The 56,754-nt window shown below is 59.7% G+C and carries 52 protein-coding genes (2 of these 52 cut by a window edge); 31 read left to right on the top strand and 21 right to left on the bottom strand.

Features of this window, described 5'->3' with window-relative positions:
- The 3 genes in view from C4N04_RS20940 to C4N04_RS20950 are tightly spaced (at most 21 nt apart) and all read left to right on the top strand, a layout consistent with a single transcriptional unit that may run on beyond the window.
- On the top strand, window positions 1-686 hold the 3' portion of the coding sequence (locus tag C4N04_RS20940; RefSeq protein WP_096763281.1) for an oligopeptide/dipeptide ABC transporter ATP-binding protein. It extends 307 nt beyond the left edge of the window; 686 of the gene's 993 nt are visible here — the last part of the coding sequence; its start codon lies beyond the left edge, outside the window; the stop codon is at window positions 684-686.
- Window positions 683-1,747, top strand: coding sequence for a four-carbon acid sugar kinase family protein (locus C4N04_RS20945; protein ID WP_106796920.1), 1,065 nt, complete (start codon window positions 683-685; stop codon window positions 1,745-1,747). The genes C4N04_RS20940 and C4N04_RS20945 overlap by 4 nt, the downstream gene beginning before the upstream one ends.
- 21 nt (window positions 1,748-1,768) lie before the next feature.
- A complete protein-coding gene (locus tag C4N04_RS20950; protein WP_040112853.1) occupies window positions 1,769-2,533 on the top strand; it encodes a FadR/GntR family transcriptional regulator in 765 nt (254 codons plus the stop codon).
- A 34-nt stretch (window positions 2,534-2,567) separates the two neighbouring features.
- Here C4N04_RS20950 and C4N04_RS20955 read toward each other — a convergent pair whose 3' ends face one another.
- From C4N04_RS20955 to C4N04_RS20975, 5 genes are all read right to left on the bottom strand, one after another.
- A complete protein-coding gene (locus C4N04_RS20955) occupies window positions 2,568-2,876 on the bottom strand; it encodes a HigA family addiction module antitoxin (RefSeq protein WP_106796921.1) in 309 nt (102 codons plus the stop codon).
- Between the two features lie 28 nt (window positions 2,877-2,904).
- The gene (locus C4N04_RS20960) at window positions 2,905-3,183 is read right to left on the bottom strand and encodes a type II toxin-antitoxin system RelE/ParE family toxin (RefSeq protein WP_096763284.1); all 279 of its coding nucleotides are present in this window, start codon (window positions 3,181-3,183) and stop codon (window positions 2,905-2,907) included.
- 138 nt (window positions 3,184-3,321) lie between these two features.
- The gene (locus C4N04_RS20965) at window positions 3,322-3,585 is read right to left on the bottom strand and encodes a hypothetical protein (protein WP_106796954.1); all 264 of its coding nucleotides are present in this window, start codon (window positions 3,583-3,585) and stop codon (window positions 3,322-3,324) included.
- 72 nt (window positions 3,586-3,657) lie between these two features.
- Window positions 3,658-4,185 carry a DUF4142 domain-containing protein gene (locus C4N04_RS20970; RefSeq protein WP_106796922.1) on the bottom strand — a complete coding sequence of 176 codons (528 nt, stop codon included), beginning with the start codon at window positions 4,183-4,185 and terminating at the stop codon, window positions 3,658-3,660.
- A 103-nt stretch (window positions 4,186-4,288) separates the two neighbouring features.
- Window positions 4,289-6,271 (bottom strand): protein-L-isoaspartate(D-aspartate) O-methyltransferase, encoded by a 1,983-nt coding sequence (locus C4N04_RS20975; protein ID WP_106796923.1) that lies wholly within the window; start codon window positions 6,269-6,271, stop codon window positions 4,289-4,291.
- Between the two features lie 274 nt (window positions 6,272-6,545).
- On the opposite strand from C4N04_RS20975, the gene C4N04_RS20980 reads away from it, so the two are divergent.
- The 3 genes from C4N04_RS20980 to C4N04_RS20990 all read left to right on the top strand — a co-directional run bounded on the left by C4N04_RS20980 (window position 6,546) and on the right by C4N04_RS20990 (window position 9,069).
- Window positions 6,546-8,441, top strand: coding sequence for an APC family permease (locus C4N04_RS20980; protein ID WP_040112856.1), 1,896 nt, complete (start codon window positions 6,546-6,548; stop codon window positions 8,439-8,441).
- A gap of 74 nt (window positions 8,442-8,515) precedes the next feature.
- Complete coding sequence (locus tag C4N04_RS20985) at window positions 8,516-8,761, top strand: hypothetical protein (RefSeq protein ID WP_106796924.1); 246 nt, start codon at window positions 8,516-8,518, stop codon at window positions 8,759-8,761.
- A 44-nt stretch (window positions 8,762-8,805) separates the two neighbouring features.
- Complete coding sequence (locus C4N04_RS20990) at window positions 8,806-9,069, top strand: hypothetical protein (RefSeq protein ID WP_010043920.1); 264 nt, start codon at window positions 8,806-8,808, stop codon at window positions 9,067-9,069.
- A gap of 48 nt (window positions 9,070-9,117) precedes the next feature.
- Here C4N04_RS20990 and C4N04_RS20995 read toward each other — a convergent pair whose 3' ends face one another.
- Both C4N04_RS20995 and C4N04_RS21000 read right to left on the bottom strand, forming a co-directional pair.
- Complete coding sequence (locus C4N04_RS20995; RefSeq protein WP_106796925.1) at window positions 9,118-9,918, bottom strand: SDR family NAD(P)-dependent oxidoreductase; 801 nt, start codon at window positions 9,916-9,918, stop codon at window positions 9,118-9,120.
- Window positions 9,919-9,930: 12 nt separating this feature from the next.
- Window positions 9,931-11,100, bottom strand: coding sequence for a zinc-dependent alcohol dehydrogenase (locus tag C4N04_RS21000; protein WP_040112859.1), 1,170 nt, complete (start codon window positions 11,098-11,100; stop codon window positions 9,931-9,933).
- Between the two features lie 201 nt (window positions 11,101-11,301).
- Here C4N04_RS21000 and C4N04_RS21005 point away from each other — a divergent pair, with 201 nt between their 5' ends.
- Complete coding sequence (locus C4N04_RS21005) at window positions 11,302-11,508, top strand: hypothetical protein (protein ID WP_106796926.1); 207 nt, start codon at window positions 11,302-11,304, stop codon at window positions 11,506-11,508.
- A gap of 23 nt (window positions 11,509-11,531) precedes the next feature.
- On the opposite strand, the gene C4N04_RS21010 is transcribed toward C4N04_RS21005, so the two are convergent.
- Together C4N04_RS21010 and C4N04_RS21015 are read right to left on the bottom strand one after the other, a co-directional pair.
- Window positions 11,532-12,254: a metallophosphoesterase gene (locus C4N04_RS21010; protein ID WP_096763292.1), complete on the bottom strand. Its 723-nt coding sequence runs from the start codon at window positions 12,252-12,254 to the stop codon at window positions 11,532-11,534.
- Window positions 12,255-12,264: 10 nt separating this feature from the next.
- On the bottom strand, window positions 12,265-13,071 hold the full coding sequence (locus tag C4N04_RS21015) for a nucleotidyltransferase family protein (protein ID WP_040112862.1): 807 nt from the start codon (window positions 13,069-13,071) through the stop codon (window positions 12,265-12,267).
- A gap of 202 nt (window positions 13,072-13,273) precedes the next feature.
- Between C4N04_RS21015 and C4N04_RS21020 the strand changes: the two genes are divergently transcribed.
- Genes C4N04_RS21020 through C4N04_RS31900 form a run of 3 tightly spaced genes read left to right on the top strand, consistent with a single transcriptional unit; the run spans window position 13,274 to window position 13,849 of the window.
- On the top strand, window positions 13,274-13,495 hold the full coding sequence (locus C4N04_RS21020; RefSeq protein ID WP_106796927.1) for a hypothetical protein: 222 nt from the start codon (window positions 13,274-13,276) through the stop codon (window positions 13,493-13,495).
- Window positions 13,458-13,682, top strand: coding sequence for a hypothetical protein (locus tag C4N04_RS31615; RefSeq protein WP_158775576.1), 225 nt, complete (start codon window positions 13,458-13,460; stop codon window positions 13,680-13,682). The genes C4N04_RS21020 and C4N04_RS31615 overlap by 38 nt, the downstream gene beginning before the upstream one ends.
- Window positions 13,679-13,849, top strand: coding sequence for a hypothetical protein (locus C4N04_RS31900; protein WP_010045800.1), 171 nt, complete (start codon window positions 13,679-13,681; stop codon window positions 13,847-13,849). Before C4N04_RS31615 ends, C4N04_RS31900 begins: the two co-directional genes overlap by 4 nt.
- Here C4N04_RS31900 and C4N04_RS21025 read toward each other — a convergent pair.
- Window positions 13,844-14,878: a Gfo/Idh/MocA family oxidoreductase gene (locus C4N04_RS21025; RefSeq protein ID WP_106796928.1), complete on the bottom strand. Its 1,035-nt coding sequence runs from the start codon at window positions 14,876-14,878 to the stop codon at window positions 13,844-13,846. The two genes, C4N04_RS31900 and C4N04_RS21025, sit on opposite strands and share 6 nt — an antisense overlap.
- Window positions 14,878-15,864 (bottom strand): zinc-binding dehydrogenase, encoded by a 987-nt coding sequence (locus C4N04_RS21030; RefSeq protein ID WP_106796929.1) that lies wholly within the window; start codon window positions 15,862-15,864, stop codon window positions 14,878-14,880. Before C4N04_RS21030 ends, C4N04_RS21025 begins: the two co-directional genes overlap by 1 nt.
- 56 nt (window positions 15,865-15,920) lie before the next feature.
- Here C4N04_RS21030 and C4N04_RS32510 point away from each other — a divergent pair, with 56 nt between their 5' ends.
- Genes C4N04_RS32510 through C4N04_RS21065 form a run of 8 tightly spaced genes read left to right on the top strand, consistent with a single transcriptional unit; the run spans window position 15,921 to window position 24,662 of the window.
- Window positions 15,921-16,046 (top strand): hypothetical protein, encoded by a 126-nt coding sequence (locus C4N04_RS32510; protein ID WP_010054990.1) that lies wholly within the window; start codon window positions 15,921-15,923, stop codon window positions 16,044-16,046.
- Window positions 16,046-17,149, top strand: a complete 1,104-nt coding sequence (locus C4N04_RS21035; RefSeq protein WP_183744415.1) for an SDR family NAD(P)-dependent oxidoreductase — start codon at window positions 16,046-16,048, stop codon at window positions 17,147-17,149. Before C4N04_RS32510 ends, C4N04_RS21035 begins: the two co-directional genes overlap by 1 nt.
- Complete coding sequence (locus C4N04_RS21040; RefSeq protein WP_106796931.1) at window positions 17,146-19,188, top strand: NAD-dependent epimerase/dehydratase family protein; 2,043 nt, start codon at window positions 17,146-17,148, stop codon at window positions 19,186-19,188. Before C4N04_RS21035 ends, C4N04_RS21040 begins: the two co-directional genes overlap by 4 nt.
- The gene (locus C4N04_RS21045; RefSeq protein WP_280954349.1) at window positions 19,185-20,288 is read left to right on the top strand and encodes a glycosyltransferase family 4 protein; all 1,104 of its coding nucleotides are present in this window, start codon (window positions 19,185-19,187) and stop codon (window positions 20,286-20,288) included. The genes C4N04_RS21040 and C4N04_RS21045 overlap by 4 nt, the downstream gene beginning before the upstream one ends.
- Window positions 20,289-20,290: 2 nt before the next feature.
- Complete coding sequence (locus C4N04_RS21050; RefSeq protein WP_106796932.1) at window positions 20,291-21,421, top strand: glycosyltransferase; 1,131 nt, start codon at window positions 20,291-20,293, stop codon at window positions 21,419-21,421.
- Window positions 21,418-22,509 carry a glycosyltransferase gene (locus tag C4N04_RS21055; RefSeq protein WP_106796933.1) on the top strand — a complete coding sequence of 364 codons (1,092 nt, stop codon included), beginning with the start codon at window positions 21,418-21,420 and terminating at the stop codon, window positions 22,507-22,509. Before C4N04_RS21050 ends, C4N04_RS21055 begins: the two co-directional genes overlap by 4 nt.
- Window positions 22,506-23,606, top strand: a complete 1,101-nt coding sequence (locus C4N04_RS21060; protein WP_106796934.1) for a glycosyltransferase — start codon at window positions 22,506-22,508, stop codon at window positions 23,604-23,606. The genes C4N04_RS21055 and C4N04_RS21060 overlap by 4 nt, the downstream gene beginning before the upstream one ends.
- Before the next feature lie 12 nt (window positions 23,607-23,618).
- On the top strand, window positions 23,619-24,662 hold the full coding sequence (locus tag C4N04_RS21065) for a UDP-glucuronic acid decarboxylase family protein (protein ID WP_106796935.1): 1,044 nt from the start codon (window positions 23,619-23,621) through the stop codon (window positions 24,660-24,662).
- 183 nt (window positions 24,663-24,845) lie between these two features.
- Here the strand turns inward: C4N04_RS21065 and C4N04_RS21070 are convergent, their stop codons facing one another.
- The 7 genes from C4N04_RS21070 to C4N04_RS21100 all read right to left on the bottom strand — a co-directional run bounded on the left by C4N04_RS21070 (window position 24,846) and on the right by C4N04_RS21100 (window position 32,309).
- Entirely contained in the window at window positions 24,846-25,103 is a 258-nt protein-coding gene (locus tag C4N04_RS21070) for a hypothetical protein (protein ID WP_009995491.1), read from the bottom strand.
- A 395-nt stretch (window positions 25,104-25,498) separates the two neighbouring features.
- Complete coding sequence (gmd, locus tag C4N04_RS21075; RefSeq protein ID WP_106796936.1) at window positions 25,499-26,602, bottom strand: GDP-mannose 4,6-dehydratase; 1,104 nt, start codon at window positions 26,600-26,602, stop codon at window positions 25,499-25,501.
- Between the two features lie 34 nt (window positions 26,603-26,636).
- Window positions 26,637-28,904, bottom strand: a complete 2,268-nt coding sequence (locus C4N04_RS21080) for a tyrosine-protein kinase domain-containing protein (RefSeq protein ID WP_106796956.1) — start codon at window positions 28,902-28,904, stop codon at window positions 26,637-26,639.
- A complete protein-coding gene (locus tag C4N04_RS21085) occupies window positions 28,901-30,043 on the bottom strand; it encodes a glycosyltransferase family 4 protein (protein ID WP_106796937.1) in 1,143 nt (380 codons plus the stop codon). Before C4N04_RS21085 ends, C4N04_RS21080 begins: the two co-directional genes overlap by 4 nt.
- Window positions 30,037-31,137, bottom strand: coding sequence for a glycosyltransferase family 4 protein (locus C4N04_RS21090; RefSeq protein WP_106796938.1), 1,101 nt, complete (start codon window positions 31,135-31,137; stop codon window positions 30,037-30,039). The genes C4N04_RS21085 and C4N04_RS21090 overlap by 7 nt, the downstream gene beginning before the upstream one ends.
- Window positions 31,134-32,084: a glycosyltransferase gene (locus C4N04_RS21095; protein WP_106796939.1), complete on the bottom strand. Its 951-nt coding sequence runs from the start codon at window positions 32,082-32,084 to the stop codon at window positions 31,134-31,136. The genes C4N04_RS21090 and C4N04_RS21095 overlap by 4 nt, the downstream gene beginning before the upstream one ends.
- A gap of 9 nt (window positions 32,085-32,093) precedes the next feature.
- Window positions 32,094-32,309, bottom strand: coding sequence for a hypothetical protein (locus tag C4N04_RS21100; RefSeq protein ID WP_106796957.1), 216 nt, complete (start codon window positions 32,307-32,309; stop codon window positions 32,094-32,096).
- 388 nt (window positions 32,310-32,697) lie between these two features.
- Between C4N04_RS21100 and C4N04_RS21105 the strand changes: the two genes are divergently transcribed.
- The 6 genes from C4N04_RS21105 (at window position 32,698) to C4N04_RS21130 (ending at window position 41,983) form a co-directional block, all read left to right on the top strand.
- Window positions 32,698-33,996, top strand: coding sequence for an O-antigen ligase family protein (locus tag C4N04_RS21105; protein WP_096763306.1), 1,299 nt, complete (start codon window positions 32,698-32,700; stop codon window positions 33,994-33,996).
- 14 nt (window positions 33,997-34,010) lie between these two features.
- A complete protein-coding gene (locus tag C4N04_RS21110; RefSeq protein ID WP_106796958.1) occupies window positions 34,011-36,134 on the top strand; it encodes a right-handed parallel beta-helix repeat-containing protein in 2,124 nt (707 codons plus the stop codon).
- A gap of 550 nt (window positions 36,135-36,684) precedes the next feature.
- Complete coding sequence (locus tag C4N04_RS21115) at window positions 36,685-37,548, top strand: WecB/TagA/CpsF family glycosyltransferase (RefSeq protein WP_077993529.1); 864 nt, start codon at window positions 36,685-36,687, stop codon at window positions 37,546-37,548.
- A 6-nt stretch (window positions 37,549-37,554) separates the two neighbouring features.
- Window positions 37,555-39,048 (top strand): sugar transferase, encoded by a 1,494-nt coding sequence (locus C4N04_RS21120; RefSeq protein WP_199852492.1) that lies wholly within the window; start codon window positions 37,555-37,557, stop codon window positions 39,046-39,048.
- 45 nt (window positions 39,049-39,093) lie between these two features.
- Window positions 39,094-40,137, top strand: coding sequence for a UDP-glucuronic acid decarboxylase family protein (locus C4N04_RS21125; protein ID WP_040112881.1), 1,044 nt, complete (start codon window positions 39,094-39,096; stop codon window positions 40,135-40,137).
- A 4-nt stretch (window positions 40,138-40,141) separates the two neighbouring features.
- The gene (locus C4N04_RS21130; protein ID WP_096763309.1) at window positions 40,142-41,983 is read left to right on the top strand and encodes a glycosyltransferase; all 1,842 of its coding nucleotides are present in this window, start codon (window positions 40,142-40,144) and stop codon (window positions 41,981-41,983) included.
- A gap of 195 nt (window positions 41,984-42,178) precedes the next feature.
- Here the strand turns inward: C4N04_RS21130 and C4N04_RS21135 are convergent, their stop codons facing one another.
- Entirely contained in the window at window positions 42,179-42,958 is a 780-nt protein-coding gene (locus C4N04_RS21135; protein ID WP_096763310.1) for a response regulator transcription factor, read from the bottom strand.
- A gap of 559 nt (window positions 42,959-43,517) precedes the next feature.
- On the opposite strand from C4N04_RS21135, the gene C4N04_RS21140 reads away from it, so the two are divergent.
- Genes C4N04_RS21140 through C4N04_RS21165 form a run of 6 tightly spaced genes read left to right on the top strand, consistent with a single transcriptional unit; the run spans window position 43,518 to window position 49,046 of the window.
- A complete protein-coding gene (locus C4N04_RS21140; protein ID WP_096763311.1) occupies window positions 43,518-44,024 on the top strand; it encodes an acyltransferase in 507 nt (168 codons plus the stop codon).
- On the top strand, window positions 44,021-45,058 hold the full coding sequence (locus C4N04_RS21145; protein ID WP_040112885.1) for a Gfo/Idh/MocA family oxidoreductase: 1,038 nt from the start codon (window positions 44,021-44,023) through the stop codon (window positions 45,056-45,058). Before C4N04_RS21140 ends, C4N04_RS21145 begins: the two co-directional genes overlap by 4 nt.
- Window positions 45,055-46,158: a DegT/DnrJ/EryC1/StrS family aminotransferase gene (locus tag C4N04_RS21150; protein WP_106796941.1), complete on the top strand. Its 1,104-nt coding sequence runs from the start codon at window positions 45,055-45,057 to the stop codon at window positions 46,156-46,158. Before C4N04_RS21145 ends, C4N04_RS21150 begins: the two co-directional genes overlap by 4 nt.
- Window positions 46,148-46,867 carry an acyltransferase gene (locus tag C4N04_RS21155; RefSeq protein ID WP_077993451.1) on the top strand — a complete coding sequence of 240 codons (720 nt, stop codon included), beginning with the start codon at window positions 46,148-46,150 and terminating at the stop codon, window positions 46,865-46,867. Before C4N04_RS21150 ends, C4N04_RS21155 begins: the two co-directional genes overlap by 11 nt.
- On the top strand, window positions 46,864-47,838 hold the full coding sequence (locus C4N04_RS21160; protein WP_106796942.1) for an NAD-dependent epimerase/dehydratase family protein: 975 nt from the start codon (window positions 46,864-46,866) through the stop codon (window positions 47,836-47,838). The genes C4N04_RS21155 and C4N04_RS21160 overlap by 4 nt, the downstream gene beginning before the upstream one ends.
- Window positions 47,835-49,046 (top strand): DegT/DnrJ/EryC1/StrS family aminotransferase, encoded by a 1,212-nt coding sequence (locus C4N04_RS21165; protein ID WP_106796943.1) that lies wholly within the window; start codon window positions 47,835-47,837, stop codon window positions 49,044-49,046. Before C4N04_RS21160 ends, C4N04_RS21165 begins: the two co-directional genes overlap by 4 nt.
- 67 nt (window positions 49,047-49,113) lie before the next feature.
- Here the strand turns inward: C4N04_RS21165 and C4N04_RS21170 are convergent, their stop codons facing one another.
- Both C4N04_RS21170 and C4N04_RS21175 read right to left on the bottom strand, forming a co-directional pair.
- Window positions 49,114-50,622, bottom strand: coding sequence for an O-antigen translocase (locus C4N04_RS21170; protein ID WP_106796959.1), 1,509 nt, complete (start codon window positions 50,620-50,622; stop codon window positions 49,114-49,116).
- Window positions 50,623-50,752: 130 nt separating this feature from the next.
- On the bottom strand, window positions 50,753-52,063 hold the full coding sequence (locus C4N04_RS21175; RefSeq protein WP_096763317.1) for a polysaccharide biosynthesis/export family protein: 1,311 nt from the start codon (window positions 52,061-52,063) through the stop codon (window positions 50,753-50,755).
- 567 nt (window positions 52,064-52,630) lie between these two features.
- On the opposite strand from C4N04_RS21175, the gene C4N04_RS21180 reads away from it, so the two are divergent.
- Window positions 52,631-56,754 carry part of the coding region annotated (locus tag C4N04_RS21180; protein ID WP_106796960.1) for a DUF4082 domain-containing protein on the top strand (this coding region is incomplete at its 3' end). The annotated region continues 1,519 nt past the right edge of the window, so 4,124 of the 5,643 annotated nt are shown.

Raw genomic sequence — 56,754 nt, forward strand, 5'->3', positions numbered from 1 at the left:
CCTATTCGACCCTCAATCCGCGCATGACCGTGGGCGAGGCGATCGGCGAGCCGATCCTCTTTCACAAGCTTTGCACCAAGGCCGAGCTGAAGGACAAGGTCGCGGCGCTGCTCACCGATGTCGGCCTGCCCACACGGTTTGCCCAGCGTTATCCGCACGAGCTTTCCGGCGGCCAGCGCCAGCGCGTCGTCATCGCCCGGGCGCTCGCCTGCCAGCCGAAATTCATCGTCTGCGACGAGGCGATCTCGGCGCTTGACGTGTCGATCCAGGCGCAGATCATCAACCTGCTGCTCGATCTGCAGGAGAAATACGGCCTGACCTATCTCTTCATCGCCCATGACCTCGCGGTGGTGCGCCATATCAGCACCCGCGTCGGCGTCATGTATCTCGGGCGGCTCGCCGAGCTTGCGACCCGCGAGGAGCTCTTCGACAATCCACTGCATCCCTATACCAGGGCGCTGCTGTCGGCCGTTCCCGAGACCGATCCGGAACATGAGCGCACCCGCCAGCGCCAGATCCTGCAGGGCGATGTGCCGAGCCCGCTGAACCCCCCATCCGGCTGCCGTTTTCACACGCGCTGCCCGATCGCCATGGATGTCTGCAGCAAGGTCATACCCGTCTGGAAAGAAGCCAAGCCCGGCCATCTCGTCGCCTGCCACGCGGTTAATACGGAAGAGATCGCATGACGCTGAAGGCCGCGATCATCGCCGACGATCTGACGGGGGCGCTCGATACCGGCACCCCCTTCGTTGCGGCCGGCCTCTCGGTCGCAGTCGCCGTCGATGTCGGAGCGGCGCAGGAGGCGATCGCCACCGGCTGCGATGTCGTCGTCGTCAATACCGCCTCGCGCGCACTTGGCGAGCGCGATGCCGCCGAAAAGGTCCGATCGGCGGCGAAGGTGTTTCGCGACGTGAAGCCTGCCGTCGTCATGAAGAAAATCGACTCCCGGCTGAAGGGAAATGTCGCGGCGGAAAGCCTGGTGCTTGCGGATGCGCTCGGCCTGAAGGATATCCTCGTAGCGCCCGCCATTCCCGACCAGGAGCGCCTGACCTACCGTGGCTGTGTCGTCGGCCGCGGCGTCAACAAGCCGCTGCCGATCGCCGATCTGTTCGAGAGCCGCTCGGACAATGTCATCGTTGCCGACGCCGCGGACGATGCCGATCTCGATCAGATCGTCGCGGGTCATGTCTGGCTGACGACGCTCGGCGTCGGTGCGCGCGGCCTCGGTGCGGCCTTCGCCCGCCGGCTCGGCGAAGCCGGGCGGCGGCCGGTGACGGAATTTACGCCGACCCCGCGCACGCTGTTTGCCTTCGGTTCGCGCGATCCGATCACGTCAGCCCAGATGAACCGGCTCGAAACCTCCGGCGCCTTGCGCATGGTCGTGGACGCGCCGATGGGGCAGATCGAATGCGGCGAGGGCCTGGCGTTGCCGGTGCTGCTGCGCTGTACCGGCGACATGGCGGCCGATGCGGCCCTCGTCGCCGGTGACTTTGCGGCAGGTGTCAAAAGGGTGATCGACGATACGCGGCCCGATATGCTGATGGTCGGCGGCGGCGATACGGCGCTGGCAATCCTGCATGCGCTTGAGGTGAAGGTGCTCACGCCGAAGGGCGAAATCGAAGCGGGTATTCCGTGGTTCGATGTGACGGCCAACGGCGGGCGGCCTTTTCGGTGTGCCGTCAAATCGGGGGGCTTCGGTAAGCCGGATAGTTTGTTAAAGCTGGTTCTTCGGAATCAGGCGGCATAAGATACCGTCGGGGAGAATGACGTGACTGAAGCAAATGGCGAATCTTTGAACGCGGAAGCCGGCCCGCCGGGCAAGCCCGAACGCGGCAAGGCCGTCAAGCTGGTCGATCGCGTCTTCGACCAGCTGCTCGAGCGGATCCGCGGCGGAAACTATCCGCCGGATTCCCGCCTTCCCGGCGAACACGAACTTGCCTCGATGCTCGGTGTTTCCCGACCGATCGTCCGCGATGCGCTCGCGCGCCTGCGCGACCAGGGCATCGTCTATGCCCGCCAGGGGGCAGGCACCTTCGTCAGTGCGCATGGATCGCCGACGGCCCAGCTTGCCTATTCGCCTGTTAAGACCATTGCCGATATTCAGCGCTGCTACGAATTCCGCCTGACGATCGAGCCGGCCGCCGCCTATTTCGCCGCCAAGCGCCGCAATGAGCAGGCGATCCAGAAGATCGCCAATGCGCTTGCCGATTTGCGCGAGGCGACAAGCCACCAGCTTCACCGCACCGATGCCGATTTCATCTTCCATCGCGCGGTGACGGAGGCTGCCAACAACCATTATTACACCGCCTCGATCGATGCGCTGAAAGCCCATATCGCCGTCGGCATGCATCTGCACGGCCTCTCTTTGCTCGGCCCTCGTCAGGGGCTCGAACAGGTCTATGAAGAGCATAACGCCATCTACAAGGCGATCGCCGACGGCCGGGCCGACGACGCGCAACGGCTGATGAAGGCGCATCTCGAGGGCTCGAGGGACCGGTTGTTCGAGGGCAGGGTGCTCGACCTGTCCTTCTGAGCGTGCATCTCCCGGAAGACAAGCGCGCCTTTGCTCAGGCTGCCCGGATCGTCGGGATGCCTGAGACGTCAACTTCGCGTTCGGCGTGCCAGGCATCATATGCGGCCTGCATGCGCAGCCAAATTGCAGGGCCGTCACCGAACAATTTCCCGAGTCGGGCAGCGACATTGGGCGACACCGGCTTCTTCTCGTTCAGAATATCGTAGAGTTGCTGACGCGAGATACCGAGCAGCTTGGCGATGTCCACCTTGGTCTTTCCAGTTGCCGGGATGATGTCCTCAAGCAGTGCCCCAGGGTGGGAGGGGCAGCGGGTTGTCGGCCTCGTAGTTTCATACACGGGCATCGGATGTCAGTCCCCAGTCCGAGCCGCCTCAATGATACTGCTCGAAATCGACTCGGGCGGCATCGTTGCCATCGAATTCGAATGTGATGCACCAGGGGCCGTTGACATGAACGGTATACCGGGTGGGATTGTGACCCTTGAGGGCATGGAAATCGAACCCAGGCAGGTTCATGTCGTCTGGCTTTTCGGCTTGTTCCAAGCGGTCAAGTCGGATCAGAATGCGCTTCTGCAGCTTGGCGTCGATCTTTGCGGTTTTGCCGATCTCGAAAAGATCTGCAAGAGCTTTGCTTCTGAACGACTTAATCATCGTCGATGTGTAAGTGTTTAGCTGACACCTGTCAACGATTAAATGACAGTCCGCGTGCCGAATTCCGGCCAGTCGAGGAGATGGGGCGCAGGCCGATAAGCTCGTCGCTGGGCTGATGATCGCTCCGCCGGTCGGTTGCTATTGCCTGAGGCGGCCCCAGGACGGATCCCACGCAACGCCTTCGACAAGATCGACGAAGATGGGGGCGTTGCCGCGATGGTTTTCCGCCAGCTTGAACGCTGCCTCAGGTTCCATTTCCTCGCCGGGAAAGATCGTATCGTCCTGATCCGTATCTGCGACCTTGCGGACATATCCTCTGATCTGGTTCCCCGATCGATAGAGCTTGACGATCAGCGAGCCGGCCGGGACGGCGCCTGCGGAATACCTGACATATTCGTGCATATCTTCCGCCTCTTCCTGGGTTCTCAACGCCTCCGGCCGATCCTCGTTGCCTTGGGCCATGGGGTCTTCCGGCTATTTATTAAGTTCTTCGGCCATCTGGAGATGGTGTTCCAGCGCAGGCCGCGTGCTTGCCGCCCACGCCTTCAGTTCCGGATTATCGCCTTCGTCGCCGTAGCGCTTGAAGAGATCGACCGCGTCTTCGTGGGCTGCTTCCTGATCCGCGTGATATTGCTTGTTGAAATCGTCGCCCTTGAGGCCGTTCAGCTTGTCGAGCATGCTTTGCTGATCCGAGGTCATTGCGTCCGGAAGGGTCGCTTTGACCTTGCCGCCCGATACCAGCGCCTTTAGTTCCTCGCTGGTTTTCTGGTGCTCGGTCAGCATTTGCTGCGCAAAGGCTTTTGTCGCTTCATCGCCGCGTTCGACCGCGAGCTTGCTGGAGGCGATTTCGAACATGTCGCTTGCCGCCGCCTCCTTGACAAAATCCTCCGTCTTTGGCGGCACGCCCATCAGGGAATTGACGCCGCTCTTCTCAGCCGCCGATTGCGCGAAAGCAGGAACGGCAAGCGAAAGGGCGAGCGAAGCGATAACAAAGCGTTTCATACTGATCTCCTGGGTTGGTGATCCGCTAAACTTGCGGATGCGCCGAGAGTTCCCGGCTTCGCACGTGAGACTGATCTCGGCTGCTTCGATGGAGGTGCCGGGCCTAGAAACCGTAAGGGAAGGTTTCCTGATCGCCCTTCCCGGACTGCTGAGCGACAAGCGGTGACAGCGCGTGCGTTTCGTCGAACCAGATGAAGGCGTCGTACTGCCGCGACAGGGATGTCGACATGTAGTGGCTCAGCCGTTCGGATTCCGGCCTGTAGATCACCCCGATGAAGCGCTGAAGTCGCTGTTCGACCAGGCTTGCGTGCAGTTCCTCATCGGCCTTGAGGTCGAGGAGAAATTGCGGCTTTGCGGCGTCGTGACATAAGCGCTCGTAGCTCTGCGGGAGCGACGGGTTGAGTTGCTTCCTCTCCGGCCGCCCGTCCCAATCGTCGGCGGCGATCACTTCGCCGCAATGTGTTCCCAGTCCGATCAGGCTTGTCATCCCGGCGAAACGCTGCCGGCACAGCTGACCGAGGCTGAGTTCGTCGCGAGCGGTTGCCATGTCTGTGTAGCGGGCGTCGCCGATATGTGAGTTGTGAGCCCAGATGATGATCTTTGCCGCTGGTCCGTGAAAGTCGAGAAGGTGCTCGACCGTGTCTGCCATATAAGAGTCGCGCAGGTTCCAGGCTTCGGCACCGCCATAATACATGACGCGATAATATCGTTCGGCGGCGGCGAGCAATCTTGCGGACTGGACGGCGTTCAGAAAGTCATCGTTGTCCGAGGCCGCGTCATTCAGCGATCGGGCCAGAAGTTCGGTGCATTGCTTCAGCACCGCATCCTCGCATGATCTGTAAGCTTCGGTCAGCACGGCCCGACCATAAGTGGCGGGATTGCTCTGCCAGGGGCTGAGGCAGCCGTAGCGCTCCCTGGCGATCTTGGCTGTCTCCGGACTGACATTTTCGAGATAGTGAAGGACGGAGCGGATCGACCCCGACATGTTGTAGAGATCGAGGCCATAGAACCGCACCGGATCCTTTTGCGATGCCTTGCGCCGTTCGTTTTCCTCCTTCATCCAGCCGATGAACCGCGAAAACTCCAGATTCCGCCACATCCACCGGGGAAAACGGCTGAATGGCTCGCCGTCTGTCGGTCTCTGGCCATTGATCCAGTGGTCGATTGCGGAAGCGTCCGGCCAATCCGCTTCGACTGCAATCAGATTGAACCCATGATGTGCGATCAGATGCCGGCTGATGGCAGCCCGCGTCTCATAAAATTCGGCTGTGCCGTGGCTGGATTCCCCAAGCAGAACAATGCGGCTGTCAGCAAATCGATCGAAAAGGGTGGCAAAGCTCTTGTCCTCGATCGATGAAAATTCTTCCGCCGCTGCCGAGATCAGTTTGCTGGGTACTTCTTCCGTGGGCGACGACAGGGCTGTTGCGGTGTACATTGGATGGGCCGCGGTCCAGGCATCCTCGCCGATCAGCGGGACGAAGAGCACGCCGCCCAAATCTTCCTCCTCGAAGGTGGCCGGCCCCGTGCGTGTGATGCGTTTCAGGCGCTGTTCCTCGCCGCCGCCGACCGGGATGATGAGCCGCCCGCCGAGATCCAGCTGCTCCTTCAGAGCGGCCGGCACCTCGGGTGCGCCAGCGGAAACGATAATCGCATCGAAGGGAGCAGCTTTGGCCCAGCCTTTGCTGCCATCGCCCACCCGGACGTCGATATTGCGATAGCCCAGCTTTTCAAACCGTTCTCTGGCCTGAAGCGCCAGCCGTTCATGGCGCTCGACGGAATAGACGTGTCGCGCGATCCGGCTGATGAGGGCAGAGGCGTATCCGGAACCGGTTCCGACCTCGAGAACCTTGTCACCCGCATCCAGATCGGCCTTTTCGATCATCAGGGCAACGATGAAAGGCTGCGAGATTGTCTGACCCTCGCCGATCGCCAAGGGCGCATCCTCATAGGCGAACTCCTCGAAGCCCGGATCGACGAATTTTTCGCGCGGCACCATGCGCATTGCCCTGGTGACGTTTTGATCATGGATGCCGCGGCCCACGACGTGATGTTCTACCATGTGGTCTCGGATGCGGGTCATATCCATGGGATTACCTCCACTCTCGAAGACAACAGCCGAAAGCAGGTGGTTGTTCCGAAGCAGCCGGACCGCAGGTCTGGCTATGGCTTAGGCTCGTTTCAGCCGTGGTCTCCGCCGGCGACCGTACCGCCGCGCCCGTCAGAGCGGCATTGATTTGCGCGCGTCGGAGGATCGCTCCCGGCCGTCCTGCCTCTCGGTCACATCTTTCCATGACTTTGCCTCGGGAACCGTGGCGGTCTCCCGTTGTTGGTTATCGCTCAGCCTGGATAAGGAATAGAAATTGAACCTCAGCACCCTCATGTTCGGTCGGCGTCTTGCCAACCGCGAGCACGAAGACAAGAAAATTGGTTGGGTCGAAGCCGTGCCCGCGATTGGACTCGATGGCCTGGGATCGTCCTCCTACGGCCCGGAAGCAGCGCTCACCGTTCTCATTCCACTCGGTGCGCTCGGCCTGGTTTATATCGGCCCGGTGATGGGCTGCATCGTCGCTCTGCTGGCGATCCTCTATTTCTCCTACAGGCAGACGCTTGCGGCCTATCCGACGAACGGCGGCGCCTATGTGGTGGCGAAGGAAAATCTCGGGGAATATCCGAGCTTGCTTGCCGCCGCGGCGTTGATGATCGATTACGTCCTGAATGTCGCGGTTGGCGTTTCTGCGGGGGTCGGGGCGCTTGTCTCGGCAATACCGAGCCTTCACCCCTACATCGTGCCGCTCTGCCTCGCGATCGTCTTCGTCGTCATGCTGGCCAACTTGCGCGGGACGGGGGAGGCCGGCTGGCTGTTCGCACTGCCGACCTATCTCTTCATCATCTGCTTTTTGGGTGCGATCGCCTATGGGCTGGTCGGACTAGGCCTGGGGGAGAAGGCACCGGTCGTCGCGCCGCCGCCGCTCGGCCCGGCGGCACAAGGCGCAACACTGTGGCTCCTCATGCATGCATTTGCCAGCGGTTGCACGGCTATGACCGGCGTTGAGGCTGTTTCCAACGGAATGGGCTCGTTCAGGCAACCCGTCATGCGCAACGCCTATTTCACTCTTACGATTATTGTCGTTGTTCTCGGTTTGCTGCTTGGCGGTGTCGCGACCATCGCCACCGCCTTTGAGATCGGTGCAATGGATCAGACGAGAGAAGGCTACCAGAGCGTGCTGTCGCAGCTGCTTGCCGCCATTGCCGGCCACGGCGCCTTCTATTATATCGCCATGGCAAGCCTTCTGAGCATCCTTTGCCTTTCGGCCAATACTAGTTTTGTCGGCTTTCCCCGGCTCTGCCAGATGGTCGCCGCCGATGGTTATCTTCCTAAGGCCTTTGCTCAGCCGGGGCGCCGGCTGGTGTTTACCGCGGGCATCCTCTTTCTCTCCGGCTTCGCCGCGCTACTTCTTATCGCCTTCGGAGGGATTACCGACAATCTGATACCCCTCTTCGCGATCGGGGCCTTTTTGACGTTCACGATCTCTCAAGCCGGTATGACCCAGCATTGGCGCCGCCGGTCCAGGCGGTATGGCGCAAAGCTCGCGATAAATGCGGTCGGCGCGGTTTCGACTGCAGCAGCGCTAGTCATCATTCTGATCGCAAAATTTGCCGAGGGTGCATGGATCACCCTGGTTGCTGTTCCCGTAGCCATAGCCGTTTTGAAGATGATCAAGAGCTACTATATCTCGCTTCAACGCGAACTGCGGAAGCCGGGTCCGATCACCCTCGAAGATATCGAGCCGCCGACGGTTCTCGTTATAACCGAAGCATGGAACAGACTGAGCGAACGCGCCATTAAATTTGCCCTGACCATCTCGCCTGATGTCGTTGCGGTTCATTTCATCCGTCTTGGCGGACCTGATCGGGAGGAGGGCGAAAAGGCGCTCCGCGAGAAATGGCGCATCGACGTCGAAGAGCCGATCGCCGCATTGGGTTTGAGACCGCCGCGGCTCATGCTCATCCCTGCTCCCTATCGGCAATTGCACCAACCGCTTCTGCGGCTGGTCGAAAAGCTGGATGCGGACAGCCCGGAAAGGCGTGTCGCGGTTCTCATTCCCGAAACCGTCAAAGATAGATGGTGGCAGAAGCTTCTGCACATGAACAGGGCAGGGCGGCTACGGACAAAACTCGTCAAGCTTGGGGGGCCGCGGCTGACTGTGGCCACGGTTCCCTGGCGGTTATATCGGGAAGAGCCGCCGCCAGCATGAGGACCTTTCGTTCGTGTCGTCCGGGGAACTTAGTGTGAAGAGCGAAGTTGGACAGCCATCAGCAAGAGGCGCCAATGTCCACCAATCCCCTGATGAGCGAACCGGTCGAAGATCTCGCCAACCGCCTGGAAGCGATGACGGATGACGAGTTGTTCGAAACCATGAATGAGCTGGAAAAAGCGAGCGACAGAGCCGACCAAGACGCAATGGAGGAGGTTCTGTCCCGCATCGCTCTGACCGAAAGCGAAATCGAACGGCGCTATCCCGGCCGACTGCTGGCACCGTATCGCGAGTGGAAGCAAAGACAGCCGCTCCTGTGACTGTGACGGGTTTGCGCAATGCAAAAGAATAGACGGAGGTATAGATGAGCAGCTCTGAGACGACGACGGACCACAAGAAGATCCGCAAATGGGCGGAGGACAGGGAAGGCAGGCCGGCTGCTATCCGAACCGGCGGCAAAGGCGGCGTCCTGCGCATCGATTTCGGAGAGAAGGAAGAGGAATTCGACGAGATCGGCTGGGACGAATTCTTCAAGATCTTCGACGAAAACAAACTTGCCTTTCTCTACCAGGATAAGACCAAAGACGGGAAGACAAGCCGCTTCAACAAATTCGTCGAGCGTGACTGAACGCCCTCACGCGGCGATCGATCGCCGCGTTCCTGCCGAGGGCCGTTGTCATTTGCGACCAGAGCCCGGCTCCGCCATCTTCGAATGCTGGTGGGCGAGCACGCTCGCCGGCGTGACGTTGGCAACGGCGGCCTGGAGCTTGTTCTTCCAGCCGCTGACGACATCGCCTTCGCCGTCCATCATCGCGTCATATCCGATGCGTGCGACTTCGCCTGCGTCATCCTTTTTCGACTGGCCGATCGCCGTATCCAAAAGACCTGCCCGCTTGAAGAACTCGGTTTCCGTTGCTCCGGGCATGAGGCAACTGACGGTTACGCCGCAATCCTTCAATTCCTCGCGTAAGGCGAAAGAGAAGCTGTTGATGAAAGCCTTGGTGGCGTTATAGACGGCCTGGTAAGAGCCCGGCATGAAGCCGGCGATCGAACCTGTCAGCAGGATACGTCCCTCGGCGCGGCTGCGCATCTGGTTGCCGACGGCATGGATCAAGTGGATCGTTCCGGTAATGTTGGTTTCGACGACCTTGCGCGCCTCAGCGAAATCCTGGTCGAGGAAGGCCTTGCCGAGCCCGCGTCCCGCATTGGCCATCAACAGGTCCACCGACCGGCCGCTGGCGGTGATCCGTTCCACAAGCCGATCTACGCCTTGAGTTGTCGACAGGTCGGCCTCAACGGCCTCCACCGCGGTGCCGAACTCCTTGAGGTGGGCTGCGGCCTGATTGATGCGCTCCTCGTTGGCGGCGATGATGAGATCATAACCATCCTGGGCCGCGCATTTCGCCAGTTCGTAGCCGATGCCAGTGGAGGCGCCGGTGACGACGGCGAGGCCCTTGCCTCCTTCATTATCAGCCATCATGCTGCTCCTTCAGGGTTTGAGGACGACCTTGATGCATCCGTCCTGCTTGTCGCGGAACGTTTTGTAGAGGGAAGGCCCGTCTTCCAGCGAGCCGCGATGGGTAATGACGAAGGACGGATCGATGTCTCCTTTCTCGATACGTTCCATCAGTATCGGCAAGTAATGCTGGACCGGTGTCTGGGCCATCCTGAAGGTCAGGCCGCGATTGATGGCCGAGCCCATCGGGATCTTGTCGAGAAAGCCGCCATAGACCCCGACGATCGAAACCGTACCGAAGTTGCGGCAGCAATGGATCGCCTGACGCAGCACATGCGGTCGGTCGGTTCCCATGAACATTGCGACCTTGATGCGGTCGAGGCGCGAATCCCAACTGGCGGCTGCCTCGGCCTCGGTTCCCACCGCGTCGATGCAGGCATCTGCGCCGCGCCCATCGGTCAAATCCATGATCTGGTCGTAGACATCCTTGTCCATGAAATCGAGTGTGATCGCTCCGGCAGCTTGTGCAAGCGCAAGCCGCTCGGGCACCGCATCGATGGCGATTACCCTTTCGGCGCCGAGCAGGAAGGCGGAGCGGATCGCCATCTGACCGACCGGGCCGCAGCCCCAGATCGCGATCGTATCGCCAGGCTGAATATTGCAGAACTCCGCGGCCATGTAGCCGGTCGGGAAAATGTCCGAAAGGAAAAGCACCTGATCGTCGGAGAGCCCGTCCGGCACCTTGATCGGACCGACATCGGCGTAGGGCACGCGCAGATATTCCGCCTGTCCGCCGGCATAACCGCCGAGTAGATGCGAATAGCCGAACAGTCCGGCCGGCGAATTGCCCCACATCTTCGTGACTTTCGAGCGATCCGGGTTGGAGCGCTCGCAGCCCGAATAAAGACCGCGTTTGCAGAAAAAACATTCGCCACAGGAAATTGTGAAGGGGACAACGACGCGATCGCCGACCTTGAGTTTGGTGTTGTCTCTGCCGACCTCCACGACCTCGCCCATGGTCTCGTGGCCCATGACGTCGCCGCTGTGCATTTCCGGCATGACACCGTCATAAAGATGCAGATCGGACCCGCAGATCGCGCAGGCAGTGACCTTGATGATGGCATCCCGGCCGTCTTCAATCCTAGGATCGGGCACGCTCTCGCAGCGGATATCATGCTTGCCGTGCCAGGTCAGAGCTCTCACGTTTTTTCTCCTCGGCGCTCGTCGATGGCGCTCCAACCTCAGCTTCTGCGAAATGTTCCCGTTGTTCGCGGCTCCCGATCGGGCCCCGAGGAGTTCGGAACAGAGGCTCGCGGTACGAGTTCGTCCTGAGGATGCAAGCACGGCAAATCCGCCGCAGCGTCCGGCTCGAACCACAAAGCTTCCATCACGAAGGAGCAAATCATGACTTCGCCCAAACACGCAAAGACCAGCAAACCAAGCGACCTCGACCTGTCGAACGACCCAGGTATCGGCCGCTCCCGCGGCATCGTATCTCCACCTGAGGACGAGGCGATGCAGGCCGAAAATACTGTCGAAGGCGATGCCGCCAACGATACGACTACCCAGGGCGGTGTCGACCCGCGCCGCCGCGGACGGACCAACAAATAGCCGCCGCCCTCGGTTGACCGCCGTCAAAGCTCGAGTAAGGCGTAAGCTTTGCCGGTCGGCTTCTCGACATGGGCCGCGACATTGTAGACCGGGGCGCCGCCCGGTGTGCGGCCCTCATAGGATCCGCGATGGGCATGGCCGTGCACGACGGCGTTCACGCGAAACCGGTCGATGGTTTCCGCAAGCCGCGAGGAGCCCAGAAAGGGATAGATTTCCAACGGCTCACCTGCAACGGTTTCGGCGATCGGGGCATAGTGCAGCACGACGAGGGAGCGATCGGAACGCACCTGCCGCATCGCGTTTTCCAGCCGCATCGATTCCTCGACGCTCTCGGCGACCATCGCCTTGATGGCGGTTTCGCCGAAGGAACCGAGCATATGGCGCCCGAAGCCGCCGGCAAAACCCTTGACGCCAACGAAACCGACACCGGCGATCTCGGCTGCATGGCCGTTCAGCAATTTCACGCCGGCATCGGTCAGAATTTTGCAGATGTCCTCGACCTGACCGCTTTCATGGTCGTGATTGCCGAGGACGGCGACCGTCGGCACCGTGCAATGCCTAAGATCGATGGCGAGCAATTCGGCCTCCTTCGGCCGGCCGAGATCGGTCAGGTCGCCGGCAATGACCAGGACATCGGCGACCAGTGAGATTTCGGCAAACAGATCCTTGTAGGATTTTGCGCCGTCCTCAGTCATATGCAGGTCGGCCACTGCCGCAACCTTCACGCTCTTTCGCTGATCATCCATCGCATTTCTCCTAATCGCCTCTGAGTTCACCTTCGCCACCGACATCGGCAAAACCCCATTCCTTCACGTCGATCTCGAAATCGACGCGGGAATACATCCGTCCGCGGCATATTTTCATTTGCGGCAGTGGCAATTCCTGCTGTGCCTTCAGCCGGTCCAGAAGCTCCTCCAGCAGCCACCGCGGAATCTTGTCCCGCTCGGTCGGGTAGATCCATCTAAAATTGAGAATGTGGATGAGAAGCACCTCCCAATGGACTTCGAGATAAGCGAGCAGCTTACGCCAGTCGATGGCATCATGTGCCTTCAAGATGACATGCGCGACATCGGCACCATCGTAGCGATGTCGCAGCTGGACAAAGCATTTCGACCAGACCAGCTCGGTCGGGCTGACGATCCTGACCGTGTGACCGCACATTTCGACCTTTCGCGCATCCTCGAACCAGTCGTCGCCGACCGGCATGGTTCCGTTGGATGAAGCAAAGATGACGTCGAAGAAGTGGTGGCCCTTCAGCACTTTCCCGAGCCAGCGTTCGTCTTCGACTTCGACCGTATAGCCCTTCGATTTGAAGTGGCCCAAGATGCGCGCATAGTCGCCGGCCTTGCAAAATATGTCGAAATCCTTCGTCTGGCGGGAGATGCCGGTGTAGGCGCAGACGGCGTAGGTGCCGGCGACGAGAAAAGGAATGCGGGATTTGACGAGCTCCTCAACGACTTCGGTGACGAACGGCTCGGCGGCGGGATCGATGAGCTGCGGGACCGCCTTTGCCTTGATCAGCACATCATTGTCTCTGCCCTTTCCGGCTGTTCGCACGGTCATCGTCGATTCCTGTGTTTGATACGCAAAGCAACACCTGGAGCGGTTCAATGTTCCGGCCTGTCGCTGAAGGCGGCGGCCTTGACGTGAGAGCTGTTTGTCATGCCCGCCCGATTAGCCCGGAACTTCGCTATCTCCGTGTCGTTTGGACCATGAGACGCGTGCCGCGTCTCCAGAAGGCCCCGGATGCTGATTGGAGGATGTCATGGACAGACGAGCGAAGATATCGACCGGCGCGAACGACAGACCGAGGAACGAAACCATTGCCGGAAGCGGCCCGGATATTCCCGACGACAGCGGCCGCATGGTTGAGCTGACGGACGAGGAAATCAAACGCACGAAAGCTTCGCTGTTGCGCGATCGGTTCGACAATCGCAAGGACGAGCTCGATGAACAGATCGATCTTCCGCAAAGGGGCGCGCCGTGACCGAGGTGAGGAAGTCGGTCCTTCCGCCTCGGGCTCAGGCTTCGACGATGAAAGGCCGCCATGGCGAATGATGATATTCGTCATCACTATCTTTCTCATCGCTTGTCTGATTGCTCTGGCTTTCGTGCTGACGACACATGAACCCGATGAGAAATCACCCACGCCGGCTACGGAGCAGGCACGATGAGCGACGGGGATAAAGATCCTGTTCAGCGACCATCATCTTCTTCGGCAGGCAAACGCACCAGGCTCAATGCTGGGAGAATTGCACTCATCCTGGTCGGCACGGTCGGCGTGGTTGCATTCATCCTCTATGCGACGATCGTCTTCTACGGCCTTATCACTGGTTCATGAGATCGTATCCGCCTGCTGGTAGATGCGGTCGATCACCTCCGCGACCGCGACGAACTCTTGAGCGGCAGGATGGTGGCGCTGACCTCGGGCTAGTCTCCTCACCCAATCGACGGCGGCTCGTCCGCCCCATTCCTCTGGCGGCTCGGCCAGGGTTTGGCGGGACGTGCCGGATAGCTTTGCAGCGGTGAAGTCATAGAACGATCCGTCGACATTTCTGAATGAGGCGCCTCCTTCCGTTCCGAAGAAATCGGCGCCGATCACGGCGTCGCAGCCGGCCTGAAGTCGCCAGGACGAAGTCACGCGCACCACTTGACCGCCGGAGAGTGTGAGAGTCGCCGCGGCAAAGTCCTCGACGGAGCGGCTTTCCCCGAGGCGGTTTCCGCCGGCTCTCAACTCGCTCGTGACGGTCGCGACGGATGGGAAATCGAGACACCATAAGACGAGGTCGATCAGATGAACCCCGAGATCGATAAGGCAGCCGCCGCCGGACAGTGTCTTGTCGTAGAACCAGGCCTTGTCGGGACCATAGGCGTTATGGAAAGTCAGGTCCGCCGCGAATACCTTTCCAAGTGCACCGGAGCGGATGAGCTCACGGATCTGCCGCATGCCTTCCGTATGGCGATAGGAAAGGTCGACCCCAAGCAATCTGTTCGCCGCCCTGGAGGCATCGACGACAGCCCTGACTTCCGATGCCGTTCGCCCGAGCGGCTTCTGGCAAAAGACGGCAACCCCTGCCTCGAGCGCGCGGATGGACTGCGCGGCATGGCTGGCGCTCGGCGTGGCAATGACTATGCCGTCGAGCTGCTGATCGAGCAGCTCCTCCAGATCGGCGGCGATCACGGCATCGGGTGCAAGGGCACAGGCCTCGCTCATCATCTCGGTCGACGGGTCGGCAATGGCGACGGCCTCTGCAAAACCGCTGTCGAGCACCGCTTTCATGCGCTGCCGGCCGATCCAACCGACGCCGAGAAAACCGAGCTTCACCTGTTTGAGGGCGGTCGCCGTCTGTGCCGAAACCAGCTCATTCATCAATATTGCACCAAGGCTTTCAGGAAACCGTCAGGACGGTCGCGTGTGGTATTCAGTGCCTCGCCCAGCCGCTCCAGGGGATAGATGTGCGTATAGAGCGGCTGGGGGTCGATCCTGCCTTGGCGCACCGCTTCTATCGCCTCGCGAATGCCCCTCATATAGACAGCGGGATCACGCTCGTGAGCGTTGATGACATCGAGCCCGCGCCAGTTCCAAAGCTGCATGTTCACCTGGCGAGGGCCGTCCTGGTGATAGCCGGCGATCACAAGCCGGCCCCGCTCCTTGGCAAGCTCGCCCGCCAGGTCGAGCGGCCATTGTTTGCCTACAGCTTCGATGACGCAGTCGCAGAAACATCCGTCCGTCAGCGTCCTGACGTCCTCGATGATGCGCCAGTGATCGTCCATCGGGATGACCTCGGCAGCGCCCATCCTTTTTGCTACCTCGAGTGAATAGGACCGCCGAGAGATGGCGATCACCCTTGCTCCCGCTGCCGCGGCGAGCCGGGTCAGGAGGGCGCCAATAAAACCAACGCCGATGATCGCGACGGTCTGGCCGCTTTCGATATTGCTGCGGCCGAAGATGTTCATGGCGCATCCAAGCGGCTCCCCCGGAATCGGCTGACCATCCAATTCCCTTGGCAGCACGGCAACCATCGAGGCATCCGCGAGGTCGTGCGTGGCGTAGGCATGATAGGATAGCGCCGCGACCCGGTCTCCCTTTTGCAGGTCGGTGACGCCGTCGCCTATGGCGTCCACGACACCCCAGCCCTCGTGGCCGAGACCGCCTGCCTCGGTCGGAAACGTCATCCACTCCGGCCCGGCCCAGGGCGTGAGGTTCGAAGCGCAGACGCCACAGCCTTCCAGTCTCACCCTCACTTGGCCCGGCCCCGGTTCCGGCAGGGCACGAGTCTCGACCGAAACATGTCCGGGACCGGTCACGATTGCCGCCCGCATCAGCTCGCCCGCGGGCCTCGCCGCAATGTTCATGAGATGTCCTCCAAGGTGGCGTCCATCGAACCCGTGAGGCTCGCGAAGAGTTCCCGATGGAGGTCAAAGAAGTCAAAGATGATGAAGTCAATAAAGATGTCATTGATGCAGGAACTTTTCTATCCACGCTCGGTTCGGCCGCTATCTCCGAAGCAATTTCTTCAACCGGACGGATCCAATAATGACGATCTTGATAACAGGAGGGTGCGGCTTCATCGGCCGCCATGTTGCTGAAGAACTTCTGCAAAGCGGCTATGAGGTGCGCGTCCTCGATGCCTTGATCGACCAAGTGCATGCCGACGCCGAGCTTGTCGTGCCGGAGGGTGCCGAGGTCATTCGCGGCGACGTCAGGGACAAGGACGCGGTGCGCGCGGCGCTCGCGAATGTCGATGGCGTCATTCATCTTGCCGCCGAAGTCGGCGTCGGACAATCAATGTATGAAATTGCCCGCTACGTCGGCTGCAACGACCTCGGAACGGCGGTGCTGCTCGAAGCCATGATCGGCATGCCTGTCCGAAAGATCGTCGTCGCTTCCTCCATGAGCGTTTATGGAGAAGGGCTTTATCTGACCGGGGACGGCAGACGGCTCGGCTATGTCAGGCGGCGAAGCCACCATATCAAGCGTGGCCAATGGGATCCGCTCGGCCCGGATGACGAGCGATTGACGCCCGTCGCCACCGACGAGGAGAAGCCGGTCGATCTGGCTTCGATCTACGCCTTGACAAAATATGCCCAGGAAAAGCAGGTCCTGATCTTCGGCGAGGCCTATGGCCTGGATGCCGTCGCACTGCGTCTTTTCAACGTGTTCGGCGCCGGCCAGGCCCTTTCCAACCCCTATACCGGCGTGCTCGCAAATTTCGGCTCGCGCCTCGCCAACCGGCAGCCGCCGATGATCTTCGAGGATGGCAAGCAGCGGCGCGATTTCGTCCATGTGCGCGACGTGGCGAGGGCCTTCCGGCTGGCTCTGGAGAAGCCCGCGGCGTCGGGCCACGTGATCAATATCGGCAGCGGCCTGGCCTATTCGATCGCCGACGTCGCAATGCTTCTTGCCGACGCGATGGGCGTGCCGGAGATCGCCCCCGATATCATGAACAAGGCGCGTTCCGGCGACATACGCAATTGCTTTGCCGATATCTCCAAGGCACGTGAACTGCTCGGCTTCGAGCCCAAATACCATCTCGAAAATTCGCTCGCTCCTTTCGTCGACTGGGTCCGGCAGACAGGAGCGATCGACCGTGGCGCCGAGATGAAGCGGCAACTTGAAGAACGGGGGCTGGTTTCATGAACAAGGCCGGCTCTCGAGCATCCAGCCAGCGGGAGACTCGGCGCTTCGGATTCGTCGAATGGTTCCGACCGGGAGAACATGAGCGGACCGAGACCCTACTGCCGGATATACTGGCGAGCGGCGCGAGTTATCTCAGGACACATCTATCCTGGGCCGAATATCTGGCGCCCGGCGGGCAGGAATGGTTCGACTGGTTCATTCCACGCGTCGGCAGCGAAATCGATCTTCTGCCCTGCATCCACTACACGCCGCCATGCCTTTCCAGGACAGGGAAGTCTTCAGGCGCGCCGCTCGATCTCAAATCCTACGCCGACTTCGTCGATCATATCCTGACGCGCTACGGCGGCTATTTCCGCCACATCGAGCTCTGGAACGAACCGAACAATCTGCTCGATTGGGATTGGCGCCAGGACAGCGATTTTCTGCTCTTCTGCGAGATGGTCGGCGGTGCCGCCTATTGGGCCAAGCAGCGAGGCTACAAACCGGTGCTCGGCGGCCCGTGCCCCTTCGATCCCTATTGGCTCAACCTGATGGGCACGCGCGGCGTGCTCGGTGTCGTCGATGCCGTCGGCTTCCACGGCTTCCCCGGGACCTGGGACAGTGAGGAAGCAACGTGGGGCGGTTGGGACATGCATCTCGGCGAGATGCGCGGGATCATCGATCGCTATAATGCCGAAGCCGAAATATGGATTACCGAAACCGGCTATTCGACCTGGCGCAATGACGAGATCGAACAGGCACGGCGCTTCATCAAGGCGCTCAACGTCCGGGCCGACCGCATCTATTGGTATTCATGGGGCGATGTGCCGCCGGATGTGCCGGTTCAGGAAGGTCTGTGGTTCGATCCGCGGCACTATCATCTCGGCGCAGTCACCCACGACAATAAGCCGAAGCTGCTTGCCCGCCTTCTGATGGAGGGAGGCATCAACAGGCTGGAGGAGGTCGCGGCGCTCGCTGCGCCCCATCTCGCCTCCGATGCCGCGCCTGTTGTCGTGACCGGCGGCAGCGGATTCGTCGGGTCCAATCTCGCCGACAGTCTGTTGAACGACGGTGAAGACGTCATCATTCTCGACAATCTGGGACGTTCGGGCGTCGATCAGAACCTCTCATGGCTGATCGAACGGCATGGAGCACGGGTGCATCCGGTTCTTGCCGATGTTCGCGACCTGGTGGGGATCGAAGCAGCCTTCAAGGATGCCAAAGCCGTCTTCCACTATGCCGCGCAGACAGCCGTGACCACCAGCCTCGCCGATCCGCTGCAAGATTTCGAAACCAATGCCCGCGGTACGCTCAACGTGCTGGAATCCGTCCGCAAGGCAGGCCGGCGGGCGCCGGTCATCTTCGCAAGCACCAACAAGGTTTATGGTGCTCTGGACGATCTGCGGATGGTCGAGCTTGATGATCGCTATGTCCCCGAAGATGAGATCGTGCGGGCGCAAGGCATTGCCGAGAATCGGCCGCTTGATTTCTGCACACCCTACGGGTGCTCTAAGGGTGTCGCCGACCAATATATCCTCGACTATGCGAAGTCCTACGGCATACCGGCTGCCGTCCTGCGCATGAGCTGCATCTATGGACCGCGTCAATTCGGCACCGAGGACCAAGGCTGGGTGGCGCATTTCCTCATCCGTGCGCTTGGCGGCGAAGCCATTTCGGTCTACGGCAGCGGCAAGCAGGTTCGGGACATCCTGCATGTGGATGATGCGGTGGCCGCCTACCGCCTGCTGCTCGCTAATATCGATCGGCTCGCCGGCAATGCCTTCAACCTCGGAGGAGGCCCGTCCAATGCGGTCAGCGTCCTCGCGGTGCTGCGCGAGATCGAAGATCTTACGGGATATTCTGTTGAAACGAATTTCGGCCCATGGCGGGCCGGCGATCAGTTCTATTTCGTTGCCAATACCGGAAAACTTGAAACCGAGATCGGCTGGAAAGCGGGCGTCGGATGGCGAGACGGTCTGCGACACCTTGCTGAATGGCTGATCGCCAATCGTTTCGGCGGTCGGCGCATCCGCAGTGAAAAGCGGAAGGCGTCGGCATGACCGGACAGAACGGGCACAGCCGTGTGATGATGACGCTCGATGCCGTTGGTGGCGTCTGGCGTTACGCCATGGATTTGGCGGCAGCCCTGAAGGCGAAGCATATCGAGGTTGTCTTCGCCGGCTTTGGTCCCATGCCCGCGGAGGAAAAAAATGCCGAGGCTAGGCGGCTTGGGAAACTCGTCTGGCTGGACGCTCCGCTCGATTGGATGGTGCAGGACGAAAAGTCTGTTGCCGAAGTGCCGCGCCTCATCGCCGATCTCGCCCGTCGCGAAAAGGCCGATCTTCTGCATCTCAATCTGCCGTCGCAGGCCGCGGACCTGCAAACGGAGCTGCCGGTAATTGTGGTGTGCCATTCCTGTGTGGTGACCTGGTTCGCCGCCGTACGCGGCACCGAGGTGCCGCGGAACTGGCAATGGCAATATCGGCTGAACCAGGCAGGCTTCGCCCGCGCAGACGCTGTAATTGCGCCGAGTCGCAGCCAAGCGGAGGCGATGGAAGCGGCCTATGGACCGATCCAGAACCTTCACGTTGTTTACAATTCGAGCGCGCTCGTTGCTTCCGATGAGCCCAAACGGAACTTCGTTCTCGCCGCCGGCCGCTGGTGGGATGAGGGAAAAAACGGCGCCGCGCTGGATGCGGCCGCAGCCTTGACACGCTGGCGGGTGCTGGCGGTGGGTGCCAACGGTGGTCCCAATGATCAATACCAGCCGTTCCGCCACGCCGACCATCAAGGCGAGCTTTCCCATGAGCGGACGAAGATCCTGATGCGGCAGGCGGCCGTCGTGGCGTCACCCTCCCTCTATGAGCCCTTCGGTCTGGCGGCCCTGGAAGCGGCAAGGGCGGGCGCGGCTTTGGTGCTCTCCGATATCCCAACCTATCGCGAGATCTGGAACGACGCTGCCCTGTTTGCGGATCCGCGGCATCCGAACGCTTTCGCGGAGGCCTTCAACAGTCTTGCCGAGGATCCGCAACGGCGTGTCGCGCTCGGCCTGGCGGCGCGCCGGCAATCTGCCCGCTTCAACCTCGCGGCGCAGGCGCAGGCCATGTGCGGGATCTATTCCGGCATATCCGGCCGCACCTTCTCGACAGCAGCGGAGTGATCATGAAATTCGTTTTTTATACCCACTCGCTAATTTCCGACTGGAACCATGGCAACGCGCATTTCCTTCGTGGCGTCATGCGCGATCTCCAGCGGCGCGGTCATGAGACGCTGGCATTGGAGCCGGAGGATGCCTGGAGCCGCACCAACCTTGTGAGGGATCAGGGCCCGGCTGCGGTCGAGAAGTTCCATGCGGCCTTTCCGCAGCACCGCTCGCAGATCTACGCCAGGGACTTCGATCATGAAGCAGCACTGGCCGATGCTGATGTGGTGATCGTCCACGAATGGACGGACCCGCAGCTGGTCGAACGTCTCGGCTGCATCCGGCGCAGTGGCGCGACCTTTACCCTGCTCTTCCATGACACGCATCATCGGGCGGTTTCCGCTGAAGGCGATATCGCGGCGCTTATCCTCGAGGACTATGACGGCGTGCTGGCCTTCGGGCAGACGTTGCGCGAACGGTATCTTCGCGCCGGCTGGGGCAAGTCTGTATTTGTCTGGCACGAGGCGGCGGACGAGGTCCTGTTTCGGCCGATGCCCGAGATCGAAAGAATCGGAGATCTCATCTGGATCGGCAACTGGGGCGATGATGAGCGCTCCGCCGAGATCGCCGAATTCCTGATCCGCCCGGCAATGGAGCTCGGCCTGAAGACGACGGTTCGCGGGGTCCGTTATCCCGATCATGCACTCGATGCCCTGCGCGCTGCCGGCATCGCTTACGGCGGATGGATCGCCAACGCCGATGTCCCCGTCGCCTTTGCCAGCCACAAGGTCACGGTGCACATTCCGCGCCGGCCATATGTCGAGCACCTGCCGGGGATCCCGACGATCCGCATCTTCGAGGCTCTTGCTTGTGGCATCCCCCTGATCTCGGCGCCCTGGGACGACGCCGAGCACCTATTTGCGGCGGGCACCGACTACCTTGTCGTTCGCGACGGCGCGGAGATGAAGAAAAGCCTGCGTGAGCTTCTCTGCGATGCCGACCGGGCGGCGAGCCTGACGGCCGCCGGCCTGGAGACCATCAAGGCGCGCCACACCTGCCGGCATCGCGTCGACGAACTTTTCACCATCCTGGCGCACTGCGGCAGCAAGAGGGTTGCCCAGGACCTGCACTCTCGGGAGGCAGCCGAATGAAAATCGCCTTTTACGGTTCGAGTCTCGTCTCCGCCTACTGGAATGGGGCTGCCACCTATTATCGCGGTCTGCTGCGAGCCCTGGCGACCAAAGGATACGACATCACTTTCTACGAGCCCGATGTCTACGATCGGCAGAAGCACCGCGACATTGATCCGCCGGACTGGTGTAAGGTCGTCGTTTATGACGGGACGATCGAGGCCTTGAAGGCCGCTGCGAGCGAAGCGGCTGAGGCCGATATCGTCGTCAAGGCAAGCGGCGTCGGTTTCGAAGACGATCTGCTGCTGGAAGAGGTCCTTCGTAATGCGCGGACGCAGGCGCTGAAGATCTTCTGGGACGTCGACGCGCCCGCAACGCTCGCCGAACTGACGGGATGTTCGGATCACCCGCTGCGCCGTGCGCTCGCTGAAATCGATCTGGTGCTGACCTACGGCGGAGGCGACCCTGTCGTGACCGCGTACCGCTCGGTCGGGGCAGCAGACTGCGTGCCGATCTATAATGCGCTCGATCCGCAAACGCATCACCCGGTGCCGGAGGAGGGTCGTTTTACTGCCGATCTCGCTTTTCTCGGCAATCGTCTGCCGGACCGGGAGGCGCGGGTCGAGCACTTCTTCCTGGAGCCGGCGTTTCGCCTGCCGGACCGCAACTTTCTGCTCGGCGGCTCGGGCTGGCAGGACAAGCCGATGTCCGCAAATGTCCGCTATATCGGCCATGTGCCGACACGGGATCATAACGCTTTCAACGTAACCCCTATGGCGGTTCTCAACATCTCGCGCGCCAGCATGGCGGAAAACGGTTTCTCGCCTGCCACCCGGGTCTTCGAAGCGGCCGGCGCCGGCGCCTGCCTCATCACCGACTATTGGGAGGGTATCGAGCTTTTCCTCAAACCAGGCGATGAAGTGCTGGTCGCGCGTGACGGGCAGGATGTGGCTGCCTTGGTTGCGGCGTTATCCCGCCGGTCCGCGCAGGAGATCGGGCAGAGGGCGCGCATGCGCGTGCTGGCAGAGCACACCTATGTCAATCGTGCCGAGGTGGTGGACAAAATTTTCCGCGCGCGTCTCGGCGCGCGGATGGAGGCGGCCGAATGACGAAACCACTCGATATCGTCTTCCTCGGACTTTCACTTTCCTCCTCCTGGGGAAACGGTCATGCCACGACCTATCGCGCCCTCATCAAGGGTTTGCGGCAGGACGGCCACCGGATTCTGTTCCTTGAACGCGACGTGCCCTGGTACGCCAGCCACCGCGACCTCGTCTCGCCTGAATTCTGCGATCTCGCCTATTATACCGATGTCGACGTCATGATCGGACTTCATGGAGACAGGCTGCGCGGGGCCGATGCCGTCGTCGTCGGATCCTATGTTCCGGACGGCGTCGCCCTCATTGACAAACTCGAAAGGCTCGGGCCGAAACGGTTCTGCTTTTACGACATCGACACGCCGGTCACCCTCGCAAAGCTCGATCGCGGCGATGAAGAATATCTGGCGCTGAGGCAGATCCTGCTGTTCGATGCCTATTTTTCCTTTTCCGGAGGGACGGTGTTGACCTTGTTGGAGCGCAGTTACGGTGCGCGGCGGGCGATCGCGCTCTACTGCTCCGTGGATGAGAGCCGCTATGCCGACACCGGCGAGCCCAAATGCTGGGATCTCGGCTACCTCGGAACATACAGCCAGGACAGGCAGCCGACACTTGAGCGCCTTCTTCTGGAGCCGGCGCGCCGACTGCCGTCCATGCGCTTTGTCGTTGCCGGACCGCGATATCCGGCTGGTATCGATTGGCCGGCCAATGTGCAGCGTATCGAACACCTGGCGCCTGCCGCGCACGCAAGCTTTTACACGCGACAACGGTTCACCTTGAACGTGACCCGCTCGGACATGATCGCTGCCGGCTGGTCTCCGAGCGTGCGCCTGTTCGAAGCCGCCGCCTGCGGAACGCCTGTTATCAGCGATTTCTGGCAGGGGCAGGACCAGTTGCTGCCGGATGGCGAAGCTCTGATCATCGCCCGCGGGCCGGAAGATGTCGTCGCAGTGCTAACGGAGCTTGCCGACAGCGACCGTGCGGCGATCGCCGCTGCGGCCAGGAGACGCGTGATGGACGGCCATACCGGTCTGGCCCGTGCCGGCGAATTTGCCCGGACGCTGTCGGAGCTACCGGTAAATCGAGCTTACGAGCGTATCTCAGCCTGAAGGAGAGTATCGATGCTGCAGGGAAATCGTCGCGGTAAAGGCAAGACTGTTCTGGTGGCAGGAGGTGCCGGTTTCGTCGGTTCGCATATCTGCGACGCGCTCCTCGCCCGTGGCGATTCCGTCATTTGCGTCGACAGTTATATCACCGGCTCGCGCGACAATGTCCGGCCATTGACGAACCATCCGCGCTTCCGGCTCGTGGAACAGGATGTTTGCCAGTTCCTGGACATCGGCGAGCCGCTTGACCAGATCTACAATCTGGCCTGCGCCGCGTCGCCGCCGCAGTATCAGGCAGACCCCGTCCACACGATGATGACTTGTGTCGCCGGTACAGGCAACCTGCTGGCGCTGGCCGAACGGCATGCCGCGTCTTTCCTCCAGGCCTCGACCAGTGAGGTCTACGGCGATCCGGCCGAACATCCGCAACGTGAGGATTACCGGGGCAATGTCAGCTGCACCGGACCGCGGGCCTGCTATGACGAGGGAAAACGCGCGGCGGAAGCGCTTTGCTTCGACATGTTGCGTGCCCGTCGCGTCGATGCTCGGGTTGCGCGTATTTTCAACACCTATGGGCCGCGCATGCAGGCGAATGATGGCCGTATCGTTTCCAACCTGATCGTCCAGGCGCTTTCGGGAAAACCCCTTACCATCTATGGGAGCGGCATGCAGACGCGATCATTCTGCTATGTCAGCGATCTGGTCGGCGGTCTTATGGCGCTGATGGATGTCACGCCTAATCCCGGAATGCCGGTCAATCTCGGCAATCCCGGCGAATTCACCATCAACGAACTCGCCCAGATGATCCGTTCAATGGTGCCGAGAAAGACCGTCATCGTCTACAGGCCGCTGCCGAAGGACGACCCGCAGCGCCGCCGTCCTGATATTTCCCGGGCGACGGACCTTCTCGACTGGCGGCCGACGGTGCCGCTTGCCGAAGGTCTTGGATACACGGTGGAGTGGTTTGCCAATAGTCTCGGTGGCCGTGTGCGGCGCGTAGCGGCGCCCCGCCGGCCACGGAACGTCGCTGTTTCGCAGGCGGCCCCCGCGCAAAGCTGATGGAAACTGAGGTGCGAAGGATGACCAACCTTGCTTGGAAACGCCGCACCGCCCGTTACTTCGCTCGCCGAGCTCCCCGAGAAACAAGCTATTCCCCTGCCAACCAGGGAAACGTCATGCGGGCCCGCCAGTCCCCGATCCCGGAAAGATGAGTGGAAGCCGGCCCAGCCGCGTTACATGCGCTTAGATTTGTGTTGGAGCATCGGCCTCCACCTCGGCATAGAGCTGGCCGCACATCGTCAGCGATCGTCGCATGGCAGCGACGCGATCTTCGGCGTCTTTCAGCGAATAGGCCCAGACTTCGGTCGCCCAGCTCTTTCCATCCATCTCGTACTGAAGGGCGAATCTGTAGAGCCGTCGCTCATCCGCGTCGGTGCTTACGAAAGCGCGATCCGGATTGTCGCGGCGCTCTTTCCTGCCGGGGAAGCTTAAAACATTCACGACGCGCTCCTAGGCTCGCCTCATCGCCGGGGCCCTTCTCCGGCCTAACCAGACCGTCTCGATTTCGTTCCCTTCGATCCTGGCTCGAGCAGTCTCATTGGCGCCAGGAGCGTTGTTGCGTCGCCTCGCGTGCGTTAGGGCTGATGTCCCAGTCGCCGCCCGTCATTTTGAGAATGGGGTCGGCCCGTTAAGGACGCAGGCGTCAGAAAGAAGCGATTACGGATGAGAGGCGAGAACGACGGCTCGCCGGAACAGGACCGGATCATCGGCCTATTGCGGGGGGCAGAAGGTTGGCGCAAAGGCTGAGATTGCGGCAAGCACGGCAGCTCAGAAGCGACCTTTGCCGCCGTGACCCGCAAATATCGACGCTTTTTCCGGCAAGGCTGTAAATCACCTTAGGCGTAAGCAAAACCTTTGGTCACACCGACCGAAGGAACATTTCGCGCCATGACTTTCAGATCCTCGCGAACCATTTCCGCGATCAGCTGATCGAGACTGGTCTCGTGTTTCCAGCCAAGCGTCGTGTGCGCCTTCGTCGGATCGCCAATCAGAAGATCAACTTCGGTCGGGCGGAAGTAGGCTGGATCGATCTCTACAACACACTGACCTGAAGTCTTGTCGAATCCCTTTTCCTCGACCCCGTTCCCACGCCAATCAATCGGCATGCCCACCTTGGCAAAAGCCTTTTCGACGAAGGAACGCACCGAATGCGTCTCGCCGGTCGCAAGGACATAATCCCCCGGTTCGTCCTGTTGCAGCATCAGCCACATGCCGCGGACATATTCGCGAGCATGTCCCCAGTCGCGCTTGGCATCCAAATTGCCGAGATAGAGCCGGTCCTGCAATCCAAGATGGATCGCCGCCGCCGCCCGCGTGATCTTGCGGGTAACGAAAGTTTCTCCGCGGATCGGGCTTTCATGATTGAACAGGATGCCGTTCGAAGCATGCATGCCGTACGCTTCGCGATAATTGACCACGATCCAATAGGCATAGAGCTTGGCTGCCGCGTAGGGTGATCGAGGGTAGAAAGGCGTCGTTTCGCTCTGCGGCACTTCTTGGACTTTGCCATAGAGCTCCGAGGTGGACGCTTGGTAGAAGCGCGTCTTCTTGGTCAGCCCCAGCAGGCGAATTGCTTCGAGCAGCCGCAGGGTGCCGGTTCCATCGGCGTTTGCGGTATATTCCGGTGTCTCGAACGAAACTTGAACGTGGCTCTGTGCGGCGAGATTATAAATCTCGTCCGGCTGCGTTTCCTGGATGACGCGGATGAGATTGGTCGAATCCGTCATATCCCCGAAGTGCAAAATGAAGCGAGGATTCTCGACATGGGGATCCTCGTACAGATGCTCGATACGACTGGTGTTGAAGGACGATGAGCGTCGTTTGAGGCCGTGAACGATATAGCCCTTGTCCAGGAGCATTTCAGCCAAATACGCACCGTCCTGACCTGTTATGCCCGTAATCAGTGCAACTTTTTGGCTCTTTGTCATACCCATATCCATGATTGCCCTCCAACTCGAACAATAGTGCGACAGTTCATTTATGTATTATCTTCGATTTCAAAGAAAATATATTATTAATTATTGTTTTCTGAGTATCGTCGGTGTGGGGCTGGTAATATTTCATCAGAGATTTGGAAAAAAGCTCTGAATCGCTGAAATTATACAGCGCGTGTTTGTCGGGGCTTACATTGTTGATCGCGACAAGGATTTCCGAATTTCGCGGGCTTTTCATGTGCTGCAGGCTGAACTCGACCGCGCGACGGCTCGTCTTTCCCCATCTGACAACGGCCAGTGTTCTTTCCGTGAGCGCAGTCAGAAGCACGGTATCTGTCGAGGCGAGCACGGGCGCGCTATCGAAGATGACAATCCGCCCGGCCGCGCCCGCCACCTCGATGATATCTGCCAGGCCGTTCGGACGAACGCGTCGCTGCAGACTGAATTTGCCAGATGGAATGAAGTCGATACCGCTTGGGTGGTGGTAGACGATGTCGCGGATATCTGCCTGGCCGTTCAGGTATTCGTTCAAACCCTGCTGTAGCCCCGACCTGAAGAACGACTCGAGTTCCCCGCGTCGAAGGTCGCCATCGACCAGCAGTACTGGAATTCCGGCGGCGGAGAGTTCGATAGCCAGCGATCTTGCGACAAGCGACTTGCCTTCTCCGCTGTGAGCCGACGTAACGACGATACTGTTCGGCACCTTGCCGCCGTTGGACTGTTTGAGTGTCAGGATCACGGTACGGAGTGCTTCGTCAAACATCGGCACCTGCACAAGCCTGAAAATCGTCTTTGGATTTTCCCTCCGCGCCAGCCGTGGAATAAGTCCTGCCGGTATCGTGCGGGCCATTCCTGCTATCTGATCGAAACTCCGGACGGACTGGTCCCACATCTCGAGTACGAAAGCAGCGGTTACAGCTGCCGAGATTGCAGCCAGGAGGGCGCCCACCAGATAGAAGAGCCTTCCGCGTCCCTGTGACACGAGCGGCACCGAAGCCGGTGAGAAAACCTCCAATTCCGCGCCCGGCAGTGTGGCCTTGGCGGCGAGGTCCCGACGCTGGTCCTCAAGCTTGTCGAGTGCGGCTTGCTCGTTTTCGGCAATACGCTGCAGTCGTGTCAATTCGGTCTGCGCCAGGGCATCGCGTGTGCGTTTTTCCTTAGCGACAGCCAAGATGGATTGCACTGCGTTGGCTTCATGATCAAGGGCGGCAAGCTTGGCGCGCATTGATTGGAGATATTGCTTGGTTGCGAGGTCGAGATCGATACGGGATTGTTCGATCTTCCTGCGTAAATCCACCACGGCCTCGGCATTGCTGTCATATAGCTCGAGCAGACGGGAAAGATCTTCCTCCTGTGCGCGAAGATCGCGTTGCTTCGTGTTGATGCTATCGGGGACGGCGATGTTCTGCACCGCCGCCGAAGGGTTATCCGCGGCTTCCAGCGCCGATATCGTCGCTTTTACCTCAAGCCGGCTTTCCTCGATTTTACCTTCGCGCCCGGTGAGTTCCAGGAGGGTTTTGATACGTTCATCCTGAGCGTCCTCTTTCGAGAGGATGTCCATCGATTCTTGATAGTTGCGGGCAGCGTCGCGAGCAATAACCGCGCGACCCTTCTGTTCGGCAATGCGCTGTCGGATCCATGTTTCCGCTGCATCCAGGCGGGCACTGACACTGCCCTTCCGCTCGTCGAGATAAATGCTGACGACACGGTTAGGAACAGCGGCTGCGAGTTCAGCATCATTTGCCGTGAAGCTGATCTGGATAACTTCGCTCCTCTCTTCGTGCCACACTCCGAGTGCTTGATAATATTCCCGGATAGTGGCTTCGATGCTGTCTCGTGCCGCCGAAGCGGGCTTTTCCGCGTCGAACAGGCCTCGCAGGTTTGCCCGGATACTCTCAAAGAACGAGACCTTCCGCAGCGCTGGATTGAACTCCTCCCGCATGTTAAGCCGCATTTCGCGCACGACTCGCTCTGCAATACTTCTGGATAAAAGCCGCTCAGTCTCCGATTTCACGTCAAGCGGATTGCCGCGGCTGGTATCCTCCGCACCAAGTGATGTCGCGAGAGGCTGGTGGACGATCAATCGGGCCGAGGCCTGATAGGTGGGCTTCAACCCAGAGATCATAATCGCCGCGGGCGCCACCAGCAGCAAGGTTATCGCAATGATCAAGACCATTCTTCGCCGCAGCATACGAAAGGCGGACGCGAGGTCTAGGTTATCCGCCTTGGTCTCGACCTGAGCGCGAGGATCATACCGCATTGGCGAGATCGGAAGGTTGCGGTCCGGCGGAACAGTGGAAATCGTCATCGTGCGGCAGCCCATCCTTGGTGTTTCGCGGATACGGTTTCGTAAAGTTTTTCAAGCGAGCGCATATAGACCATCATGCTGAAATTATTGACATAATGCGCGCGCCCCTGCACGGAGAGGCGGATGCACAATTCTCGGTCAGACACCAGCTTTGCCAAAGCTGCGGCCAGGGCATTCTGGTCTCCCACCGGCACGAAAATCCCGGTCTCACCATCGGTAATGACTTCCTCATGCGCCCCAACACGCGTCGTTACGACGGCGAGCCCATGGGACAGTCCTTCGAGCACGGCCATTGCGAGCCCTTCGGCGTGCGACGGCAGGACCAGAATATCTGCACGCGCGCACAAGGCTCGCGCCTCACCGGCGTCAAGCCAGCCGGGCATCTCGACCCGATCGGAAAGCGTCATGGCGTCAGCCAGACGGCGATAATGCTCGACAGGACCATCGCCGGCCAGTACGGCCCGCCACCGGAGTTCTTTCATAAGCGGGTTGTTCAGGGCCGATAGAAGCTCCGTTACCCCCTTGCGTTCGCTCAACCGGCCGAGGAATACGATCAGCGGTGTCCCGCCGTCGCAAATATTATGCGTCCCGGGATCGGGGACGCAATTATGGGCGACGACCGCGCGGCGCTCGTCGACACCCAGAAGGGTCGTCAGCGTTGCGCGATCGCGCTGGCCCAGCGCCACGACACGGCCGGCATTCTGAAACATCCGACGTATGAGCCGTTGTTGACGCGGCGAGCGTTGCGCGAAATCGCCGGCGTAATCGTAGTCGTGAAGGTGCAATATGTGGCAGCACCCTAATAGGCGGGCAGCCTCGGTCAGGATCAGTTTGCGAGAAGTGCTGCCGCGGCCAGCGATGTGGATATGGTGAATGCGGTCAGGCGCAACGATCCGGTCCTTTGCCATTGCCAGGATGGCCCCGACCAGTCGCGCCGGCGAAGTCAGTTTGGACCATCGAGCCCCTCTTGTATCGGTGACGAAATGCTTCGCGCCGGTCTCTTTCGCCGTCTCTATTATATAGCCGACAAGCCTGCCGATGCCGCCGCCGTTCTCGCAGCCGCCCGGAAGATAATGGCGGACGCTAGCCGCGCTGCGGGCCGCCTGCCGGCTTCTGTCTGTGAGGGCTTCCATCAGCATGACCTCACCACCTCCCGATAAACTGCCGCGGCCCGGCCGCCGACCCGTTCAGGCGAATTCGGCCCCTTGGCCCATTCGAGCGCATTGGCGCCCAACCTGGTTCTGAGCTCGCCGTTGTCTGCCAATGTCCTGATCGCTGCCGCGAGCTCTTTGGCATCACCGGGGGGGACCACTATCCCCAACCCGTTGGGCTCAACGGTATCCCGCAACTCGCCGACGTCAGTAACGATGACAGGTTTGCCGAATGCGGCGGCAAGGTTGAGCACGCCGCTTTGGGAGGCTTCCGTATAGGGAAGCACGACGATGTCGGTGTCCAGGAAAAGCTGGGCGACCTCTGCATCTTCGATAAAACGATTGCGAATATCATAGCGATCGGCATCCCCCATAAGCGGCAGGAATATCGCCGGATTGTCGCCACGGCCCGCGACCGTGACGCGCAGGTTGGGAAGCGCGTCCTTGAGCATCGCTTCGGCCCGGACCAGATGTTCCAGACCCTTATAGGCGAATATCCGTCCGAACAGCAGGACGCGTATCGTTCCATCCGCTTCGCGCGCCGTCATCTTCTGTCGCCGGGCGAGCTCCGCATAGCGAAGAATGGAGGGGTGCGAAAGAACATGGACGCGGTCGGGCGATTTTGCATATCGGTCGAGGACCATCCGCTTCAGCCCCTCGCCATGCACGACAAGGTGTCCGGATTGCTTCACCATCAGTTCGGGAGCCCAGCCAGGCAAGGTACGCGTATCGGCGTCGCCCGGATGGATTTCGACGTCATGGATCGTCGTCACAAGCGGGATAGGGCGCCAGAACGGAACGGCGAGGTTCAGCCAAAGCGTCGAATTGCTGAGGAGATGAATGAGGTTCGGCTGTTCGCGCCGGATCAGGCGCGTGAGCTGGTACAGGAACCACGGATTGGAGAGAGAACGGTGTCTCGGCCAGTCGAGAAGGTGCAGATCGACAGCCGGGTCGAAGGAAGAGGCGAGATGTGCATAGCGCCGGCGCGGCACGGCAAGCACAACATCGAGGTGCTGAGCAACGCCGCTGGCAAAGGAAATGGTATAGTCTTCCAGTTCGGACACCAATAGCAGCGCCTTCATTGCGCTACCCCCGGCAAGCCCACATCCAGACCGAGCCGCGACAGGCCGCGCGCCGAGCGCAAGCTGTCGCGCGTCCGCCTGAGCAGGTTCGGCTCGCCGGCAAAGAAGAGGCCTTCGATGGCAAGCTTTAACCGCGTGAGCGCATCGGCGCCCTGCAGCTTTGCCGACGCAACGCGATAGGGATAGTGATCCCTCAGATGTAGTCTTGCCGGCAGTTCATGAGTTGAGAGAAACAGGTTCGTTGCTTCAACAGTATGCTGCCAGTGCGTCATCCGTCTCCTGAGCGTCGCGGCATCTTCGGTGGGGCGATACCAATTGTTATTGTGGATGCGGTAGAATCCAAGCGGATCCGGCATGGCGATCACATCCCCCAGAAACGGATAGATTCCCACGAGCCAGGCGTCGGCCGATATGCGGAACTGTTCTGGAATGTTGCCCGCAGCATCCCAAGCGCTGCGTCGTACCGCGACCGCCGATGTCATCGGGAATGGCCACCAACCTGCAGAGCGTGTGAGCAGCGACGACAACGCGCCCGAACAGAGGGTTCGAGGGATTGGCTTGGACGTCGGCGTGCCATCGACAAGCGTCGGCTGCAGTCGATGATAGACGAGCGATGCTTGAGGATTGGCACGGAACGCTGCAGCCGTCGCCGACAGCTTGCCCGGCGCCCACCAGTCGTCGGCATCCAGAAAACAGAGGATCTCGCCGGTGCTCGATCCTACCGCGGCATTGATCGCAGCGGCCTGTCCGGCGTTCTCCTGAAAGATCACCTTCACCCGGTTGCCGTATGCTTCCAGAACGGAGCGCGAGTGGTCGGTGGATCCGTCATCGACGACGACTATCTCGACGTTGGCCTTGGCTTGGCTCAACACGCTGTCTATCGCCCGCCCGACAAAGCGTGCGTAGTTGTAATTGTTGATGAGGACACTGAGGGTCGGCCGTTCCATGACGCCCCCTCAGGTAGGTTGTCGCCATGCGCCGCTCTGCAGCGGCGCAAAGTTGCGCAGGAGGCCGACCGTCACGCAGCCGACGAAGTTTAGTGCCCCGCTGATGGCGATATCCAAAGTACCGCGTCGACCGAACAGCGCCTGGCGCGGAGCCAATGAGATCGCCGCAACGAGTGCTGCGCCGGTGGCGTTGGATGGAGAACTAGGATCATGACGCAGGAACATAGCAATCCTAAACCTTGCAGGCTTCGACTGCAGAAACAGCCTCTGCCAGAATTGTTGCCTCAGTCCAGTGGAGCGCGGCTTCACCACGATTCACAAGACATCGTCGCCACGGTACCGGTGAACGGACATGCGCAACATCTGCCCTTAAGGGCAATCATGCGGGCATGACGACCCGCCTTTGGGGTAATGCAAGCTCGGAGCTTAACCACAACATCGCCTTTGGGTGGAGAGAGGGTGCATTAGGCGTAGCCGGCCCTTCCCTAGGACAGGTTGACTGTTGATGTGGCCGGATGATTGCTTGAAAGCAGTGCCGCAAAAGGCCGAGACCTGTTGTTTTGATCCGTCGGATCAAGAGTCGCTTGTCTGTTCAACTCAGTCGGAACGGATCATGGGAGTAGCTAGCCTCAGAACTGCCAGCGGACCAACCATCAGTTGGCGGGCCATAGAATGCTGGGGCGCCGGCATATCCCTTTTTTTTCAGACAGGCGCCCTTCTGCCACTTATGCTGTCAGATGCGGACGGAACGCTCAGCGAATCTGCCAAATCTATACTGCGGCTTCCTTGCCTTCCAATATATGCATTTACAATCTTGGTCCTGATACGCAATTTTCCGCAATTTCTAACGGCGGTCAGGCGAAATCTGATTGTTCCCCTGATCCTCGCCCTGCCGTTTTTGTCGACCTTGTGGTCAATAGGACCTTCATCGACCTTGAGGCGCGCAATCGGCCTTTTGTTTTGCGTGCTTCTTTCCTACATCCTGGCGATCCGTTTCACGCCAAGGCAGTTGCTGTTCCTGTTATTTACGACCCTGGGAGCCTGTATCCTCCTCAGTGTGGTTATCTCTGTGGTGTCACCAGCCCTCGCCACTATGCCGGATGGAGCGATGCGGGGAGTCTTCGTTCACAAGAACGTGCTTGGCTGGTACGCGTCGCTGATGATCTTGGTGGCGACCGCCGTGCTGATCGACGACAAGCTCGGCTTGCGGCGAACCGCGTTCATCCTGTTGGCCGCGGGTATCATCTGCCTGGCGAGCTCCGGATCGATGACCGCAATCATTGCGACGATAGTCGCGTTTTGCCTGATCGGCTTTTATTCCCTCCTGCAAAGAAGCAGCAGCATTGGCCGCATAGTCATCGTCCTGTTTTTCATTCAGCTGTCTGTCGGCATTCTGATTTCGCTTCACGAATTCCTGGTTCCGGCCCTTGAAGCGCTCGGCAAGGACGCGACGTTGACGGGTCGGGTGCCATTATGGGAGCTGGTTGATCGCGAGATATCCGATCGTTGGCTGCTCGGTTATGGTTACCAGGCATTCTGGACGGACGCGAACCCCGAAGCGACGCACATCTGGACAAAGATAGGATGGGCCGCGCCCCACTCACATAATGGATATCGCGATATCTTGTTAAGCTTTGGAGTAATGGGAATGATCCCGTTTGCCCTGATGCTTCCCCATGCAATCCGCCAGGGCGCTTTCCTTCATTGTTATGATGCGCAGTATGGATGGCTCTGGCTCAATGTCCTTACGATCATGATCCTGGTGATGAATCTGACCGAGAGTATTTTCTTGGTTCAGAATGACGCGATCTTCATCCTGTTCACCACAGCCATCATCATGTTTTCGCTATACGCGCCCGTCGTTTCGAGCAGCCCTTCGCCATCTTGGCAGGCGTCTCGCGTGGCCGTATGAGAGGGTTGCAGAAATTGAGGCGGCGTTTTGGACTGATCCTGAGCATCTTGCCTGTCATGCTCTTTCCCAATTCCGGCAATTCGGCTTCAGCCGAAAAGGATATGGTCGCGCCTGAGCGCCTGCAAATGCTCATCCGGGAAGCGACCTGCGCGGAAGCTTCCGCGACCTCGTCATTCAAATTGGAGGAGACGCCTCTAAACGACGTGTTGAGAAGCAGCACCGCGGCGCGGACGATATTTTACGTCTCTCCCGATGGAGAAGACAGTTGGAGTGGCCTGCTCCCGACTGCAAGTCAGCAGGGCGGCGACGGCCCCTTCGCCAGCATTGAAAGGGCCCGTGATGCAGCCCGTGACAAGGGCGGGCTTGCCACGATCGCGCTTGGTAGGGGCGATTACTATCTTACTCAGCCGATTGTCTTCGACGCTCGCGACGCGGGCTTGATCCTGACGGCAAGATGCAATGAAACGCCGGTTCTGCATGGGGGGCCACGCCTGCCCAACTGGGCGCAGCAGTCCGATGGCCGCTGGACGGCGCCGCTGACGTTGCCGCCGGATGCAGGCGTCGGCGACCTTTTCGTCGATGGGATACGGCAAAACCGGGCTCGATTCCCCAACGCTCCCGCTGATGGAGACCCACGCAAGGGTTGGTTATTCGCGGCAAAGTGCGAGCCAGCAATCGATATGTGGGAAGGAAACACGCGCTTTTGTTTCCATGCCGGCGATCTTCCGGAACTGGGGGATGCGAGCGGGCTGGTCGTCGACATCGTTGGAGGTTTTCAACCCGGAAGCCAGTGGGGCAATGATACGCTTCCGGTCGTATCAATCGATGGCGCCGGCCGGACCGTCCATACCAAAGGCACGAGCTATTTCTTTACCGCAGAAGGCAGTCGCTACTTTTTGAGTGGAGCCAAGGCCTTGCTCGACGCGCCTGGAGAGTGGTGGCACGACCGTGTCGCGGGCCGACTTCATTTTATCCCTATCGGTCAGTCGTTCCCGAGTTCCGTCGTCGTTGCGGGTGTCCTGCCGACATTCTTGAAATTGGATGGCGCCAATGGGATGGTTGTATCCGGGCTCGAGATTAGAGACGGAGCGCCTGAAGGCAGCGGGAAATTCTATACGGATACAAGAGGGTTTGGCGCCATCCGGATCGAACACGCCGACGGTGTCCAAATCCTAGGCAACAATATCGAGAATGTCGGCGTCGGGATCCATGTGACGGAAAGCAAGAACGCGTTGATTGCCGGCAACGTGATCGCGGATGTGGCTGGCAACGGCATTTACGTCGGCACCAATTATGGCACCTTCGGCAAGTCGGACGGAGCCAGAGTCCTTTCAAACCACATCCATGACATTGGAACGGTGTATCTGGAGACCGCCGGAGTATGGTTCCAGGCGGCCGACAATGTCAGAATTGCCGACAACCTCATCGAAAACACGGCGCAGTTCGGCATCACCGGCGGTTCGCTGTGGGGTTCCAACGACGCCGTCTATAACGCCGTCATAGAGCACAACGTGATCCGTAACGCCAACCAGCGGACTGCAGATGGCGGTGCCATCAAGATGATGGGCGAGCAGGCCGACTCCTTGAAAAGCACCATCCGCTCCAATCTCGTGACCGGGACCGGCCATCTCATGAACAGAGCTGACGGAACGTTCTGGCCTCCCGGATATGAAAACACCAGCGAATGGCCCACTCCAATCAGCTGGGCAATCTATACGGATGGCAAGGCGAGCGGGCTGCGCATCGAAGGAAATTCGCTCTCGGATAACGTCGCGGCGATCGGCATCAACGGCGGCTGGAGCAACCTGGTAACCGGAAACCTGATTGCAGGCGGATCGGGTGCGGCCTTTCGAGTTGACGACAGTACCGGCAGAGGCTGGCACCCGCCATGGGCTGAGCCAAACCGTATCGAGAACAACGTTGTGTCAATTGACAGTAGCAGCCGGCTGGCAGCATACGTCTACGCTCCTGACCACGGGCCTGGATATGTGCAGTTCTCCGGTAACCGCTACATCGGCAATTTGAACGATAGAAGCTTCCGAATAGAACCTAGGATCATGCGCTTCGGAGAATTTGGCAGTCTGAGTGATCTCCAGAGGGCCGGGGCAGATACGGGAAGCGTCGTCGCGCCAGAGTAACAAAAGGGCGCCCATGACGAGCGCCTTCTGCGGTCAGGTCCGGAGTTATGCAGCGGAGAGCGCCGATCAAGATGCTGCACGAGCCCGGTCGACGAATGTAGGCAGCGCCGGCGATGTCGTTTGACCGTCCCGGCCTTAGCCGGTGAGAACGACGTTAGGCGGTTTAGCGATCTCATTGATCTTTCTGCGGCCGCCTGCCTCTGTCGGCATCGACCAAAGGCTTGTTAGCCGGAGCCGTCATCTGCCTATCGGCTCACCATGTCTGTCTTCCCGTTTTGTTAATGCCCTAGCCTGGCCAGTCTTGCTCGGGGCGCAAAACTTCTTCGGCATCTTCGCTTCAACTAAGCCTCCAATTCGGGGCGACGGTTATCATAAGGAGCATCGTGGCACACCATGGGGTACGCAGACTTACTTCCAATATTGTAAGTCATCTCGGCGTAAGACGTAAACGCGAAGTCTATTCTACGTCCAATAGCTGGAGCAGCAAGTATGGAGGCAATCGGCCTACCAGGATATTCTGATGACAGTTTCGGTCGCGAAAGCGCAGGTCATGAGAAAGCAACCAGCAGGCAGCCAGGCTTCAGTTCTTCATTCAGAGGGCGCGCTCAAATGGACGAATGTCCTTGGTGTTCGCATTTCGGCGGTCAATCTTAAAAGCGCGACCGGACTTATTCAAAACGCCATCGAAGACGGCAGGAAGGGATATGTGTGCGTTCGGGACGCACACGGCGTCGTCCGATGTCAGGATGATGCCGAGCTTCGGTCGATACATAACCGGGCGTTCCTCGTGACCCCTGATGGCATGCCGTTGGTATGGGCATTGAAACGTGCTGGCCATTTGGAGAGCGACCGAGTTTACGGTCCTGACCTGATGCTTTCTGTTTTCGATGCGGGCAGATCCAAGGGCTCGCGCCACTTCCTTTATGGCGCAACAACCCGGACGCTGGAGCAGTTGCAGGCGCGCCTTCTCGCAAGATTCCCGGACGCGCAGATAGTCGGCTCCTACGCACCGCCTTTTCATCAATTGTCGCTGCAAGAAGAGGCGGATATTGCAGATCGGCTCAATCAGTCAGGCGCGGATATTATCTGGGTCGGTCTCAGCAGCCCCAAGCAGGAACTCTGGATGGCTCGCATGCGCGATCGTCTGGATGCTTCGATGCTCATCGGCGTCGGAGCTGCTTTCGACTTCCACGCCGGTCTGAAGCGACAGGCGCCCAGGATCATTCAAAGAAGCGGCTTCGAATGGGCGTTTCGTCTTCTATGCGAGCCGCGACGGCTGTGGCGGCGCTATGCGCTTGTCGTGCCGACCTTCATCTCATTGACAGCATTCCAGAGACTGGGACTTCGGAAGTTTCCAATCGAAGACGAGGTTTTTGGATCGAGCGCGCCTAAAGCAGTAGCCGTAAAGGTGTAAAGCCACATGTCCCTACTAGCGTCGATATCCGACCTCCCGAAGGCAATCACCTCAAATGATGTGACCGCCACGCGAACGGGTCCGGCAAATTCTGTCCCCCCAATGGCAAACGCCACGCCGGGCGCTGCGTTCAGCAGGGGGCTAAGGCTGAATATGCCAGCTCCACTCAGGCGCAGGATACCTCGGCTCGCTACGTCATCATTGTTGGTTGGCGCCGACATTGCGGGTTATCTGATAGCCTATTCTGTTCTTCTGCCGTTTCTTCCCGACGGGTCGGAGAACATGGTGCTGGAGCGTGCTTTCGCCCTCGCAGCCCTGGCAGCGATCATCCTCTATGCATCGAGCGCGCTCTATCCCGGCTATCGGATCCACGACCACGAACATCTGCGCCGCCGCACGATGGCGTCTGTCAAGGTGGCTGTCATTGCGGCGCTTGGGGCAATCCTTCTACCGGAAGGGACGCGACTGCTGCTTCCCATCTTTGGGTTTCTTGGCCTCGGGTTGATTTTTCAGCCTGCCATGCATGGGGTTGCCCGTGGTCTGTCGCGGAGAGTTGGATTCTGGGGAGAGCGGGCGGTGATCATCGGTGGCCGCAATCGTATCCCCGCCCTCATGGCGCATTTCACAGACCATTGGCAGTATGGCATTCGGCCGGAACCCTGCGAGCCCGATTTTTCGGAACTGTCACCTGATGACCGCCCATCGATTGCCTTGATCGCCGATGATATGGGCTCGCTTACCGCTGAGTTGGCGACATTACGCAAGACCTTCAACGAGGTCATCCTGCTCTCCGACACGCCCAACCTCAAGGTAACCGGATTGCGGCCGGCTGACATCGGCGGAGAGATCGGTGTTCGCCTGGCGAGCAGCAGGGGGGCGGCAAACTCGAATCTGGTGCGTCGCGCCCTTGATCTCGCGATCGCAATCCCCGCGGTGCTGGTGCTTATGCCCATCATTCTCATTGCTGCTGCCGCGATCTATGCCATCGATCCGGGGCCGGTCTTCTTCAGGCACGCCAGGGAAGGCTTGTTTGGCAAGCCGGTGCACGTGCTGAAGCTCAGGACGATGTACAGAGATGCGGAACAACGCCTCGAAGCGTTGTTCCGAGACAATCCGGCCGCACAAGCCGAATGGTCCACTCACTTCAAGCTTCGGGAGGACCCGCGCGTCTTGCCGGTGATCGGGCATCTCCTTCGCGCATCGAGCATCGATGAACTCCCGCAGCTCGTGAATATCATTGCAGGGGAAATGGCATTGGTCGGACCCCGTCCGTTTCCGGAGTATCACCTCTCGGCGATGGATGGCGAATTTCGCGACAAGCGGCGTTCGGTCACACCGGGGCTGACGGGCCTCTGGCAGATATCCGAACGGAGCAATGCGGATCTCGAACTCCAGCAGCAACTCGACGGGTTCTATATCGACAACCGGTCATTGTGGTTCGACTGGCACATCCTTCTCAGCACAATTCCTGCGGTCTTAAAGGGCAAGGGAGCTTGCTGACCTTTTTCTCGTCTGCGGGCAACTATCAAACAACGGAGCACATCAATGCACGGACACAAGCGAATTTTGGTTACCGGCGGCACCGGATTTCTGGGCTCATTCCTGTGCGAAAGGCTTTTGCGAGAGGGCAATGATGTCCTCTGCGTGGACAACTACTACACCGGTTCGCGCGACAATGTGCTGCATCTTCTTGACGATCCTCGCTTCGAGGTGCTCCGGCACGACATTACCTTCCCGCTTTATGTGGAAGTCGACGAGATCTACAATCTCGCCTGTCCAGCATCTCCGGTTCACTATCAGCACGACCCCGTGCAGACCGTGAAGACCAATGTACATGGGGCCATCAACATGCTTGGCTTGGCAAAGCGTACCAAGGCGAAAATCTTTCAGGCATCGACGAGCGAAGTTTATGGCGATCCCGCGGTCCACCCTCAACCTGAGGAGTATCGAGGCAGCGTTAATCCCATAGGCCCGCGCGCTTGCTACGACGAAGGCAAGCGCTGCGCCGAGACGCTGTTCTTCGACTATCATCGCCAATATGGCGTGGAAATTCGGGTAGCGCGGATCTTCAATACCTACGGGCCGCGCATGCAGACCAATGACGGACGGGTCGTCTCCAACTTCATCGTTCAGGCGCTTCAAAACGAGCCGATCACCATCTTCGGCAACGGCACGCAGACGCGCTCATTTTGCTATGTAGACGATCTGATCGAGGGCTTCATCCGCCTGATGGGGACGCCGGCCGGTGTTACCGGTCCGATCAATCTCGGTAACCCAGGAGAATTCCAGGTCCGGGAACTGGCCGAAATGGTAATCGAGATGACGGGCTCGAAATCACGCATCGTTTATAATCCCTTGCCGATGGACGATCCGACGCAGCGCAAGCCCGACATTTCCCGCGCACAGCAGGACCTCGGCTGGCAACCGAAGGTGAACCTTCGTGAGGGGCTTGAGAGAACGATCGCTTACTTCGAGTGGAAGCTTTCTGGTGGATTAAAGAACAGGATTGGTGTCAACTCCTGGCAAGAGCCCTATCCACATCTGGCAGCTCCGAGCGTCGAAGTCACTGCTCCTGGAGCCATCCGATAGGGACATGAACAGCAAGGTTGATCATCGAAAACCGCGCCTCGTTTTTTTCCAATGGGACCACCAACCCAATGCGAACGCGGCCGGTTACCTGCTGCTGCACATGCAGCAGCAGGTCAAATGCCTGGCAACACATTTCGATGTCGTCGTCGTTAACCGCGACTGCGATTATGCAGAGATATGCGACAGGTACGAACCGGATCTGACGCTGTTTGAAAGCGGTTATCGGTCGCACGGCTCACGTCGGATAAAAATCACCAACACCACTACCAATATCGCGGTCCCGAAGCTTGGCCTTCATAATGCCGACCCATGGTGCGATCGGCGCGCCGGCTTCCTTTCCGATATGGAGCAGTGGGGCATCGAGACCTATTTCGCAATCGCAACGATGACTCCAGAATACATGCCGGCGGTGAAGGAAAACCTGTTCGTTTGGCCAAATTTCATCGATCCCGAAGTCTACCGCGACTATGGACAGCAAAAGGTCATTCCGGTCACCCTCACAGGTCAGGCCTACGGTCTCTATCCCTGGCGACAGGCAATTTTTCCGATCATCCGCGACCGTTATCCCTGCCTGGTCTCACCGCAACACGCCTATGAGAGCAAGCTGGCGTCCCGGCTCTTATCCGGAGAGGCCTATGCGCGCGCGCTCAACGCAAGCCTCGTCGCCCCCACATGCGGCACCATGGGCGGCGAGGTCGTGCGCAAGCATTTTGAGATCCCCGGGGCAAAGTCCTGCCTCGTGGCGGAACGAACGGCAGCGGTGGAGGCGGCTGGCTTTGTCGACATGGAGAACTGTGTTTTTGTCGACAGCAGCAACGTGGTCGAGAAACTGGATTACCTTTTTGCCCATCCGGACGAAATACGGCGGATCACCGCAGCTGGTTACGACTTGGTCCATTCGTGTCATACATTGACCCACAGGCCGCAAATATATCAGTGGTTCATGCTCAGCCAAGGCCTGCAGGTCGGCGAAAAGATCATCCAATCCGGCCCCTTCGGCAAACTTGCGAAGGTAGGGCGTACCTCAATGCAACAAAGCGTCCACATCGTGGGAGAAGCGAGCGACCGCGCTTTGCTGAAGCAGGGGGACTTGCTCCTCGAGCAGGGCAGAGTGGAGGACGCCAAGCACTGCTACGAACGCTGCCTGGACTTTGTCTCCTACCTACCCGAAGCGAAATTCCGCCTTGCCTTATGTGCATTGGAAGAGGGCGACGCCGATCGCGCCTCGGGCCTTCTGGTAGACCTCGTAAAGGTAACGATGACAGACTATGGGGCGCTCGACCCGGATCCGGTCGAATGGGCTTATTTCCTTCTCGCTTTGATCTGCAGAGGCCAGCTTAAGCAGGCGTCCAAGCTGCAACACTTTTATCCATCTCTATTTCACGACGAAATCAGGCGCGCGCACTTTGTCATCGCGCAACTCGGTGGTTCGGCTGATGCGGTTGTCCCGAGATCGGATGGCAGCGATCGGAAAAGCGTTCATCAGCTTCCCGATCGGACGGATTCCGAGTGGCTCGAATGGTTCACCGATATTCTTGAGCGGTGTCAGCGCCCTGATCTTGCAAATAGCCTGCGGCTTGCAACCCTTGGGGGCAGCGCAGCCGGCGAGAACACGAAAGCTCCACACTTCGAAGCTGATGGCGGTTTGCGCCTGCGACTCTATTCAGGCATCGATGGTCTGATGGTGAAACTGCGCCTGAACGGCTTGCGCCCGAATGTGCCGCCTCTGCCGGAGTTCCGATATTTCTGGCACCTGGCGCGGGGTCTGGTTCCTCACTCGCAGAGAGGCTCTTTGCGCAGGATTCAAATGGCGCTTTCACGGCCTCCAAGGAACATCCGTAATTGACTTGCGAAAAATGTAGGTGTGGGTTGCGACACCTGGACGGCGCGTGGGAAAGAACTCAACTGAGCCTATGCGCCACCGATGACAATCCATGATGTCAGATTGTCGACTCGGTGGCGCATTTTCCGTGCCGCCACCGAGATGTTTAGGAAAAAATGTGCTCGCAGTGCGACGCGCGATAGGCGCCTGCATGCCGCATCAGCACAGGCTGCTTGCCGTTGAGCCGCCCGAAAGATTATTCTGAAAGAGGTCGTTGAGCTTGAACACGACTTCCGTCCTGTTGGTGGCTTTAACCTTTTTCATGATGTTGCGGACATGCACCTTGACGGTGCTTTCTCGAAGATTGAGCTCATAGGCGATGATCTTGTTCGCCTTGCCGCGCCGCAGCGCCGCTACGACTTCGGCCTGGCGATCAGTGAATATCCCCCCCAGCGGCTGGGCTGGCGAGCCGCTCGACTGCAGCAAGTGGCGCATGGCAAACAGAGCGCTTGCAGGCACAAAAAGTCCCCCTGCTACCGACAGTGCGATGAGCTCCATGCAAACGCTAATGCTGACGGAGGCTGGTATGTAACCTTTGGCTCCGCAGTCGATCGCCCTGACGATCTGGGCGAAATCATCACTATCTGACAGGATGATCACGGGCGTCGAGACGAATTCGGACGAAAGGCTCTTGATCTGCTCCGAAACGGCAGGGTCGTCGACCATCTTGCCGCCGACATTCAAGAGAATTGCCGAAAGTGGGGGATATTCTTCGCGCTTCTGCTTCCACTCCTCAATCGATCCAAACGCCAGAATCTCGAAATCTGCCGTGTGGGCGGCCATGCATTGCGCGAGGCAATGCCGATCAAGTTCTCTCCTGTCGAGTATAACAAGTGAGTGCTTTGGACTTGCCGGTCGGGCAAGCGCCGCCGAGCCGTTTTCTATCTCTAGGGGAAGTGATATATTTTCCTGCCTATGGTTTATGTTTATTGTATCCAATGCCTCGTCCTCCTAGTCTTTTTTTCCACCCTGTACGCAAAGTCGAACATGAACTCCCCTCGCAAAAAGGAGAGTTTGATTAACAAAAGTGCTAATTTATTACCACAGTTCCGGGGTCGTCACACTAATTAATAGTGGTTAGGCCTGCACCTTTGTTCCATGATTGGATATCAATAGAACAACTTCTAGACCTGATCAATATATTTGTAAGCATTTTGTATAGAGAATTATGACATTACTATAGATATTCGATGAAACTCACCAAGCATATGAAATCAATTCCCCGGCATTGATGCAGGGCAGGATCGACCGTCGGCTGACAACCGTTCCAGCCGAGCGATCGCGACAGACGTCGGCGAGCCTCGTCATCCGATCCTCGTAAGCATATACGCCTTTTGGTGAATAAGGTTCCACGTATTGTTTCCTTTACTATTAGGGCGAAAACAATTCTCTTTGGAGGCAGAGAAGTATTTGCCCTGTCAAAATGAAATCTTGTGCATTCAAACGATTGTGACCGGTTTCAGCCAAATCAGGGCCTGTGGAGTAGGGGACGAACCGGATGATTGCATCGAACGTCAAGCTGGATGACAGCTGCGTTATTCACCATCGAGATCTGGTTAATCTTTACGGCTGCACGATCGGCGCGGGAACGCGGATCGGCACCTTCGTTGAAATCCAGAAAAACGTCATCGTCGGAAAAGACTGCAAGATCTCCAGCCATTCCTTCCTCTGCGAAGGCGTGACGCTGGAAGACGGCGTCTTTATCGGCCACGGGGTGATGTTCACCAATGACACTTACCCGCGAGCCGTCAACTCGGACGGCAGTCTGCAGACCGAGGCCGACTGGGTTGTCATTCCCACACTGGTTAAGCGCCATGCTTCGATCGGCAGTAACGCCACCATTCTGCCTGGGGTGACCATCGGAGAGGCCGCCCAGGTCGGCGCCGGCGCTGTCGTAACGAAGGATGTGCCTGACGGCGCCATTGTTGCCGGTGTTCCGGCCAGGATCACCGGTCACGTTCATGACCGGTCAGTAAACATGCAAGCGTTTGGAGGAATGCGATGATCGGCATTGCTGTTGTTGGATATGGATATTGGGGTCCGAACCTGGTCCGCAATATCTCCGAGGCGGGCGGGGCACAGCTTATTTCCGTCTGCGATCTCAATGTCGAACGGTTGGCGGCGGTGAAGAGCCGCTATCCAGCAGTAACGATCACCGATAATTTCGAGGAAGTCCTGCGTGATCCGAGAGTGGATGCGATCGCTATCGCGACGCCGGTCTCTACCCATTACAAGCTCGCAATGCAGGCGATGATGGCCGGAAAGCATGTCTTCGTCGAAAAGCCGATGGCATCGACGACAGAAGAAGCCTCGCGGATGGTCGAGGAAGCAGCGCGGCGACGCCTCGTGCTCGCCGTCGATCACACCTTCGTCCACACCGGCGCTGTCCGCAAAATGCGCGAGCTGGTCGAAAGTGGCCTCGGCGACATGTATTACTATGACTCGGTTCGGGTTAATCTGGGGCTGTTCCAGCATGATGTCAGCGTCATCTGGGATCTCGCGGTGCACGACCTGTCCATCCTCGACCATGTCCTGCAGGAAAGGCCGGTGGCGGTTTCCGCAACGGGGATGAGCCATGTCCTCGGCGAACCTGAGAACATCGCCTATCTGACGCTCTTCTTCGAAAGCAAGCTCATCGCCCACATCCACGTCAATTGGCTGGCGCCGGTCAAGGTGCGCCGTACGCTGATCGGCGGCAGCAACAAGATGATCGTCTATGACGATCTGGAGCCCAGCGAAAAGATCAAGGTTTACGACAAGGGCATCACCATGTGCCCCAACTCTGATGCATATGGCGAGAAGGTCCATCAGATGCTGGTCGGCTACCGCAGCGGCGACATGTGGGCGCCCAAGCTCGATATGACCGAGGCATTGAAACGCGAGCTGGATCACTTCGTCGATTGCATTGAGCAGAATACGCGGCCGATTACCGACGGCCAAGCCGGGCTGCGTGTCGTCCGCATCCTTGAAGCCGCAAGCCGGTCGCTCGCTCAGCGCGGTCGTATCATCGAGCTCGAAGAGGCGAGGCGCATTGCATGATTCCGTTCCTGGACCTCAAGGCACAGTATAATTCCATCAAGAGCGAAATCGACGCCGCGGTGCTCGGCGTCCTGGCTTCGGGGCAATACATACTGGGCGAAGAGGTCGCCCTCCTCGAGCAGGAATTTGCGGACTATTGCAACGTCAAACATGCGATCGCAGTCAACACCGGGACCAGCGCCCTGCATCTGTCGCTTCTCGCGGCTGGCGTCGGCCCCGGCGATGAAGTCATCACCGTGCCATTTACCTTCGTCGCGACCGTATCGGCGATCTGCTATGCGGGCGCACGGCCAGTATTCGTCGATGTCGAGCCGGTCACGCTGACGATGGATCCGGCTCAGCTCGAGGCAAAGATCACACCCCGCACCAAGGCCATCATTCCCGTCCATCTTTACGGGCAGATGGCCGATATGGATGCGATCCAAGCGATTGCCGACCACTACCGGATACCTGTTATCGAGGACGCCTGCCAGGCGCATGGGGCGCAATACAGAGGCGCGCGCGCCGGCAGCCTCGGCGCATCGGGCTGCTTCAGCTTCTACCCGGGTAAAAACCTCGGAGCCTGCGGCGAGGGGGGCATCGTCGTGACCAACCGCGACGACCAGGCCAAAACAATGCGCATGCTACGCGACTGGGGCCAGGAGCAGCGCTACCACCATCTGCTGAAGGGCTTCAACTACCGAATGGACGCCATTCAGGGCGCGATCCTGCGGATCAAGCTCAGGCACCTCGAGGCCTGGACCGAGGCGCGGCGCGCGCATGCAGGCCGCTACTCGTCGCTGCTTGGGCGATCGACGCATTTGACGACGCCTGTCGAGAAAGCCGGCCGGCGCCACGTCTACCACGTCTATGCAATCAGAAGCCGCGATCGCGACGAGCTTCAGCGCGTGCTGAGCGCGGAGGGCATTCAGTCCGGGCTGCACTATCCAATCCCCGTCCATCTGCAGCAGGCTCATGCCGACCTCGGTTACCAAGCCGGCGATTTCCCGGTCTCGGAAGCGGCTGCAAAAGAGGTTCTCTCGCTGCCGATTTATCCTGAGATGCCCGCGTGGCACGTCGATCAGGTGGCAGCTGCGTTGGAAGACGCCTATGTCAGCTGATCGTGCGGGCGAGATTCGGATCGTGCATGCGGTGCACGGCCGTCAAGAAAGACCGGCGGATCCGGCTTACCAGGCGGGGCTCGTCGAAGAACTCAGGCAATCTTATGGACGCGCCGGCCTGATCGAGCTCTACGGTCGCTTCGCGACGGGGGATGGTGTCGTCGACACCATGATGCGCAAAGCCATTTGGCAGGCGATAACGCGCAGCTGCGGCACGGGATTGCAGGTTGCAGGCGGCGCCGGCTTCAAACACCCGGAGACGTTCGAGATCGGCAACGGGGTGTTCATCGGGGCTCAGGCCTATATCCAGGGACGCTTCGACGGCCGATGCACGATCGGCGACAATGTCTGGATCGGACCGACGGCCTATTTCGACGCCCGCGATCTGGTGATCGAGGATTCCGTCGGGTGGGGACCTGGCGCCAAGGTGCTTGGCTCGAGCCACACGGCACTGCCGGTGGATGTCCCGATCATTCGCACGGATCTTGAAATCAGGCCGGTCCGCATCTGCGCGGAGGCCGATATAGGAACGAATGCGACCATTCTTCCCGGCGTGACGATCGGGAAGGGGGCGATCGTTGGAGCGGGAGCCGTCGTCGTCTCGGACGTTGAGCCCTTCTCGGTTGTCGCTGGGGTTCCTGCGAAATTTATTCGTTGGCGTTCGGAGAATGATCCGATGACGAACATGTCGCGTGAGGAAAGATCATGAAAAACAAACGGGTGCTCATTACCGGCGGTGCCGGTCTGATCGGTTCGCATATTGCCGATCTTGTCGCATTGGAAAAACCTCGCGAGATCATCGTCCTCGACAATTTCGTGCGCGGGCGCCGGGACAATCTCAGCTCGGCAATCGGCAGCGCGCCCCTTAACATAATCGACGGAGATATCCGCGACAGGGCACTGCTGGCGAAAGCCTTTGACGGCGTCGATATCGTCTTTCATCAGGCGGCCATCCGCATCACCCAATGCGCCGAAGAGCCACGACTGGCTTTCGAAGTCCTTGCCGAAGGCACGTTCAACGTTCTCGAAGCTGCCGTCAAAGCGGGAGTTTCGAAGGTCGTTGCCGCCTCTTCCGCCTCCGTACTGGGGCTTGCCGAAAGTTTTCCGACGACCGAAGAGCATCATCCCTACAACAACCGGACGATCTATGGCGCGGCAAAGACCTTCAACGAGGGATTGCTGCGCAGCTTCGCCGACATGTATGGCCTGCGCTATGTCGCGCTGCGTTATTTCAACGTCTACGGACCGCGAATGGACGTTTACGGCGCCTACACCGAAGTGCTGATCCGCTGGATGGAACGCCTTGCAGCCGGAATGCCGCCGCTGATCTATGGAGACGGCAGCCAGACGATGGACTTCGTCGATGCACGCGACATCGCCCGGGCAAACGTGCTGGCGGCGAAGAGCGACGTTACCGACGAGGTGTTCAACGTCGCGAGCGGCAGGGAAATAAGCCTGCTGCAACTCGCGCAGATGCTGAGCGACATCATGGGGTCCTCACTCGAGCCGCAGCACAAAGAAGCGCGCACGGTCAACGGCGTAACCCGTCGTCTTGCTGATATCAGCAAGGCCGAAAGGCTTCTGGGTTTCAAGGCGGAAATCTCGATGGAGCAGGGGCTTCGTGACCTTGTCGCGTGGTGGCAGTCGAAGACTGCTGCGGCCGGAGGCCAAGCTGCATGAGCCCGTCATTATCCACAATCCCCGTCGCCAGACCCGTCCTCGGAGAGGAAGAGGCTGAGGCCGCGCGCCGCGTTATTCTATCGGGATGGGTGACCCAAGGGCCGGAAGTCGCCGCTTTCGAGCGTGAATTTGCGGCATTTGTCGGCGCGGCACACGCCTGTGCTGTTTCCAACTGCACAACGGCGCTTCATCTCGCCTTGATGGCAGTCGGCGTCAAAGCTGGCGATGAGGTCATCACGGTCAGCCATTCGTTCATCGCCACCGCGAATGCTGTTCGATACTGCGGTGCAGTGCCGGTCTTCGTCGACATCGAGGCGGATGGCTACAATATCGACCCCCGCTTGATCGAAACGGCAATCACGCCCCGCACCAAGGCAATCCTGTGCGTGCATCAGCTCGGCATGCCTTGCGATCTCCGTTCGATTGTGGACATCGCCAAGAAATATTCGATACCGGTTATCGAGGATGCTGCCTGTGCGACGGGAAGCGAAATCCTGTGGGAAGGCGGTTGGGAAAAGATTGGCAAACCGCATGGCGATATTGCCTGCTTCTCCTTCCATCCCCGAAAGGTAGTCACCACGGGTGATGGCGGTATGCTGACGACGGCGAACCCGGAATATGACCGAAAATTCCGGCTGTGGCGCCAGCATGGTATGAGCGTCACCGACGCAGTCCGCCACGGCTCTAAGCAGGTGATCTTTGAGGACTATGATGAGCTGGGCTACAACTACCGGATGACAGACCTCCAGGCCGCGGTGGGACGAGTGCAGTTGCGGCGGCTGCCGGAGCTGATTGCGCAGCGGAGACAGCTTGCCTCGCAGTATTGCGAGGGGCTGTCCACGATCCAAGGTCTGTCGATTCCCACCGAGCCGCACTGGGCTCGAAGCAACTGGCAAAGCTTCTGCGTGAGACTGTCTGATGAAATCGACCAGCGGGCCGTCATGCAAGCGCTGCTCGATCAAGGAATATCGACGCGACGCGGTGTGATGAACATTCATCTGGAGGGAGCCTATTCCGGCCAAAACTCCCATCGCGCGGCCACCAGCCTGACGCGAAGCGTTTCGGCGCAGCAGCAAACCATCATCCTGCCGCTTTACGCCCAGATGACGGAGGTCGATATCGAAAGAGTCATCGAGGCATTACGCCAGGCCGTCGCCGACGCCGGGCGCGTCGTCCGTCAGCCCGAGCAGGACGTCGTCCCGGCCTGAAGCGAATGCCTGCCCGCGGCGGAATACCACATCAGAAAAGCGCGCATTGTCCAATGCGCGCTTTTTCTCATGCGGATTTCGTGATCCATCCTCTGACGATTGCGGGCATCGACTCCGGTGGTAGCAGCTCCACCAGCATGCGTAGCGAGTAAAGCCCGGTCACGACAACGGCGACGCAGCCGATCACCGTCGCCGACCATGCCGGCAGGAGCAAAAAGGCCGATACGACCAATCCCGATGCAGGCAGGAACAGAAGCGCGTGCCTGCGATTGGCGCGCGACCAGCGAAAACCGGTAAGCCGACGCACGATCACGTAAATCAGGATGCTGTGCCAGACGTAGAGGCCGAAGAACGCCGTGCCGGCTCCTGTCGTACCAAACTTTGACACGAAGAGCCACGCCAGCCCCACATGCACCAGCGTTGCTGCGACCTCCGTCCAGAAGAAGATCGTCTGCGCACCCTTCGCCAGCACGATGAAGCCCATCGGCCAGGCGACGATCCTGAGCATCATTCCAAGGCAGATCCAGCGCAGAAGCTCCACGGCTCCATGAAACTCGGCCGAATAGAACAAGCTCATGACGAGCGGCGCCAAGGTCAGGGTGGCGATCAGGCCGGGGCCTGCCAGCAGCATGCTGATTTCCGCCTGCTCATTGACCAGCCGGTTGCACTCGGCATTGTTGTCCGCGGTTGCGGTTAAGCGCGGATAGAAATCCGTTCCCATCGCCTGAAGGATGAAACCGGCATACAGCCCCCCGAGCGCCCAGGCTGCCTGATACAATCCAGCCGCTACGATGCCGCCTTCATTCAGCACGATAAGGCGGATGGCATAGGCCGCGCCGAAGGTCAGGAGTCCGCTTGCCATGAAAGCGACGCCGAGCCTGAACAGAGCTTTGGCTTCCGAGCCAAACTGGTGCGCCGACATTGGCGGTGGGCGCGTGGATATTTGTTTGCTGTACCACCAGGTGGGAAGGACTGACACGGCCGCGATCGCCACGAGAGAGGGTACGATCGCCTGCTCGCCGAACAGATAGATCAGCGGGATGCTGATCATCGTGCCGAAGAGCCCCGAAAGCACGTTGATGCGGGCAAGATTTGCAATGCCCCGCAAGCCCTGGATCAACGCAGCCTGCCCGGCAGACACGATCCGAAAGAATACCGCCAGGGACAGCAGCACGATGCCGCCGGCATGCTGGTAGTCGCCGAAGGTGAAATTCGACACCGGAAAGGCCAGCGCAGCAAGTAAAAGCCCGCCAAGCAACCCGAGCACCAGCGAGATGCGCCTGAGCGCTGTCGCCGACCGCGCGATCTTCTCTTCGTCGCCGGCGCCCGCCGCCTCGGCTACTCGGCGCACACCGCTGCTGCTCACGCCCAGACCAGCTATCGCTTGGGCGATATCGAGGATTGCCGTGTAAAGGCCGAGAAGCCCCACGCCTTCAGGGCCGAGCAGAACGGCGAGCGCCTTGTTGCGAACGATGCTCAGGGCGACATTTACCAGCGAGGAACCACCCATCAGCATCGTCGACTTGAGGATTTGGGTATAAGTCTGACCGCTGGGTGGGATCATGCGCAAAGTCATCATTCAACCCTTGTCGCTCGGGTCAGGCCGGTCCCCATCAAGCGCCATTCCTTCCAGACAGGCGGCCTTGGCGCCTTGGCCGCGCTCAAACGTCCGCTACAGCTGAATGAGAATAGGTGCTCGTCGAGGGTCACTGGCCGGCTCGATCTGCGAGCGCGGGGGCTTCTGATGATCGGCTCGAATTGGTCTGAAGCGAACTGTCCAAAATGCGAGGCTGAACGACCCTCACGACATCGCCCGGCGCCAGCGTCGTCGTTTCCGAGGCTTGGAACTGGTCGATTTGTCCTCCGTTCCGACGGGTCACGCTGAAGGTAAGCGGAAGGTCCTCGGCGAGGCTTTCAATGCCGTCATTGCTTCCAAGGTCTTCGACGAGCAACTTCTGCGTTGTGTCGCGCTTCATCTTCATTTGATCGAGACTTGCCCGTTCGGACTGTGCTTCGATCGCCACTTCGCTCCGGCGTGCGTCGTAAAGTCCCTCGAGGTTCCGTGTCGTCTCGCTGATTGCCTGGCGGCCCCGCATGACGGCGGTGACAAGGTCGAGCTTGTCGGAGCGGTAAGTCGTCAGCAACCGTTCCAGATCCAACTGCCTCGACGAGACCGTCAGGCCCTTCTGAACTAGCGACTTGACGCTGAGCAACTGGTCCTCGACGGATTTGATATTGTCGTCTGCGCCCGTCAGTTTCTCTTCCAACGTCGATATCTCAGTGGTCAAAAGATCGCGCAATTCGGTGAATGCTCTTGCCTGCCTCTCCAGCGCATTGGCGCGAGCCCTAAAGATAATCCTTTCCTCATTGTATATCCCGTCGGCAAATTGCTGATCGGCGCCGGTCGCCTGATCGAAGGTAATCTCCTGCGCTCCATCTATCTCCGCCTGGAGCCGCGCCAATCTCGCGGTGCTGCGCAAGATCGAGTGATTGATTTCGCGCAATTCTCCTACGAGTTGGGTCGAATGCGTTTTCTCCTGATCTTTGGCGCGACGCGGCCCGCCGCTCATCGCCAGGGATTGGAGGACGGTCAGTCCGGGGCGGAAGCTATACTGCCCCGGGGTTGTTACGTGGCCCACGACGTAGATCGGCGGGTATTCGAGAAGTTCGATGGTCACGGCAGGTGCCTGGGCCAGGCCCATCTTTGCCTGAAGGCGCTTGCCGATCTCCTTGGTAAGACCCTCATTGTCCAGATTGCCGACCGCCAGCGACCCTAGGAAGGGCAGGGAGACGATACCTGCATCGGAAACCGTATATTCGCCGCCGATCCCATCCCATCGTTCAAACTGGCCTTTGGAGGCTATCCATTGAACGACCGTCAAGCGGATCTTCGTTTGTGGCGCCAAGCTACCGGCGAGAGCTGGCGGTACAGCTCCGGCGACAAAAACGAGTGCACTGATGACGGAAATCGCGCGGAGGAACACGCGAGGGGCGCGGTGTGGTAGATTCATGTACATGTCTCGCCTGCAAAACATTCTTACACGGACGCTGATACAATACGTTTGAACGCTGCTTGAACACCGGACGCCAAGTCCGAGGTTACATCGCCAGTGTGCAGTCTGGCGAAGCCTTGAGGAAGGTGGAGGTCGTTTGTTTTGCCATATCAATATTGATGAGGTGGGAGGTACTTCCGCCTGAATCGAGTAGAAACATATATCTTCGGCGCGACGCGAAGGTATTGACCGGGGAAAATCAACAGGTTCTGCACGCGGGAATAGGCGCGCTCGCTTGGACGGACCGCAACCCTGCCGGCAGAGGCTTTCTGGTCGGATCGTCGATTTTCCCGGATGACAAACGGCCTAGCCACCGCTGCGGCTTCGAAACTCGCGCGGGAGGTCGAATTGTCGCCCTCGTGCATCGCATTTAGCGCGTCCACGACCCAACACGGCCCGTTTGCCCAAAGGATGCCGCCTGTAGAGCGAAAGGCGTAGGATATACCCTGGTGTTTTTCGACTACAATTCAGGGGGCGTACGAAACGATCCTATAGATTCGATCCTGCAAAATCTCGCGAGAGGTATCTGCCATGTATCGCAACGCTCGTCGGTGGACTTCGCGCTCTTTGGTGGATTCGCTGATTCCCCGGTGGCTGGCAGCCGGCGAAAAAGGAAGGCCGCGAAAGCCGGCCGAAACGCACGCGGATCGTGCTCAACTTGCGGCCTCCGCGCAAACTGCCGATGGAAAAAAGCATGATGGCGTGCTTGTCGACGATCCCAACGAAAAGCCGGCGCTCGCCGAGCACGACGGGGAACATCGGACGGGCGTGATCGCCGAGCCGGACGGTCAGGACAGTATCACCCACCCACTGCCGCCTTTGTTCGACCCTATCGCGGTAGATCGCGAGACCGGGGACCGGGAAGGTGACACGGTTGCGTCTCGGTTGTTTGCCCATGGGCCGGGCTTTGCAGGGTCCAACGAGAACGCGAACGGATCTCGATCGAAGCATTATCGCAGCTACCCTGGAATGAGCCTCATCGGCGACGATCCTCTGGCGCCTTATCTGCCGCAGAGCCCTGCGGCGACGGCCTCGGCGCACGATTCTGCCTCGCTGGCCGGCGAGCGTGCGCCCTCGGGCAACGTCGTCATTCTCGAATCGAGCCCGTCAGCGCAGGCGAGCGCTCAGCACGGGGGAGCAAATTCACTGGCGTTCGGCATGCCCTTTGGCGTCTGCGGGTGCGGCTATTTTACGTCCCCGACGCGGATTCTCGATTGGGCGCATGGCGGCGCGATGCTCCAACAGGACGGCCAACTGCAGGGGACCAGGCTAACCGAAGGGCCGGACTTTGTGTCGACGGCCAAGCGGGCCATTGCCGCCTCGATCAGCGACCCGCTTCTCGATCGAAACCTGTCGCCCCTCTCGGGTTGGCGCGGAACGGCAAGTTGGACGGAAACAACGGCCTTGAACGGATCCTTGCCAGGAGGCGGTGAGACCGGAACGGGCACCACCACGAAGGGTGTCGGCATCCTTTCCGGCTCTGTGACGACGCCACCGACGACGCAGCGGTCGCTGACGACCCAAAACCAGGCAGCCGCGGCGGCTGCGGCCAGCAACGCGATCGTCCTGGAAAATCAGAAGCAGGGTAATCCGGAAAGCGAGTGGGGCATCGTCGGTGCCGGTAGCTCCAACATCGAAGGGTTTGCGACCGATATCAGCGTCGACAACGGCAAGACGATCAGCTTCAAGATCAACACGAATTCCACCAACTACCGGATCGATATCTACAGGCTCGGCTATTATGGCGGCATGGGGGGCCGCAAGGTCGCGACCATGCAGCACACCGGTTTGCAGACCCAGCCTAATCCGTTGCGCAATGCCACGACGGGCACCGTGGACGCGGGAAACTGGGCTGTTTCGGCATCGTGGACCGTACCTGAGGATGCCGTCTCGGGCGTCTATATCGCCAAGCTCGTGCGCCAGGATGGCACCTCCGGCTCAAATCATATCCCGTTCATCGTGCGTGACGACAGCAGCCAAAGCGACATCGTCTTCCAGACCGCCGACCAGACCTGGCAGGCCTACAACGGGTGGGGCGGCGCAAACTTCTATGGCGGTAACGGCCCGGCGACGGGGCAGGGTGCTGGTCGCGCTTATGCGGTCAGCTACAACAGACCGATTGCGACCCGCGGCGGGGTCGGCACTTTTGCCGGTCCGCAGGACTATCTGTTCGGCGCCGAATATGCGGGCATCTACTGGCTGGAGCAGAACGGTTATGACGTTTCCTACATGGCGGGGGTCGACGCCGACCGCTACGGTAGCCTCTTGCTCAATCACAAGACCTATATCGATGCCGGGCACGACGAATACTGGTCCGGACAGCAGCGAACCAATGTCGAGGCCGCACGCGACGCGGGCGTCAACCTGCAGTTCTGGAGCGGCAATGAGGTCTATTGGCGCACCCGCTGGGGCAATGCCTATAGCGCCGACGCGACGCCCTATCGCACGCTGATCTCCTACAAGGAGACATGGTCGCCCAGCGCCAGCATCGACCCTTCCAACGAATGGACAGGCACCTTCCGCGATCCGCGTCTCAGCCCACCAGCGATCGGCGGCGGAAACCCGGAAAACTCACTGACCGGGCAGTTGTTCAAGGTCGACGATGTCGGCAACAATCTTCAGGCGATCAATATTCCCTATGACGACGCCAATCTGCGTTTCTGGCGCAATACGAGCGTCGCCAACCTTCAACCCGGCCAGACGGCGACGCTCACCAAGAACTATCTTGGTTACGAGTGGGACGAAGCGGTCGATAACGGCTTCGATCCAGCCGGCCTCGTGAAGCTGTCATCGACGACGGTTCCGGTCGGCACCTATTTGCTCGATTACGGAAACACGACCGGCAATGGCATCTCGACCCATAATCTGACGCTCTATCGCGCTCCGAGCGGCGCGCTGGTGTTCGGCGCCGGCACCGTCTACTGGACATGGGGCCTGAGCGACAATCACGACCTCCAGGCGACGCCGACGGACCCGCGCGTGCAGCAGGCAATGGTCAATCTGCTCGCCGATATGGGCATTCAGCCGGGAACACTGCAATCCGGGCTCGTCGCCTCAACCGGTTCCACGGATAATGTTGCGCCGACCTCCGTCATTTCGGTGCCGGCCACGGTGGCCGTTGGAACCACCGTCACGATTTCGGGTACCGCGGCTGACACGGGCGGCGGTGTCATCGCCGGTGTCGAGGTTTCGACCGACAACGGGGCGAGCTGGCATCCGGCGACAGGCGATGAGAACTGGACTTATAGTTGGTCGCCACAAGTTGCAGGCAGCTATACGATCCGGTCGCGGGCCGTCGACGACAGCATCAATCTCGAAACGCCTTCGGCGGGACGCACGGTCACCGTCAGCGCGCCGAATTACACGTCGCTCTTCGGTTCGGCGACGCCGGCGGTCGTCAACACCAACGATAGCTCAGCCGTCGAACTCGGCGTCAAATTCCAGACCTCCGTGGCAGGCACCGTCACCGGCATCCGCTTCTACAAGGGCGATCAAGATACCGGCACGCATACTGGTTCATTATGGTCGAGCACCGGTACGCGGCTTGCGACCCTCACCTTCACGAATGAGACGGCCAGCGGCTGGCAGACTGCCTATTTCACCAGTCCGGTGTCATTGACGGCCGGACAAACCTACACTGCATCCTACCACACGAATAGCGGCCGTTATTCGACGACCACCAACTACTTCACCTCAAATGTGACCAGCGGTCCGCTGACGGCGCCGGCCAGCGGTAACGGCGTCTACCGCTATGGCAATAACAGCCTGTTTCCAACCAGCACCTTCCAATCGACAAACTATTGGGTCGATGTGATGTTTACGACGTCGGCCTCGAATACGCCGCCGACGGCAGTTGCCGATGCGGGTGATGCGACCGAGAAGGGCGGGGTGGCCAATGGTTCGGGCGGCGTGGTTGCCAGCGGCAATGTGCTGACCAACGACACCGATCCGAATGCCGGTGACACCAAGACCGTCACGGCGGTTGTCTTCGGTGCGACGTCGGGCACGCTCGGCTCGGCGCTGAACGGCACTTACGGCAGTCTCGTGCTGAATGCATCGGGCGCTTACAGCTATACGATCAACGAGAGCAATGCCGCCGTCCAGGCGCTGCGGCAGTCGACCAACACGCTGAGCGATGTCTTCAGCTATACGATGCGCGACAGTGGCGGCGCCACGGCCACGGCAAACCTGACCATCACCATCCATGGCGCCAATGATGCGCCGGTGCTGGCGGTGCAGACAGCGACCCAGAATGCCACGGTCGGCTCCGCCTTCTCCTTCACCCTGCCGACGACGACCTTCACCGATGTCGACAGCGGCGAGACGCTGGCCTATTCGGCAACCGCCGCCGATGGTACGGCACTGCCGTCATGGCTGAGCTTCAACGCCTCGACGCGGACCTTCTCCGGCACGCCGACGACGTCAGGCACCTATGGCGTCAGGGTGACGGCGACCGATCTCGGCGGCCTTGCCGCCAACGAGACCTTCAACATCGCCGTGTCAACGCAAGGCAACACGCCGCCGACGGCGGTTGCCGATGCAGGTGATGCGACCGAGAAGGGCGGGGTGGCCAATGGTTCGGGCGGCGCGGTTGCCAGCGGCAATGTGCTGACCAACGACACCGATCCGAATGCCGGTGACACCAAGACCGTCAC

Source organism: Rhizobium sp. H4, assembly GCF_003013335.1.
GTDB lineage: Bacteria > Pseudomonadota > Alphaproteobacteria > Rhizobiales > Rhizobiaceae > Rhizobium > Rhizobium sophoriradicis.

What these genes read in the sequence shown, in the direction of transcription:
- C4N04_RS21035 (WP_183744415.1), top strand. Translation starts at nt 16,046, where the DNA reads ATGACGATCTTGATAACAGGAGGGTGCGGCTTCATCGGCCGCCATGTT.
- C4N04_RS21095 (WP_106796939.1), bottom strand. Translation starts at nt 32,084, where the DNA reads ATGGAACGGCCGACCCTCAGTGTCCTCATCAACAATTACAACTACGCA.
- C4N04_RS21140 (WP_096763311.1), top strand. Translation starts at nt 43,518, where the DNA reads ATGATTGCATCGAACGTCAAGCTGGATGACAGCTGCGTTATTCACCAT.
- gmd (WP_106796936.1), bottom strand. Translation starts at nt 26,602, where the DNA reads ATGGATATGGGTATGACAAAGAGCCAAAAAGTTGCACTGATTACGGGC.
- C4N04_RS32510 (WP_010054990.1), top strand. Translation starts at nt 15,921, where the DNA reads ATGGAGGTCAAAGAAGTCAAAGATGATGAAGTCAATAAAGATGTCATT.
- C4N04_RS20975 (WP_106796923.1), bottom strand. Translation starts at nt 6,271, where the DNA reads ATGGATATGACCCGCATCCGAGACCACATGGTAGAACATCACGTCGTG.
- C4N04_RS21155 (WP_077993451.1), top strand. Translation starts at nt 46,148, where the DNA reads ATGTCAGCTGATCGTGCGGGCGAGATTCGGATCGTGCATGCGGTGCAC.
- C4N04_RS21105 (WP_096763306.1), top strand. Translation starts at nt 32,698, where the DNA reads ATGGGAGTAGCTAGCCTCAGAACTGCCAGCGGACCAACCATCAGTTGG.
- C4N04_RS21115 (WP_077993529.1), top strand. Translation starts at nt 36,685, where the DNA reads ATGAGAAAGCAACCAGCAGGCAGCCAGGCTTCAGTTCTTCATTCAGAG.
- C4N04_RS20955 (WP_106796921.1), bottom strand. Translation starts at nt 2,876, where the DNA reads ATGCCCGTGTATGAAACTACGAGGCCGACAACCCGCTGCCCCTCCCAC.
- C4N04_RS20965 (WP_106796954.1), bottom strand. Translation starts at nt 3,585, where the DNA reads ATGCACGAATATGTCAGGTATTCCGCAGGCGCCGTCCCGGCCGGCTCG.
- C4N04_RS21175 (WP_096763317.1), bottom strand. Translation starts at nt 52,063, where the DNA reads ATGTACATGAATCTACCACACCGCGCCCCTCGCGTGTTCCTCCGCGCG.
- C4N04_RS21125 (WP_040112881.1), top strand. Translation starts at nt 39,094, where the DNA reads ATGCACGGACACAAGCGAATTTTGGTTACCGGCGGCACCGGATTTCTG.
- C4N04_RS20960 (WP_096763284.1), bottom strand. Translation starts at nt 3,183, where the DNA reads ATGATTAAGTCGTTCAGAAGCAAAGCTCTTGCAGATCTTTTCGAGATC.
- C4N04_RS21005 (WP_106796926.1), top strand. Translation starts at nt 11,302, where the DNA reads ATGACTTCGCCCAAACACGCAAAGACCAGCAAACCAAGCGACCTCGAC.
- C4N04_RS21020 (WP_106796927.1), top strand. Translation starts at nt 13,274, where the DNA reads ATGGACAGACGAGCGAAGATATCGACCGGCGCGAACGACAGACCGAGG.
- C4N04_RS21080 (WP_106796956.1), bottom strand. Translation starts at nt 28,904, where the DNA reads ATGACGATTTCCACTGTTCCGCCGGACCGCAACCTTCCGATCTCGCCA.
- C4N04_RS21050 (WP_106796932.1), top strand. Translation starts at nt 20,291, where the DNA reads ATGAAATTCGTTTTTTATACCCACTCGCTAATTTCCGACTGGAACCAT.
- C4N04_RS21015 (WP_040112862.1), bottom strand. Translation starts at nt 13,071, where the DNA reads ATGACCGTGCGAACAGCCGGAAAGGGCAGAGACAATGATGTGCTGATC.
- C4N04_RS31900 (WP_010045800.1), top strand. Translation starts at nt 13,679, where the DNA reads ATGAGCGACGGGGATAAAGATCCTGTTCAGCGACCATCATCTTCTTCG.
- C4N04_RS21145 (WP_040112885.1), top strand. Translation starts at nt 44,021, where the DNA reads ATGATCGGCATTGCTGTTGTTGGATATGGATATTGGGGTCCGAACCTG.
- C4N04_RS21030 (WP_106796929.1), bottom strand. Translation starts at nt 15,864, where the DNA reads ATGAACATTGCGGCGAGGCCCGCGGGCGAGCTGATGCGGGCGGCAATC.
- C4N04_RS20970 (WP_106796922.1), bottom strand. Translation starts at nt 4,185, where the DNA reads ATGAAACGCTTTGTTATCGCTTCGCTCGCCCTTTCGCTTGCCGTTCCT.
- C4N04_RS21045 (WP_280954349.1), top strand. Translation starts at nt 19,185, where the DNA reads ATGACCGGACAGAACGGGCACAGCCGTGTGATGATGACGCTCGATGCC.
- C4N04_RS21170 (WP_106796959.1), bottom strand. Translation starts at nt 50,622, where the DNA reads ATGACTTTGCGCATGATCCCACCCAGCGGTCAGACTTATACCCAAATC.
- C4N04_RS21040 (WP_106796931.1), top strand. Translation starts at nt 17,146, where the DNA reads ATGAACAAGGCCGGCTCTCGAGCATCCAGCCAGCGGGAGACTCGGCGC.
- C4N04_RS21120 (WP_199852492.1), top strand. Translation starts at nt 37,555, where the DNA reads ATGTCCCTACTAGCGTCGATATCCGACCTCCCGAAGGCAATCACCTCA.
- C4N04_RS21130 (WP_096763309.1), top strand. Translation starts at nt 40,142, where the DNA reads ATGAACAGCAAGGTTGATCATCGAAAACCGCGCCTCGTTTTTTTCCAA.
- C4N04_RS21165 (WP_106796943.1), top strand. Translation starts at nt 47,835, where the DNA reads ATGAGCCCGTCATTATCCACAATCCCCGTCGCCAGACCCGTCCTCGGA.
- C4N04_RS21025 (WP_106796928.1), bottom strand. Translation starts at nt 14,878, where the DNA reads ATGAATGAGCTGGTTTCGGCACAGACGGCGACCGCCCTCAAACAGGTG.
- C4N04_RS21085 (WP_106796937.1), bottom strand. Translation starts at nt 30,043, where the DNA reads ATGCTGATGGAAGCCCTCACAGACAGAAGCCGGCAGGCGGCCCGCAGC.
- C4N04_RS21065 (WP_106796935.1), top strand. Translation starts at nt 23,619, where the DNA reads ATGCTGCAGGGAAATCGTCGCGGTAAAGGCAAGACTGTTCTGGTGGCA.
- C4N04_RS21055 (WP_106796933.1), top strand. Translation starts at nt 21,418, where the DNA reads ATGAAAATCGCCTTTTACGGTTCGAGTCTCGTCTCCGCCTACTGGAAT.
- C4N04_RS20985 (WP_106796924.1), top strand. Translation starts at nt 8,516, where the DNA reads ATGTCCACCAATCCCCTGATGAGCGAACCGGTCGAAGATCTCGCCAAC.
- C4N04_RS20990 (WP_010043920.1), top strand. Translation starts at nt 8,806, where the DNA reads ATGAGCAGCTCTGAGACGACGACGGACCACAAGAAGATCCGCAAATGG.
- C4N04_RS21100 (WP_106796957.1), bottom strand. Translation starts at nt 32,309, where the DNA reads ATGTTCCTGCGTCATGATCCTAGTTCTCCATCCAACGCCACCGGCGCA.
- C4N04_RS21060 (WP_106796934.1), top strand. Translation starts at nt 22,506, where the DNA reads ATGACGAAACCACTCGATATCGTCTTCCTCGGACTTTCACTTTCCTCC.
- C4N04_RS31615 (WP_158775576.1), top strand. Translation starts at nt 13,458, where the DNA reads ATGAACAGATCGATCTTCCGCAAAGGGGCGCGCCGTGACCGAGGTGAG.
- C4N04_RS20945 (WP_106796920.1), top strand. Translation starts at nt 683, where the DNA reads ATGACGCTGAAGGCCGCGATCATCGCCGACGATCTGACGGGGGCGCTC.
- C4N04_RS21160 (WP_106796942.1), top strand. Translation starts at nt 46,864, where the DNA reads ATGAAAAACAAACGGGTGCTCATTACCGGCGGTGCCGGTCTGATCGGT.
- C4N04_RS20995 (WP_106796925.1), bottom strand. Translation starts at nt 9,918, where the DNA reads ATGGCTGATAATGAAGGAGGCAAGGGCCTCGCCGTCGTCACCGGCGCC.
- C4N04_RS21090 (WP_106796938.1), bottom strand. Translation starts at nt 31,137, where the DNA reads ATGAAGGCGCTGCTATTGGTGTCCGAACTGGAAGACTATACCATTTCC.
- C4N04_RS21010 (WP_096763292.1), bottom strand. Translation starts at nt 12,254, where the DNA reads ATGGATGATCAGCGAAAGAGCGTGAAGGTTGCGGCAGTGGCCGACCTG.
- C4N04_RS21150 (WP_106796941.1), top strand. Translation starts at nt 45,055, where the DNA reads ATGATTCCGTTCCTGGACCTCAAGGCACAGTATAATTCCATCAAGAGC.